The organism is Rhodococcus sp. NPDC127593, from assembly GCF_042671975.1.
In the GTDB taxonomy this organism is placed as follows: Bacteria; Actinomycetota; Actinomycetes; order Mycobacteriales; family Mycobacteriaceae; genus Rhodococcus_F.
Genome location: NZ_JBHXWI010000047.1, coordinates 1 through 57,671 on the forward strand (window position 1 = coordinate 1; position 57,671 = coordinate 57,671).

The window sequence follows — 57,671 nt, forward strand, 5'->3', positions numbered from 1 at the left end:
ACGATCCGCTTGCCGATCTCCTTGTCCCGCAACAACTCCTTCATGATCCGCACCAACGCCATGGTCGTCGCGACCTGCTGCTTGCCCGACCCCTTCCGGACCACGTCGTAGGTGGAGTCCGGCGGCATCGGCAACGGCGCCACCCCGGTGCGCCTTTGCGGCAGGAACCCACCGAGGGCGCGGCGGCGGTCGAGCATGTACTGGATTTCCGGGGCGTCGTTGCCGGGGTGGTAGTACGGCGGCATCTTCGGGTCCTTCTCCAACTCCTCGTCGGAGATCGGGATGCGCTGCAGGTCCCGGAAATTCTTCAGATCGTCGAGGGTCAGCTTCTTCATCTGGTGGGTGGCGTTGCGGCCCTCGAAATGCTTACCCAGGGTGTAGCCCTTGATGGTGTGCGCCAGGATCACCGTCGGCTGCCCCTTGTGCGCCATCGCCGCCGCGTACGCGGCGTAGATCTTGCGGTAGTCGTGGCCGCCGCGCTTGAGGTTCCAGATGTCCTGATCCGACAGGTTCGCGACCAGTTCCTTCGTCCGCGGGTCCCTCCCGAAGAAGTGCTCGCGCACGTAGCCGCCGTCGTTGGCCTTGTAGGTTTGGTAGTCGCCGTCCGGGGTGACGTTCATCAGGTTGACCAGGGCGCCGTCGCGGTCCGCGTGCAGCAGGGCGTCCCACTCGCGGCCCCAGACCACCTTGATCACGTTCCAGCCGGCGCCGCGGAAGAACGACTCCAACTCCTGGATGATCTTGCCGTTGCCGCGGACCGGGCCGTCGAGGCGCTGCAGGTTGCAGTTCACCACGAACGTCAAATTGTCGAGGCCCTCGGTGGCCGCCACATGCGCCAGACCCCGCGATTCGGGTTCGTCCATCTCGCCGTCACCGAGGAACGCCCACACGTGCTGATCGGCGGTGTCCTTGATGCCGCGGTCGTGCAGGTAGTGGTTGAACCTGGCCTGGTAGATCGCGTTCATCGGGCCCAACCCCATCGACACGGTCGGGAACTCCCAGAAGTCGGGGAGCAGCCGCGGGTGCGGGTACGACGGCAACCCGCCACCGGAGTCGGCGTGCGAGTGTTCCTGCCGGAACCCGTCCATCCGCTCCGCCGGGATCCGCCCCTCCAAAAACGCGCGGGCGTAGATGCCCGGCGAGGCGTGGCCCTGGATGAAGATCTGATCCCCACCACCGGGGTGATCCTTGCCGCGGAAGAAGTGGTTGAACCCCACCTCGTACAGGGCGGCCGACGACGCATACGTCGAAATGTGGCCGCCGACCCCGACCCCCGGCCGCTGCGCCCGGGTCACCATCACCGCCGCGTTCCACCGGATGAACGCCCGGTACCGGCGCTCGGTCTCCTCGTCGCCGGGGAACCACGGCTCGTTCTCCGTCGGGATGGTGTTCACATAATCGGTCGACGTCAACGCCGGCAAAGCGACGTGCTTCTCCCCGGCCCGCTCGAGCATCCGCAACATCAGATACCGGGCACGGGTCGGTCCGGACCGGTCCAACAGTCCATCGAACGATTCCAACCACTCCGTGGTCTCGTCCGGGTCGATATCCGGCAGATAAGACGCAACACCCTCACGGATGACGCGAACCGAACCGGCGCGGGCGAGGTCCGCGGAGGTCGTGGTCTGTTCGAGCAAAGGGATACTCCATCGTTGCGGGCGCGGGATAGGGCGCCGTGGTGACTGTCCGGGGTGAGGACGAAGCTGTACAACTCACTGCACAGGTGACTAACGCGGTTTCGCGAGCGGCCATCCCGTGATCTTCTTGGGACGTGGGGGCGCGTACGTGCGCACCTTCGAGGTCGAGAGCCCCAACCCTACAAGAGATCCCGCTAATTTGACAGCCGCACTGACCCCGTCGACCACGGGAACACCGGTGCGCTCACGGATTTTGTCGTCGAGGCCGGCCATTCCACCGCAGCCGAGGCAGATCACCTCGGCCTTGTCTTCGCGCACAGCAGCTTCGGCCTCGTCGACGATCGCCTCGATCGTGCGCTCGGGGTCGGATTCCAGTGCGAGGACGGGCAGACCGCTCGCGCGCACACTCGCGCACTTGGCGTCGAGGCCCGCGAGCCGGAGGCGGTCTTCGATGAGCGGCACGGTGCGGTCAAGGGTGGTGACGACGGAGTACTTGTGCCCCAGCATCATTGCGATGCTGGCGGACGCCTCGGTGATGTCGACGACGGGTACGTCGAGCAGCTCCTGGAGACCTTCCCGGCCGTGTTCGCCGTACCCGGCCTGGATCACCGCGTCGTACGGTTCCGGGTACGAACGCACCCGGTCCATCACCGCGATCGCGGCGAGGTAGCTCTCGAAGTTCCCCTCGACGGATTCCGCACCGATGTCCGGTGTGAGCCCGACGATCTCGGTGCCGGGTGCTGCCGCGGCCTCGGCCTGCTTGGCGATGGCGTCCGTGATGGACGTGGTGGTGTTGACGTTGACGACGAGAATACGCATCGAAAGCTCCTGTCAGTGGTCGCCGTGGCCGCTGTCCACGGCGATCGACTCGCCGGAGACGTCCACGTACTGCCGGGTGCGGTCGCCGACGACCGCGTAGATTGCCGCCGCCAGGCCCGCTCCGATGAACCACGAGAAGGGGGCGACGAGATGGAAGGCCGGGACGATCGCGAACAGGGTGCTGACGAGCGCGGCGGGAACGAGGGCATAGATCGCCCGCAGATTGAATCCCTTGCGGTAGTAGTAGGTTCCGGTCGGGCTGTCCGAGTAGAGGGCGGGCACGTCGACCTTCGTGCGGCGGATGAACCAGTAGTCGACGAAGATGATGCCGAACAGCGGGCCGAGGACGGCGCCGAGGCCACCGAGGAAGTAGTTGATCACCACCGGGCTGTCGTAGAGATTCCAGGGCAGCAGGACCACGCCGATGCAGGCGCTGATGATGCCGGCCTTGCGGAAGCTGATCTTCCCGGGAGCGAGATTCGACAGCACGTACGACGGTGCGACGAAGTTCGCCATGACGTTGACGGCCATCGTCACGATCACGAGGGCGAGGCAGGCCAGCGACAGGAACAGGGTGTTCGGGATCGCCGCGACGATGTCGGTGGGGCTGTCGATGATCGTCCCGTCGATCTGGAACTGGGCGCCGCACAGGATGAACGCGACGACGGCGAACGCGAGGACGTTGACGAACAGTCCCCAGAAGTTGCCGCGCACGACGGCGGTCTTCGACGGGGAGCGCCGCGAGAAGTCGCAGAAGTTGAGGATCAGGGTGCCGTAGATCGACATCCACAGGGCTGCCCCGGCGAAGACCTGCCGCCACATCTCCCCACCCGAAGCGGGCTGATCGGATGTCCAGGCGATGGAGAAGTCGGTGCGGAACAGCATCCACAGGGCGAGCGAGCCGACCGTGACCAGGATCAGCGGGCCGGCCAGACCCTCGAATCGGCGCACGGCCTCCATCCCGTAGACGAGGACGACGATCTGGACCGCCCAGATCCCGATAAAGCAGATCCAGCCGAGGCTGGAGAGTCCGAGGATCGAATTCTGGTCGAAGCGGTCGAGCGACGGCGCCACGGCGACGAGGAAGATCCGGAAAACGATCGAGGCGAGATAGGTCTGGATTCCGAACCAGACGATCGCGATGACCGCACGGACGATGGCGGGAATCTGGGCGCCGCGGATTCCGAAACTGATCCGGCTCATCACGGGGAAGGGCACGCCCGTCTTCTGCCCCATGAACCCTGCGTAGGTCATCGCGACACACACGATGACGGCACCGATCATGAGCGACAGGATCATGTGGCCGCCGCCGAGCCCGAGCGCGAACAGGCCGATGGCGAACGAGTAGTTGGCGATATTATGGACGTCGTTGGTCCACAGCGTGAAGATGCTGTAGCTACCCCAGCGGCGACCCGAGGCCTTCGTGGGTGCCAGGTCCAGGTTGTAGAGTTTGGTACTCGTCTCGGTCGCTGTCGGCGTCGTTTCCTGCGGAGCGCGGCCGTGGACGGCGGCATCGTGGTCGACGGTGGTGGTGTGCCGCGAGACTGTGTCGTCTATGAGCATGTGCCTGTCCTTGCGTGGCGGCGAACGAACTTCCGTATCACGGAAAGCTTGTTCCATTGGTCCCTCCAAGTGTGAGCCAGGCAACAGTGGCCGGTCAATGATTTCCGCAGGATATATCTTGGTGTGGCGCCGCCCGAAACACGACAAACCCGCTGTAACACTGGATCTTTCGGATCCAGCGCGACAGCGGGCAAGGGCGGCAGCGTCAGGCCAGTCCGCGGCTGAGCAGCCGGCCGCGGGGCGCCTCGTCGAGGTCGATCCGCTTGCCGGCCAGCCAGGTACTGCGCACAACGCCGGCGAGGGCACGCCGGTCGTAGGCGGAGACGGGATTCTTGTGCTGCAGGGCGGCCACGTCGACGACGAACGCCTCCTCGGGCGCGAACACGGCGAAATCCGCCGCGTACCCCAGCGCGATGTGCCCTTTCGTGTTCAGCCCGACCTGCTCAGCCGGGTTCTCCGCCATCCACCGGACCACATCGTTCAGACTGTGCCCGCGACGCTTGGCCTCCGACCACACCGCGGACAGCGATACCTGGAGCGACGCGATGCCGCCCCACGCGACACCGAAGTCGCCGATGTCGAATCTCTTGAGGTCGACCGTGCACGGGGAGTGATCGGTGACGACGCAATCGATCACGCCGTCGGCCAGGCCCTGCCACAGCAGTTCACGGTTCCCGGCTTCGCGGATCGGCGGGCAGCACTTGAATTGCGTTGCTCCCGAAGGAATTTCTTCCGAGACGAACGACAGATAGTGCGGGCACGTCTCCACCGTGAGCTTCACGCCGTCCTTGCGTGCCGACGCGATCATCGGCAGCGCGTCGGAGCTCGACAGGTGCAGGATGTGGACCCGGCACCCGGTCCACCGGGCCAGCTCGATGACCTCGGCGATGGCGAGATTCTCGGCGCCCCGGGGCCGCGAGTCGAGGAAGTCCGAATAGTTCTCCCCTCCGGGTGACGTCGCGCGGTCGATCGCGTGCGCGTCTTCCGCGTGGACGATCATCATCGCGCCGAACCCCGCGATCTCCTTGAGCGCCAGTTCGAGCTCGGCCGGATCCAGCGGCGGAAACTCGTCGACGCCGGAGTGCAGCAGGAAGCATTTGAACCCGAACACGCCCGCGTCGTGCAGGGCCCGTAGGTCCGGGACGTTGCCGGGCACGGCGCCGCCCCAGAATCCGACGTCGACGTACGCCTGATCGGATGCGACCCGGCGTTTGACGTCCAGAGCCTCGGCGTCGACGGTCGGCGGAATGCTGTTGAGCGGCATGTCGACGATCGTCGTCACCCCGCCGGCGGCAGCGGCCCGGGTCGCGCTCGCGAACCCCTCCCACTCGGTGCGGCCCGGCTCGTTGACGTGCACGTGGGTGTCGACGAGACCGGGAAGCAGCACCTCGTCGTCACCCAGCTCCACCACGACCTCGGCGTCGAGCTGGGCACCGAACGGTTCGATGACGACGATCCGGCCGTCCCGCACACCCACACAGCGGGCGACCTCGCCCGCCGCGGTGATCACCCGCGGGGCACGGAACAGCAGGTCGAGCCGGTCAGCCATCGTGTTCACCACCTGCGTCGGCGACGCTGCGCACCGCTGCCGCCACGGCCGGGGCGACCGCGGCATCGAACACACTCGGCACGATGTACGTGGGATTGAGTTCCGACGGAGACACCGAATCGGAGATCGCGCGGGCGGCGGCGATGAGCATGTCGTCGGTGATCTCGACGGCGTGCGCGTCGAGCAGGCCCCGGAACACGCCCGGGAACGCGAGCACGTTGTTGATCTGGTTCGGGAAGTCGGACCGACCGGTCGCGACGACGGCAGCGTGCTGTCCGGCGGCGACGGGATCGACCTCGGGGACCGGATTCGCGAGGGCGAACACGATCGAGTCGGGGCCCATCGTCGCGATGTCGTCGCCGGTCAGAATGTCCGGTGCCGAGACACCGATGAACACGTCCGCGCCGGCCAGTGCGTCTCGCAGCGATCCGGACCGCGCTTCCGGGTTGGTGTTGTCCGCGATCCACGAACGGAACGAGTCGGACGTGTCGTCGGGCGAGAGGATTCCGTTCCGCCCGCACGCCACGATGTTCGTCGCCCCCTGCGCCACCAGCAGGCGGATGATGGCATGTCCGGCGGCGCCGACACCCGAGACCACGATCTTCACCGTGTCCAGGCTCTTCGCGACCACCCGCAGGGCGTTGGTCAGTGCGGCGAGAACCACGATGGCTGTGCCGTGCTGATCGTCGTGGAACACCGGGATGTCCAGCATGTCGCGGAGCCGTGCCTCGATCTCGAAGCAGCGCGGGGCGGAGATGTCCTCGAGGTTGATTCCGCCGTACACCGGTGCGAGGGCTCGTACGATCTCGACGATCGCGTCCGTGTCCTGGGTGTCCAGGCAGACCGGCCACGCGTCGACGTCCGCGAACTGCTTGAACAGCGCCGCCTTGCCCTCCATCACGGGAATCGACGCGGCGGCGCCGATGTTGCCCAGCCCCAGCACGGCCGAGCCGTCGGTGACGACCGCGACGGTGTTGCGTTTGATCGTCAGCCGCCGTACGTCCTCGGGATTCTCGGCGATCGCGGTGCACACCCGGGCGACACCGGGCGTGTACGCGCGGGACAGGTCGTCGCGGTGCTTGAGCGGAACCTTCGGCACCACTTCGAGTTTCCCGCCGAGATGGAGCAGGAACGTGCGGTCACTGACCTTGCCCACCACGACGCCGGGCACGTCGGCGATCGCGGACGCGATCTGCTCGGCGTGCTCGACGTCGGACGCGTCGCAGGTCACGTCGATGACCATGTGGTCGGGGTGGCTCTCCACCACGTCCAACGCGGTCATGGCTCCCTTCACGGAGGCCACCGCCCCCGCGAGAGTCGAGGTGGTGCCTGCGCCGACCGGGGCCGTGACGCGAACGGTGATGGAGTAACCGGGACTGGGATTGGGCATGCGTGTTTCCTCGGGTTCGTCAGGTAGGGGTGGAGAGCGCGCCGGGGCTGGACTAGCGCGGTGCCTGGTCGGCGACGAGCGCCTGATGGCTCTGGGGAAGGGCTTCCCACCAGGTGCGCCGCGTCTCCGAGAGCGCTGTCGCGTCGAGATCGCCGAACAGCCGCAGCCGGGACAGGCCGCCGTCGGGATAGACGTCGAGTCGCAGGTGCGTGGCGGCGTCGGTGGCGTCCAGAACGAACCGGTGCCTCGTGTCGGGTTGCACGGCCGTGCGGGGCAGCAGTTCGGTCCACGCTCCGTCGTCCGCGATGTCGGCGGTCCGCGCGTCGGCGGTGCTCAGCCGCACCCAGCCGGGCGCATTCCCCACGTAGTAGCTGGTGTCGATCTCGACGTGCCGGGGCCGGCCGGCCGCGGCCAGCGAGAACACCGCGAAGTCGTTGCCGCCGCCACGACGCCGGGAGTTCTCCCAGCCCTCCCCCATGTTCCGTGCCCGCCCGGGAAGGATGATGTTCGCAGGCGACGCGTAGAACGCGTCGGAGCAGCCGACGAGGCGCCCGCCGTTCTCCGCGGCCAGTAGGTCCACCGTCCCGTCGAGGAACCGCGGGTCGGGCACGACCTCACCGTGCACACGCAACCGCGCAACGCCGCCGTCGGGATAGATCGACAGCCGCACGTGTGTCCACCGGTGCGGGTCGGCGACCGCGTAGGCGTTCGCGGCGTGCCCCTCGGCCGGGGACTTCTCGACGATGGTCTGCCAATCCGCCTTCATGACCTCCTCGATCGACGGGTAGCCCTCGATCGACGCCGCCTCGATGGAGATGAAGGGCGGGTAGTTGCCCTTGAAATGCGCTGTGTCCACGACGATCCCGTGAATGATGCCCGCGGCCCCGAGCCGGACGATCGCGTAGTCGTGGCCGTCGTCGCGGCGGCGGCGGGTCTCCCACCCGTCGTAAACCTTGCCCTTGTGCCCGAAATCGGACGGGTCGAAGAACGGGGCCTCCGCCTTGATGAGGTTCTCCCGCTGGGCGAACAGTTCGTCGTTGGCCGCGGATACGCTTCCGCCGAGGGCGCGTGAGGCGAGGTCGGGTAGTGCGGTGAAGTCGGTGGACGTCATGATTCTCCTCGTGTGCTGAGTGGTGCGAGTTCGGCAGTCGATGCCGCGATCGTGCAGCCGATCCGGCGCAGTAGTTCCGCCGCATCTCTGATCGATCGATGAAGGTCCGGTTCCAGGTCCGCGAGCGCGTATGCCTCGGAAATGCCGGCGCTGTGCAATTGGATGTCGCTGAGCAGGTTTCGTCCGCACACGGCGAGGACGGGGATTCCGGCCCTGCGTGCCTCGGTCGCGACGCCGATCGGTGCCTTGCCGTGCAGGCTCTGCTCGTCGAGTGAGCCCTCGCCGGTGATGACGAGGTCCGCCCCCGCGAGCCTCCCGGGGAAATCGACGAGCCCGAGGACCGTGTCGATGCCGGGCCGGGTGTCGGCCCCCAGCACGGAGATCGCGCCGAACGCCGCCCCTCCCGCAGCGCCCGCTCCCGCGACCCGGCTGTCGTCGCGGCCGGTGGCGGCGCGCACGACCTGCGCCCACCGGGTCATGGCGTCCTCGAGCACGACCAGTTCTTCTGCGGCCGCGCCCTTCTGGCTTGCGTACACGGCGGTGGCCCCGGTCGGGCCGAGGAGCGGATTGTCGACGTCGCAGGCGAGCCGGAAGTGCGCCGCACGCGCCGCCGGGTGGAGGCCGGTCAGGTCGACCCGGGCGGCCCCGCGCAGGGCCGCTCCTCCCTTGGCGACCTCGTTGCCGCCCGAGTCGAGGACACGCACGCCGAGGGCCTGTAACAAGCCGGCACCGCCGTCGGTTGACGCGCTGCCCCCGAGACCGACGATGATCTCGCGGGCTCCCCCCTCCAGCGCGTGCCTGACGACGGTGCCGAGTCCGAATGTACTGGCACCCAGGGGATCTGCCACACCGTCCGGGAGCAGTACCAAACCCACGGCCGATGCCAGTTCGACCACTGCGGTCGAGCCGCGCACCGCGTAGGACGAGGTGACGGGCAGACCCGTCGGCCCCGTGGTGGTCACCGCGACCGGCGACCACCCTGCCGCGATGGCCGCCGCGACGGTGCCGTCGCCGCCGTCCGCGACCGGAACACGATCGATCACCCAGGACCGATCACCGGCCAGGAGTCCGTCGGCCAGGGCGTCCGCGACTTCCGCGGCGGTGAGGGATCCCTTGAACTTGTCGGGTGCGACCAGTACACGTGTCACGGTGTCCCCTAGTCCAGCAGCATGAGGGCTGTGGGAGCGTGCTCCCAGCTCTCCGCCAGATCCTCGAACTCGGCGACGTTGTCGAGTTCGGTTCCCATCGCGATGTTGGTGACCCGCTCGAGGAAGACCTCGACCACCACCGGCACCTTGTGCTCACCGGCGAGCTCACGGGCCTTCTCGAGGGCGCCGGCGATCTCGCCGGGCTCGGTGACCCGCAGCGCCTTGCAGCCCAGACCCTCGGCGACCTTGACGTGATCGACGCCGTACCCCTTCGGGACTGCGGGCAGCACATCGTGTTCGGTGGCTTCCTGGGTGTTGATGTTGTCGAAGCCCAGCTGCACGCAGAAGTCCATGTCGAATGCGCGCTGAGCCTGACGGATCAGCCCCAGGTAGGAGTTGTTCACCACGACGTGGATGTACGGCAGGTTGAACTGGGCGCCCACCGCCAGTTCCTCGATCATGAACTGGAAGTCGTAGTCACCGGACAGCGCCACGACGGGCGTCTCCGGCTCCGCGGCGACCACTCCGAGAGCGGCGGGGATAGTCCAGCCCAGCGGTCCGGCCTGGCCGCAGTTGATCCAGTTGCGGGCCTTGTAGACGTGCAGGAACTGGCCGCCGGCGATCTGCGAGAGCCCGATCGTGCTGACGTACCGGGTGTTGCGCCCGAAGACCTTGTTCATCTCCTCGTACACCCGCTGCGGTTTGACGGGCACGTCGTCGAAGTGGGTCTTGCGCTGCATGGTCCGCTTCCGGGTGGCGCAGTCCTCGACCCAGGTGCTGCGGTCCGCCAGGGTTCCGGCTGCCTTCCGCTCCTTCGCGATGGCGACGAACAGCTCGAGCGCCGCCTTGGCGTCGGAGACGATCCCGTAGTCCGGTGCGAACACGCGACCGATCTGGGTGGGCTCGATGTCGACGTGAACGAACTTGCGCCCCTTCCGGTAAGTGTCGAGGCCACCCGTGTGCCGGTTGGCCCAGCGGTTACCGATGCCCAGGACGAAGTCCGACGCCAGCATGGTCGCGTTGCCGTACCGGTGAGCGGTTTGCAGACCGACCATTCCCGCGGCGAGGCGGTGGTCGTCCGGGATGGTGCCCCAGCCCATCAGCGTCGGCACCACCGGAACGTCCAGCAGTTCGGCCAGTTCCACGAGCAGGTCCGCGGCGTCGGCGTTGATGATGCCGCCGCCTGCGACGATCAGCGGGCGTTCGGCGGCACCCAGCATGTCGAGCGCCTTCTCCGCCTGCGCGCGGGACGCGGCCGGCTTGTACACGGGCAGCGGCTGGTAGGTGTCCGGGTCGAAGTCGATCTCGGCCAGTTGCACGTCGATCGGCAGGTCGAGGAGCACCGGTCCCGGCCGACCGGACCGCATCAGGTGAAATGCCTGCGCGAACGCTCCCGGAACCTGGGCCGGCTCGAGCACCGTCATCGCCATCTTCGTGACCGGACCCGCGATCGCAGCGATGTCGACGGCCTGGAAGTCTTCCTTGTGCAGACGCGCGACGGGGGCCTGCCCGGTGATCGCGAGGATCGGGATCGAGTCCGCCATCGCCGAGTACAGACCGGTGATCATGTCGGTCCCGGCCGGCCCGGACGTCCCGATGCAGACACCGATGTTTCCGGCCTTGGCGCGGGTGAATCCCTCGGCCATGTGGGATGCGCCCTCGACGTGGCGGGCGAGGACGTGCTTGATCCCACCGTGGTCACGCATTGCTGCGTAGAACGGGTTGATCGCCGCACCGGGGAGGCCGAAGGCCTGGGTGGCACCTTCGAGTTCCAGAATCTTGACCGCTGCATCAGCGGCGCGCATACGAGGCATATCAGTTCTCCATCGAGGATTACGAGTTGAAGCGGGTCACTGGGAGGGGCGGCCGGACAGCCGCTCCACTCCACGCAGCAGGCCCGAATGATCCAGGCCACCATCACCGTTCGCACGGGCGGAGGCCATCAGCTGGGCGACGACGGCGCCGAGGGGTGTCACGACGCCTGCCTCACGGGCAGCGCTGGTCACGATGCCGAGGTCCTTGTGGTGCAGGTCGATGCGGAATCCGGGTTCGAACGACCGGTCCAGCATCTTCTGCGCCTTCTGGTTCAGGACGGCCGATCCGGCGAGCCCGCCCCCGAGTACCTCCACCGCGGCCGCGGTGTCGACACCGTAGGCCTCGAGGAAGATGATCGCCTCGGCGAGGAGCTGGATGTTGCCGGCGACGATCAGCTGGTTCGCTGCCTTCACCGTCTGTCCGGAGCCGTTGGGGCCCACGTGGACCACGGTCTTCCCGACGACGTCGAGGATCGGCCTGGCCGACTCGAAGTCTTCCGGGGCGCCGCCGACCATGATCGACAGTGCGGCGTTGACCGCACCGGCCTCGCCACCCGATACCGGTGCGTCGATCAGCCGGTATCCACGCTCGGCGGCCTGCGCAGCGAGTGCGGTGGTGACGTCGGGCCGGATGCTGGAGAAGTCGATGATCAGAGCGCCTGCCGGGGCGTGCTCGAAGACTCCGTCCGCACCGGCGAGTACGGCCTGCACGTCGGGCGAGTCGGGGACCATCACGGCCACGATGTCGGCGCCGGCAACGGCCTTGGCGATGGAGTCCGCAGCGGTGCCGCCGGCTTCCACGAGTGCCGCGGTGCGCTCGGGAGAGCGGTTGTATCCGACCACCTGGTGGCCGGCCTTGGCGAGATGAACGGCCATGGGGCTGCCCATGATTCCGAGTCCGATGAATGCGATAGTGCTCACGAGTCTCCTCGATTCCGTCGAAAGTGGTGGTGTGTCAGTGGGCGGCGCGGGACGCGCGCTGTTCGCGGGGCAACCAGTCGAACGTGTCCGGTCGTGTGGACTTGTACTCGAGCCCGACGTATCCGCGGTAACCGTGTCCGGCGAGCCTCTTCAGGTAGCCGTCGATGTCGAGTGTTCCGGTGCCGGGTTCGCCGCGACCCGGAGCATCCGCGATCTGCACGTGCCCGATCCGGTCTGCGTAGGTGTCGATCGCGGCGCCGATGTCGTCGCCGTTGACCTCGAGGTGGTAGAGGTCCGCGAGGAGCCGGAGCGAGTCGACACCGTGTTCGGCCTTCACCCGGTCGATCACCGCGATCGCCTCGGCCGCGGTCTTCAGCGGGTACGCCGGCGTGCCACTGACCGGTTCGACGAGCACGACCGCACCGATACGATCCGCCGCCTTACCCGCCTGGGCGAGGTTCTCGGTGGCCGTGTCGCCCTGAATCTTCGGATCGGTGCCGTCGATACGATTACCATACAGGGCATTGAAAGCCTTGGTGCCCAGCCGTTCTCCGATTCCGACGGTGATGTCGATGTTGTCGCGGAACGCCGAGACCTGCGCCGGGTCGGACAGCAGTCCGCGATCTCCCGCCGGCATGTTCCCCGCCGCGAAGTTCAACCCGGTGAGCTGCACTCCGGCGTTCTCGATCGCGGCCACGAACGCGTCGACGTCGCTGTCCCGCGGTACGGCGGTGTCGAAGGGCCACCAGAATTCGACGGCGTCGAATCCGGCGTCCCGGGCCGCCTGCGGACGCTGCAGGAGCGGCACGTCGGTGAGCAGGATCGAGCAGTTCAGGGTGTAGGCAAAGGTATCCATCGGCTGTTCTTTCACTTTCGGAATGTTCAGGAGACTGTGGTGTTGTCGGGCTCGGGCAGGCCTCGGTAGCGACGCCAGCCGCCGCGATCGGTGATCTCGGTGAGCTCACCGGCCTTGCTCTCGAGGAGGCCCGGACGCAGGCCTACCGCCAGAACCGAACGGCCGTCCGACAGTTCGATCACGGTGAGCTCCAGTTCCTCGGGCTCCTCGGGGAGGAAGTCGGTGCGAATGTCGCCGATCGGGACGTCGTAGAGTTCGCCCTCGATCGCGGCGCCGCCACTCTCCACCAGGAGAAGGGCCGGGAATTCGTCACGTACGGAGAAGAATCGGTAGTTCGGTGCGGTCCGGACCGTGCCGAGGAACGTGTGCGCGGATACGTTGTGATGGAGGTTTCCGCCTCGCATCGCTCCACCGTTGCAGAATAATTCGGCCATCTTGTCAGCTCCTTCTTCCGTGGGCAGGTGTCGCCACTTCGGGCGTGCCTGCCAGTTCGATCGCTACCTGCAGCAGCGCTTCGCGTAGTCGTTTGGTGTTGGCGTCGAGTCCTTCGCGCACCAGGTCCTGGGTGACGGGCCACGGGGTGTCGCTGATGACGTCGTGATCGGTGACCAGGGCGATGCAGGTGTAGGACATGCCCAGTTCACGGGCCAGCGCAGCTTCGGGGTACGGGGTCATGCTGATCAGGTCCCATCCCTGCGCTGCGTACCAGCGTGATTCGGCGCGGGTCGAGAAGCGGGGACCGCGGATCGCGACCATCACACCGCCGTCGTTGACCACCCAGCCGTTCCTGCGGAGCGTCGACACCACCGCTCGGCGCCCGTGGGCGCAGAAGGGGTCCGCGAAGGAGATGTGGACGTCGTCGTCGTGGAAGGTGTCGTCGGTGCGGCCTGTGCGGTCGACCAGCTGGTCGGGCACGACGATCGAGCCGACGCCGATCGCCGGTCGCAGCGAGCCGGAGGGGGTGGGAGCGAGAATTGTTCGCACGCCCAGGCTGTGCAGGGCCCAGATGTTCGCGCGAGCATTGATGCGGTGGGGCGGGATGTTGCGGTGGCGCCCGGTGCGCGTCAGGTACGCGAGCCGGCGGCCCCCTGACGACCCGAGGACGATGCTGTCCGAGGTCGGCCCGTACGGGGTGTCGATGTCGACCTGTTCGGCGTCGTCGAGGAGTCCGTGGTAACCCCAGGTGCCGAGCAACCCCACGGTGGGCTGGGTGTCAGGCATGGTGGTTCACCGTTCCTTCCGGAGCCTTGTTCGCCGTCAGCAGTTCGGGCCTCTCGATCGCCGGGTGTGCCGGGGTGTTCGGGAGGTGTTCGTGACCCGGGTGCGGGTGGATGGTGACGTCGTCCGGGTCGTCGGGCGTGACCTTTCCGTCGAGAACCGCGCGCATCTTGTCCTTGTCGAGCATGCCCTCCCAGTTCGCGACCACGAACGTGGCGAGACAGTTACCGAGCAGGTTCGTGAACACGCGCATGGAGTCCATGAGCCGGTCGGCGCCGAGTAGCAGCGCGACGGCGGCGACCGGGAATGCACCGATCGCGGCAGCGGTCGCGGACAGGGCGACGAAGGCCGAGCCCGGCACACCCGCCATTCCCTTGGAACTGAGAATCAGGATGCCCATGATGGCGAGCTGCTCGCCGAAGCTGAGATCGACGCCGACGGCCTGCGCGAGGAACATCATCGCCAGCGACAGGTAGATCGCGGCGCCGTCGAGGTTGAACGAGTAGCCGGTAGGGATCACCAGACCGACGACGGCGCGGTCGCATCCCGCGTTGTCCAACTTCTTGATGATGCGGGGCATGACGGCCTCGGACGATCCGGTGCCCAGGGCGAGCATGAACTCCTCACGGCAGTACTTGATGAACTTCCAGGCGTTCACGCCGGTGATCAGCTTGACCACGATCGACAGCACGACGATGAAGACCAGTGCCGCTCCGTAGCACGCCAGGATGAGTATTCCGAAGGATTTGAGGGAGCCGGCACCGTAGTTGCCGACGGTGAAGGCCATCGCGCCGAACGCCCCGAGAGGTGCCAGGTACATGATGTAGCCGACGATGCGGAAGATGACGTGCAGCGTCTGGTCGATGACGTCCATCAGGATCGGCGGAGCCGACTCACTGAAGGACGCCAGCGCGACACCGAACAGGATCGCGAACAGCAGTACCTGCAGCAGGTTGTTCTGCGCGAACGCATCGAACACGCTGGTCGGGATGATGTGCATGACGAACTCGACACCACCCGGCAGGTGCCCGCCCTGGGTCTTCTCGTCCAGTGCGGTGGTGTCCAGCGTCGCCGGGTCGATGTTGAGTCCGCTACCCGGGTGGACGAGATTGCCGACCAGCAGGCCGAGGCCGAGCGCGCAGGTCGTCGCGGCGGTGAACCAGAGGAGCGCCTTGCCGCCGATCTTGCCGAGCGCTTTCATGCTGCCGACCTTGGCGATGCCGGTGACGATCACCAGGAAGATCAGCGGGGACACGACCATCTTGATGAGCTTGATGAAGCCCTCGCCCAGTGGCGCCAGGTGATGGGAAAACTCCGGAAACAGGATTCCGGTGGCAATACCCAGGGCGATGCCGATCAGCACCTGGACGAAAAGCGATCTGTACCAACGCTGCTTTGTGGGTTTCGCAGCGATTTCGGTTTCAGACACGGGGCCCTCCCTTGGGGCTTGGTGTTTTCCATATTATGGAAGTTGTATTTCGTATCTCGATATAGTGAACGCCGTCACACCGGGTTTTGTCAACAGATGTAGCGAAGGAATCGTCCCGATCCACGGCGACCGCGCTATCGTCATACGGAGCACCCTTTCCGCCTGACGGAAAGAACGTGGGGGCTCTCGAGCAGTCAGAGGATGGAGACAGACATGACGAACGGTCAGAGTCCGGCCGGCGGCGTGCAGTCGGTCGAGCGCGCATTCGACATACTCGAGATCATGGCGAGCGCCGGCGGGTCCATCGGGGTCAGCGAACTCGCCGACCTGGCCGGACTCCCCCTCCCGACCATCCACCGGCTCATCCGCACACTGATGAACCGCGGATACGTCCGGCAGCTACCCACCCGGCGGTACGCGCTCGGGCCCAAGCTCATTCGCCTCGGCGAGAGCGCCACCCAGCTGATCGGCGCCTGGTCGCGACCGCACCTGTCCGAACTGGTGCGAGGCACCGGCGAGACCGCGAACATGGCCGTTCTCGACGGCACCATGGCCGTCTACGTCGCGCAGGTGCCGTCCGAGCACGCGATGCGCATGTTCACCGAGGTCGGCCGCCGCGTCTACCCGCACTGCACCGGCGTCGGTAAAGCCATCCTCATGCAACTTTCGAATGACGCCGTGCGCTCGCTGGTCGGCCGGACCGGCATGACGACGTACACCGAGAACTCCCTGACCGACCCCGACATGCTGATCGCCGATCTCGAACTGAGCAGAAACCGTGGGTACGCGATCGACGAGGGTGAGCAGGAGATCGGCGTCCGTTGCTTCTCGGTGCCGGTGCCGAACGCTCCGACACCCACCGCCATCTCCGTCTCCGGGCCTGCCGCCCGCGTCACCCTCGAGTCAGCCGACCACATCGTGCCGCTGCTCAAGCGCGTCGCGAAGGAACTCGGCACCGAGTTCGACAAGAACGCCGCGCTCTGAATCCGGTCGACTCATCAACAAAGGTTGACGGATCACCTTCATCAACTTAAGTTGATGCCGTGAGTGACGATCCGAACCCGGCGACCGCTTTCGCTGCCGTCGTCGCGCTGCGGCGTCAGGCCGATCAGCTCGAGCGTGACGCCGTCGCACACGCACTGTCCGCCGGCTGGACCTGGGCGGACATCGGTCAAGCTCTCGGCGTCTCGGGTCAGGCGGCGCACAAACGCCTCGGCCCGGGACGATCCTCCGACAAGAAGACGAGGGGCGCACGATGAAATTCACCCGGGCATGGCGCCACATGCGCACGATGAAGACGCTGTTCTCCGAAACGGAGGCCGAGGCCGACCGGCTGGGCGACCGGGAACCGGGCCTCGAGCACCTGCTTCTCGCATCGTTCGCGCTGCCGGACGGTACGGCACCCCGAGTGTTCGAGCGTCTCGGATCGAACCGGGACGCACTGCGCGAGGCGGTCATTCGCGTGCACGGAGAAGCCCTCGCGGCGGCAGGCATGACGGACGCGGGCGTCGCCACCAGCGCACTGAGCCGCCCCCGCACCGGCCCGCTGCGGCTGACCGAACCGGCCCAGGCCGCATTCCGTAATGCGGTGGCTCTCGCGAAGTCGGAACGGAGACCGATCGTCGGAGCCGACATCGTCGCAGCCGTCGCCACCATCACGCACGGCACCGCGGCGCGGGCACTGGAATCACTGGGGCTCGTCCGGTCCGACGTCGTCGACGCCGCGCGGGCGGAGCCGGCACCGTGAGCGGACGGCCCAGGACCGGTTGTCACCGCCTGCGCGGATAGGCTCGACACGTGGTTCTTCCCAGCTCGACTTCTGTGTCACCGGCAGATGTTCTCGGTTCCATGCGGGACGTCATCGACGGTCCGCTGCCCGACATCGCCGTCCGCTTCTCCAAGTTCCTCGCCGACATCTGGCCGCACACCGCGCTGGTGATCTTCACCCGGGAATGCACGGGACGTCCCCGCAAGGTCAGCGGCGATCCGTCAGTGGTCGAACGCGTCACCATCGCCGAACTGGACGCGTTGCGCACCCGGATGACGGAAGGCACCCCTTTCGACGACCAGACCGTGCTCGCCGGCTCGAAGCGGAAGGTGTGGGCTCTGCTGGACGCGACGGGCACCCTCCTCCTCGTTCTCCCGAAGCCGCGGCAGCGCATTCGTGAGGTCCCGTTGGTGGCGGGCGCCTTCGGCGTCGTCGCCGTGTCGATCCGGCACCAGGTGGCGCAGGCGAGCCCGGCGTACCTGGCGGAGTCGCGGGCGGCGTCGAGCGAACGGGCCAGGACCATCGTGGAGCTGACGGACCTGCACGCGGCAACGCTCGAATCGATCCTGTCGACGCTCCGGTCCAAGGACCTCGACGACCGTCGGTCGCGGATCACGGCGAGCGAGACGGCGTCCTCGGCGCTGGTGACTCTGCGTTCCGCGGGCGAGTCCGACCGCAACCTCGCGGAGGAAGCGGTCACCACGGCGTTCGCCCGGCTGCAGGGCGAACTGCGGCCGCTGCTCCAGCACCGTCCCGTGCGCGTCGACTACGTCGATCCGCCGGTGGACGGTCGCGCGCTGCCCGGCGAGGTGGCCAGTGCGGCGCGGGCCGTCGTGCGCAGCGCCGTCCTGGCATTCGCGGCGCAGGCCGCCCTCGAGCGAATCCGGATCGCCTGGGACTGCGACGGCGCGAACCTCCTTGTCGAAGTCCGCGACGACGGCGACGGTGGTCTCGACACCGACGCACTGGTGCGGCAACTCTCCGGCCGGGTGCACACGTTCGGTGGCCGGATCGACGTCGAGTCGGTCGACGGGTGGGGGTCCCGGGTGGCCGTCGCGATCCCCCTCGACGTACCGGTGGCGCGGCCGGACGAACAACAACTCGGCGACCTCAACCCCCGCGAACTCGAGGTCCTGGGTCACCTCGCGACGGGCAAGCGGAACAAGGCGATCGCCGACAGCCTCGGCATCAGCGAGAGCACGGTCAAGTTCCACGTCGCGGGTGTGCTGAAGAAACTCGGTGTGGCGTCCCGAGGTGAGGCGGGCGCGATCGCCCTCGAGGCCGGCATCCGCGCCGACTCGACCGCCAGGCACGCATGAGCGTCGCGACGCTGCGTCACCGTGTGACCGAACGGAAGCACGGTCCGCTGCCGGCGGCCAGGGCGTCTGCCCGGCTGTCGGCCTATGTGTACGGAAACATCCTCGTCCTCACCGTGGTCGTCGCCGCAACGCCCCGGACCATCGAGAACGGCGCGGCCGTCGCGTTGGTCCTCGGCACGACGGTCACCACCTTCCTTGCTCACGTATTCGCGGACGCCGTCGCCCACAGCAGTGTCCCGGTGGACGACGATGACGAGGAGCGGACGGAACGGTCGTCGAAGGCTCTCGACGAACTGCGTGACGCGATACCGATCGTCTCGTCCGGCACCGGACCGGCGGCGCTGCTCGCCCTGGGGTGGCTGCACGTTCTGCCCACCGCGTGGGCTCAGCTCCTGGCCGGCGGTGTCATCGTCTTCCGCATCGCGACGATTCAGATCGTGACCGAGCGGATTCGGGGTAACCGCCTGACATTTCGCGTGTTGATCGTCGGCCTGACCACTGCCGCCGTCGCGGCGGCCATCGTCCTCGCGAAAGTACTGATCGGGCACTGACCCCCGCACGTGAGTGGCAAAGTGTGCTGGCGCACGCTTTGCCACTCACGTCAGGTGATGCGGTCGGGGTGGGTGTAGATGTTCATGGTGGTGCCGCGGAGGAATCCGATGAGGGTGAGGCCGGTGTCGTGGGCGAGGTCGATCGCGAGTGAGGACGGGGCGGAGACGGCGGCGAGGACGGGAATGCCGGCCATCACCGCTTTCTGTGCGAGTTCGAACGAGGCCCGGCCGCTGACGAGCAGGACGCTCCCCCGTAGCGGGACGCGGTTCTGTTCGGTGGCCCAGCCGATCAGCTTGTCGACGGCGTTGTGCCGTCCGACGTCCTCCTTGATGGTGAGCAGTTCCCCGGCCGGGGTGAACAACCCGGCCGCGTGCAACCCACCGGTGGTCTCGAACACCCGTTGCGCGGCCCGCAACCGGTCGGGCAGTTCCGCGATCGTCGCGGCCGGCACCCGCACCGCGTCGGTGGCCGGGGAATGCTTCGTCCGTTGCCGGATCGCGTCCAGGGACGCCTTTCCGCACACCCCACACGAGGAGGTGGTGTAGAAGTTGCGTTCGATCCCGGTGTCGGGCAGGAACACCCCCGGCGCGAGGTCGACGTCGAGGACGTTGTAGGTGTTGACACCGTGGTCGTCGACGCTGTTGCAGTAGCGGATCGACGCGATGTCCGCGCGGTCGGCGATGATGCCCTCGGTCAGCAGGAACCCCTGCGCCAGTTCGACATCGGAACCGGGGGTGCGCATGGTGACCGCCAGCGGTGTCCCGTTCACCCGGATCTCGAGCGGCTCCTCCACCACCACCGTGTCCGGGCGGGTGGACTGCCGGGTGTCGGTGATCCGGGTGATCGGGGTCCGGGTGGTCACACGCCCCATCAGCGCCGCCGTTCGAGGCGGATGGTGATCGCCTTCGACACCGGGGTGTTCGACTTGGCCGCCACGTGATCGAGCGGGATCAGCGGATTCGTCTCCGGGTAATAGGCGGCCACGTTCCCGACCGGGGTCGGGTAGGGCACCAGCCGGAAATCGTCGGCGCGACGCTCCTGCACCGTCCCGTCGGGGGTGGTCCACTCGGAGACCAGATCCACCCGATCCCCCGCGGCGTATCCGAACGACTCGAGGTCCTGCGCGCTGATGAACAGCACCCGCCGCCCGCCCTTCACACCGCGGTAGCGGTCGTCGAGACCGTAGATGGTGGTGTTGTACTGATCATGCGACCGCATCGTCTGCAGGATGAGCTTCCCGTCCGGGACGGGCAGCCAGGACAGTGCGTTGACCGTGAAGTTCGCCTTCCCCGTGCCGGTGACGAACCGGCGCTCGTCCCGCGGCGGGTGCGGCAACCCGAACCCGTCCGGCCGGCGGACCTTGGCATTGAAGTCCGCGAACCCCGGAATCACCCGGGCAATACTGTCGCGGATCCGGTCGTAATCGCCGGTGAATTCCGCCCACGGCACCGAATGATCCGGACCGAACATCGCCTGCGCGATCCCGCAGACGATGGCGACCTCACTGCGCAACAGCTCACCGGCCGGCTTCAGACTGCCGCGCGAGAGGTGCACCATCGACATCGAGTCCTCGACCGTGACCTGCTGCTTGCGACCGTTCTGGATGTCCTTGTCGGTGCGGCCGAGCGAGGGCAGGATCAGCGCGGTCTGCCCGGTGACGAGGTGCGAGCGGTTCAGTTTCGTCGACACCTGCACCGTCAACGCACAGCCCCGCAGCGCGGCCTCGGTGGTCTCGGTGTCCGGGGTCGCGGAGACGAAGTTGCCGCCCATCCCGATGAACACCGACGCCTTCCCATCCCGCATCGCCCGGATCGAGTCGACCGCATCCAGGCCGTGCTCCCGCGGTGACCGGATCCCGAATTCGGCGTCCAGGGCGGCCAGGAACGATTCGGGCATCTTCTCCCAGATCCCCATCGTCCGGTCGCCCTGCACGTTCGAGTGCCCGCGCACCGGGCACACCCCGGCCCCGGGTTTGCCGATCATCCCCTGCAACAGCAGCAGGTTCACCGCGTCCTGGATGGTCGCGACGCCGTGCGTCTGCTGGGTCAACCCCATCGCCCAGCAGATGATGGTCTTCTTCGACGAGATCAACGCGTCCGCGGTGGCCTGGATCTGCGCGAGGGTCAGCCCGGTCGCCGCCGCCACCGTGTCCAGATCGACCTTCCGCAGATGCGCCGCGCACTCGTCGAACCCGGCGGTGTGCCGGTCGATGAACTCCTGGTCCAGGACCGTGCCGGGCGCGGCGTCCTCGGCCTCGAGCAGCAACCGGCCCAGGCCTTGGAACAGGGCCTGGTCGCCGCCGATCCGGATCTGCAGGAACTCGTCCGCAATGGCCACACCGTCGCCGACCACCCCGTGCACCTTCTGCGGGTCCTTGAACCGCAGCAGCCCGGCCTCGGGCAGCGGGTTGATCGCGATCACCTTCGCCCCGTTGGCCTTCGCCTTCTCCAGGGTCGAGAGCATCCGCGGGTGGTTGGTGCCCGGGTTCTGCCCGGCGATCAGGATCAGGTCGGCGTTCTCGAGGTCGGGAACCGACACCGACCCCTTCCCGATCCCGATCGTCTCCACCAACGCACTGCCCGACGACTCGTGGCACATGTTCGAGCAGTCCGGCAGGTTGTTCGTCCCGAACGCCCTAATCATCAACTGATACACGAACGCCGCCTCATTGCTGGTGCGCCCGGAGGTGTAGAACACCGCCTCGTGCGGCGATCCCAACGCCCGCAACTCCCCGGCGATCATCGCGAACGCCGCGTCCCACCCGATCGGCTCGTAATGCGACGACCCCGGCAGCAACACCATCGGATGCGTCAACCGGCCCTGCTGCCCCAACCAGAACTCGGTACGACCCAGCAGATCCGACACCGAATGTGCGGCGAAGAACTCCGGCGTCACCGTGCGCGTCGTGGCCTCCTCCGCCACCGCCTTCGCCCCGTTCTCACAGAACTCCGCATGCTTGCGGTGCCCCGGAGTCTCCGGCCACGCACACCCCGGACAGTCGAAACCCTCCCGCTGATTCAACTTCATCAACGTCCGGGCTGTGCGCACCGGACCCATCTGCTCGATCCCACGACGCAACGACACCAACACCGCAGGAACACCTGCCGCATAGGATTTCTCGTGCGTGACGACGACATCGTCCTCGTCGAAGGTGTACCTGTCGGTGGTGTCGGTCATGGAGTCAGTTTCCTCGTGCAATCCATTCGGCGAGGTGCGGGGCCTCGGTGCCGATCGTGGTTCCGTCACCGTGACCGGTGTGGACGAGCGTTTCTTCGGGAAGAGCGAACAGCCGGTCGCGGATCGACCCGATGATGGTCGGGAAGTCCGAGTACGACCGGCCCGTGGCGCCGGGACCGCCGGAGAACAGGGTGTCTCCGGAGAACAGCGCCCCCGCCTCGGGCAGGTACAGGCACACCGATCCGGGCGAGTGGCCCGGTGAGTGGATCACCTGGATCTCGGTGCCCGCGATGGCGATCCGCTGCTCGTCCTCGAGGTGCCAGTACTTGGCGTCGGGGTGGGACATCTTCCACAGCACGTCGTCCCCGGGGTGCAAGAGGATCGGTGCGTGGAGCCGGGCGCCGAGTTCGGGCGCGACCGTGACGTGGTCGTTGTGGCCGTGGGTGCAGATCACGGCGTTCACGTGCCGGTCCCCGACCGCGTCGATGATCGGCTGTGCAGCGTGGGCGGCGTCGACGATGACGACATCTGTGTCGTCACCGATCAGCCAGATGTTGTTGTCGACGTTCCACTCGCCACCGTCGAGGGCGAAAGTGCCTTCGGTGACGACCCGTTCGACCCGGAACTCGCCGCTCACAGGACGACGACCGAACGCAGCACCTCACCGGCGTGCATCTTGTGGAAGGCCTCTTCGACCTCGTCGATCTTGATGCGCTCGGAGACGAACTTCTCCAGCGGCAGCCGGCCCTGCTGGTACAGGTCGACGAGCATCGGGAAGTCGCGCTCGGGCAGGCAGTCGCCGTACCACGACGACTTCAGGGATCCGCCGCGGGAGAAGAAGTCGATCAGCGGCATCTCGAGCTTCATGTCGGGGGTGGGAACACCGACCAGCACGACGGTGCCGGCGAGGTCGCGGGCGTAGAACGCCTGCTTCCACGTCTCCGGCCGTCCGACCGCGTCGATCACGACATCGGCGCCGAATCCGCCGGTGAGTTCCTGCACGGCCTCGACCGCATCGACGTCGGCGCCGTTGATCGTGTGCGTCGCGCCCAGGTCCTTGGCCCATTCGAGCTTCTTGTCGTCCCGGTCGATCGCGATGATCTTCACGGCGCCGGCCAAGCGGGCACCCATGATCGCGGCGTCGCCGACGCCACCGCAGCCGATGACGGCGACGGTGTCGCCGCGCCCCACGTTGCCGGTGTTCACGGCGGCACCGAGGCCGGCCATCACGCCGCAGCCGAGCAGTCCGACGACTGCCGGGTCGGCGGAGGCATCCACCTTGGTGCACTGTCCGGCGTGGACGAGCGTCTTGTCGGCGAACGCGCCGATCCCCAGGGCGGGAGACAGTTCGGTGCCGTCCTCGAGCGTCATCTTCTGTGCAGCGTTGTGCGTATCGAAGCAGTACTGCGGGCGTCCGCGCTTACAGGCGCGGCACTGTCCGCAGACGGCGCGCCAGTTCAGGACGACGAAGTCGCCGACCGCCACGGACGTGACGCCTTCGCCGACACTCTCGACGATTCCGGAAGCCTCGTGGCCCAGCAGGAATGGGAACTCGTCGTTGATCCCGCCGTCGCGGTAGGTGAGGTCCGTGTGGCACACGCCGCATGCCGCGATGTCGACTACCACCTCTCCGGGACCGGGGTCCGGGATGTTGACGGTCGCGATCTCGACGGGGGCACCCTTGGAGCGGGCGATGACGCCTCGTACCTGCTGCGGCATTGGACTCATTCCTTCGGTCGATCAGTCATAGCGGGATCGATGCATGGCCATATATGCACCTCTCCCGAGACCCTACGTTCCGGAAGATCACGGAGGGACTGATCGAAGTGAGAGGTTGACCTAGCCGGAATGCCAGCCGCTCACTGTGGTCTTGCGGCAGAGGTCATGGCAGGAAACTGACGGTTGACACGTCGCGGTATATACAGGACTATACATCTCGAAGAGTGAGGCACACCACATCGATCACGGAGTTCTGATGACCCGGAGAGATTCCAGCTCGACCGAGGAACCGCACCCGCCCCTTCCGGTGGTGCTCGACGGTGCCCAGCTCACCGTCGATCAGCTCACGGCGCTCGCCCGGGAGCCCGTCGTGGTCGAGCCCGACCCCGCAGCGCTCGACCATGCACGTCGTTCGTGGGAGACGGCCGTGCGCATCGCCGAACGGCAGCCGATCTACGGACGCACGACGGGCGTCGGGGGCAACCGGGACACCTCCGTCTCCGACGGCGTCGAGCAGGACCTTCGACTTCTCCGCAGCCACGCCACGGGCTCGGGCCCCTCGCTGCCGGATCACGTCGTCCGAGCCGCCATGATCATTCGCGTCAACCAGATTCTCAACGGCGGATCCGGTCTGCACCCCGACATCGTGACCGCGCTGATCGATGCCATCGCGGCGGACGAACAGCCCACCGTGCACGCTCGCGGGGCGATCGGCACCGGCGACCTCAGCGCGTTCTCCGAGATCGCGCTCGGGTTGATGGGCGAGGCAGCGCTGCGGGACGGTCGGTTCGTCACCCGGTGGACCGCACACCAGGGTGACGCACTCCCCCTGATCTCGACCAACGCGATGACGGTCGCGCTCGCGGCGACGGCCACCGACAGCGTCTCGAACTGGCTGGAGCACTCGCTGATCGTCGGTGTGCTGTCGCTGCTGGCGACGCGCAGTTCCGTCGAACCGTTCGCGGCACGGGTGCAGGCTGCCCGCAGGCACCTCGGTCAGGAAGAGGTAGCCGGCCGGGTCCGGGAGCTCCTCGCGGGCCAGCACGTACAGGCTGCCCGCGTGCAGGATTCCTACGGGTTCCGCGCCCTGCCGCAGATCCTCGGGGCGACCTGGCAGGCGCTACAGCGGTTGCGGGGCACGCTCGCGATCGAGATGAACTCGTCCTCCGAGAACCCCCTCATCTCCGTCGAGGACGACGCCGTGTTCCACAACGGAAACTTCCACGGAATGCCGATCGCCCTCGCCGTGGACGAGGCGAAACTCGCGCTGTCGAGCGCAGCGTTGTTGTCGCAGTGCAGGCTTGCCAATCTCTCGGATCCAGTGGTCACCGGTCTCCGGCCGTTCCTGGCCGACGGTCCGGCGGGCAGCAGCGGCACCATGCTGCTGGAGTACACGACGTCCGCGGCCATCGCCGAGATCCGGATGGCCGCGGCGCCGGGGTCCCTCGGACACACCGTGATCTCACGCGGAACCGAGGACCACGCGAGCTTCGCGTCGCAGGCCGCCACCCAGCTCACCGACATCCTCGCGCAGTCTCGCATCGTTCTCGCGTGCGAACTGATCTCCGCGGTGCGCGCCCTCGGCCAGCAGAACCACGTTCTCGACACGACCACCGAACTCGGCGCATACCTGGACCGGGCGCGCGGGTGCCTGGACCCGCGGACGACCGACCGTCCTCTGAGCGACGACCTGAAAGCAGCGGTGAAGTTTCTCGAACAGATGCCGAATCCGGAGAAAGACGCAAGTCGGTAAAGCAGTCCCACGACACCGAACTTCCGAGTGTGTCTACACCTCGGATTACACGAAAGTAGCACGCGGATGATCACATTCGACAAAGTCACCAAGGCGTACCCGGATGGCACGACAGCAGTGAAGGAACTGGACCTCGAGTGCCCGAGCGGGAAGATCACAGCACTCGTCGGCCCGTCGGGATGCGGCAAGACGACCTCGCTTCGGATGATCAACAGGCTGATCGAACCGACGTCCGGAACCATCTCCCTCGACGGCGAATCCACGGCGGACATGGATCCGGCACTTTTGCGAAGGCGGATCGGGTACGTCATCCAGCACGCCGGACTGTTCCCGCATCGCACCATCGTCGACAACGTCGCGACGATGCCGAGGTTGCTGGGAAAGACGAAGAAGGAGGCACGAACCCGGGCGATGGAGCTGCTCGAGACCGTCGGTCTCGCGGCGAACTTCGCGGACCGGTACCCGTGGCAGCTCTCGGGTGGCCAGCAGCAGCGAGTGGGGGTCGCGCGCGCCCTCGCCGCGGACCCGGCTTTCATGTTGATGGACGAACCGTTCAGCGCTGTCGACCCGGTGGTCCGGAGCCAGCTGCAGGACGAATTCCTGAGACTGCAGAAGGAGATCGGCAAGACGATCATCATCGTCACACATGACATCGACGAGGCCCTCAAGCTCGGCGACCAGGTCGTCGTGTTGCGAACCGGCGGGATCCTGGCGCAGGCCGCGACGCCGCTGGAGTTGCTGACCGAACCCGCCGACGAGTTCGTCGCCGACTTCGTCGGACGCGACCGCGGCTACCGTTCGCTGGGCTTCTCGAACCTCGGCGGCCGCGTGGAGACGGTCGCCGAACCCGTTGCTCGTCTCGGCGATTCGGCGTCCGACGCCCTCACGCGGACCACGGACGACTGGTTGCTCGTCGTCGACCCGGCGAACAAACCGATCGGCTGGGTGCAACCGGCGAAGGTCGTCGACCGCATTCGCCCGGACGACGTGAATCTCAGCGGGACGGTCGCCGATGCGCACGGGACGATGCGGGCACTGCTCGATGCCGCCTTGTCCGCACCCAGCAAACGCGGTGTCGTCGTCGACGGCGACGGTGTGCTCGTGGGAACCGTGACGGCACATGCGGCGGTGGCGGCGATCGAGTCGGCGGATCTGGTGGCGGCGGAGGCGATGGCCCGATGAACGTCGAATGGCTCGTCCGCCAGCCCGATCGCATCGCCGAACTGGTCGGCTGGCACATCCTGCTCTCGCTCGTGCCGCTCGTCGTCGGTGTGATCGTCGCGTTGCCGATCGGCTGGCTGGCGCATCGCAGTCGCCGGATCAACCCCTATGTGGTGGGGACGGCCGGCCTGCTCTACACGATCCCGTCGCTGGCGCTGTTCGTCCTGCTCCCGCCGATCCTCGGAACGAAGATCCTCGATCCGATGAACATCGTCGTCGCGCTGACGATCTACACCGTCGCCCTGCTCGTGCGCGTCATCGCCGACGCCCTGGATTCGGTGCCGAAGGAGACTGTGCTCGCCGCAACGGCGATGGGCTACCGGCCGTACCAGACGCTGCTGAAAGTCCAGCTGCCGGTGGGTGTTCCCGTCATCTGCGCCGGCCTGCGCGTCGCTGTCGTGTCGAACGTCAGCCTCGTTTCTCTCGCCGCGCTGCTCGGGATCCCGCAGATCGGTTCGCTGTTCACCCAGGGCTTCCAGTTGCGTTTCTACACACCGATCATCGCCGGTATCGCGCTCTGCCTGTTGCTGGCTCTGGTTCTCGACCTGCTCATCGTGCTCGCCAATCGGTTACTCACACCGTGGACCCCGAAGGTGGTCTCATCATGATCGACTTTCTGCTCGACGGTGCTCATTGGACCGGGCCCGAAGGCATTCCCGCTCTCCTCCTCCAGCACCTGATGTACACGTTCCTCGCCCTGTTCGCGGCGGCACTGATCGCGGTTCCGCTCGGTCTGTACATCGGGCACACCGGTCGCGGAGCGGTCGTCGTCGCGGGCCTGGCCAACTCGCTGCGCGCCCTTCCCACCATCGGCTTGCTGATTCTGCTGGTGCTGGTCATCGCGCCGTCGTTCTCGACCAAGCTGGCCTATCTGATTCCCAGCCTGATCGTGCTGGTGCTGCTGGCCATCCCACCAATCCTAACCAATACGTACGCGGGTATTCGCTCGGTCGACCAGGCCGCCGTGGACGCTGCGCGAGGCATGGGGTTCCGGTCGATGCGCATCCTCACCGAGGTGGAGATGCCGTGCGCGCTGCCGCTGATGCTGTCGGGTGTGCGCAGCGCGGTGCTGCAGATCGTCTCGACGGCGACCGTCGCCGCGTACATCTCGCTGGGCGGACTGGGACGTCTCCTCATCGACGGCAAGGCGCAGAGCGACTACGCGCAGATGGCCGCCGGAGCGGTCCTCGTGTCCCTCCTCGCGCTCACATTCGACCTGGCGATCGGATTCCTCACGGTTCGGGTCGTCTCACCCGGTCTGACGCGACGCGAAAGGAGCGGCGCGAAGAAGCGATCCGGTTCCGAAGACACCGCCGTCGCGGCCCGGCCCACATCCGCTCCCGAGCCCTCGCTGATCTGAAGGACATCATCATGAAGAAGGCATTGATCGTCGCGCTGACCGGCGCCACCCTGCTGTCGTTGACGGCGTGCGGGATCGGCAAGGACCCGTTGGCGTCCGACGACGGCGGAAGCAGTGACGGTGCCCTCGTCGTCGGCTCCGCGGACTTCCCCGAAAGCCAGCTGATCGCGACGATCTACGCGGAGGCGCTGCGCGCGAACGGCATCGACGTCACCGAGAAGCTCAACATCGGGAGCCGGGAGGTGTACGTCCCGGCCATCCGGGACGGCTCCATCGACCTGCTGCCCGAATACTCGGGTGCGTTGCTCCAGTACCTCGACAGCGCCACCACCGCAACCGCGTCGGACGAGGTGACCGAGGAGATCAAGGCCAAGCTGCCCGCCGGGCTCATCGCACTCGAACCGTCCCCCGCCGAGGACAAGGACGTTCTCGCCGTGCGACAGGAGACGGCGGACGAGTACTCGCTCGAGACGATCGAGGACCTCGTGCCCCACGCCGACGAGCTGACCCTCGGCGGCCCGCCCGAATGGAAGACCCGGGAGAACGGCGTCGCCGGGCTGACGGACAGGTACGGCCTGACGTTCAAGGAGTTCCTGGCACTCGACGCCGGCGGTCCCTTGACGCTCAACGCCCTGCTCAGCGGTCAGATTCAAGTGGCGGACGTGTTCAGCACCGACCCGGCGATGCGTTCGGAGAACCTCGTGGCACTCGAGGACACCAAACACCTGTTCCTCGCGGAGAACATCACACCGATCATCAACGAGAACAAGGCAGGCGACGACGTCCGCGGAGTCCTGGCCGACGTGTCGGCCGCATTGACGACCGAAGATCTCATCGAGATGAACGAGCGAGTTGCCGACCTCGAGGACATGGGCGACATCGCCCGGGAATGGCTGCAGGACAAGGGGCTGGCGTCCTGATCACACCCCGGGCGGGCGCGTCAGCTCAGCGCATCGAACGTCGCCGTCGCGTATTGGGCGGTCCGGTCTGAGCCGAGAAGTCCCGGGCCCATCTTGTTCATCACGTACGTCATGGTCATCCGGCGTTCGGTGTCGACGACGACCTGGGAGCCGCCCCAGCCACCCCAGAAGCAGATGCGCCCCTCGGGGACGAACGGCACGGATACGGGCGTCGGCAGGCCGTAACCGATGCCGAATCGAATCGGTTGTCCCAGGGCCAGATCCACGCCGTTCGACTGCTCCTCGAAGATCAGGGAAATGGTGTCCGGCGACAGTAGGCGGACGCCGTCGAGTTCGCCCCCGCAGGCCACGACGGACTGGATCCGGGCGAGCGACCGGGCGTTGCCCTGACCACCGGCCGCGCCGTTCTCCGCCTTGCGCCACTCGTCGGACCAGGACGCCGAGGCGTCCGGTCCGGGGCCGGTGAACGTCCTGACGATGACGCTGTGGGGGTCGAGGGAGGCCAGGTCGATCGGCAACGGCGGCGGCGGGACCACGTTCGACACGCGGCCGAACTCCGACGGGTCCAGTCCGATGTGGAAGTCGGCCCCCAGCGGCCCGGCGATCTCCTCCGCAACGAAACGTCCGAGCGTGCGTCCGTCGACCCGACGCACGACCTCGCCGATCAGGTGACCGTAGTTCAAGGCGTGATATCCGGACGCCGTTCCCGGCTCCCACCACGGCGCCTGTGCGGCCAGCCGCTTCGTCGACTCGACGAGGTCGAAGGTGTCCTCGACCGTGATCGGCTGATCCCATCCCGAGACACCCGACGTATGCGAGAGGAGATGGCGGACCTCGACGCGTTCCTTGCCGGCCGCGGCGAATTCCGGCCAGTACTTCGCGACGGGCGCGTACACGTCCAGCAGTCCGCGATCGACGAGCATCAGTGCGGCGAGCGCAGTGACCGTCTTGGTGCACGACCACACGTTGGTGATGGTGTCGCGCTCCCATTCGGTGGTGTGATCGGTGTCGGACCATCCGCCCCACATGTCGACCACCGGCTTTCCGTCGAGAGCAACGACGATCGACGCGCCGAGTTCCTCACCGGAGTCGAGATTGTCCTTCAGCGCCTCCTGCAACGCCGTGAAGCGCTTGTCGCACACCCCTCCGAGCTTGGTCACCTGCGGTTCCTCTCCACCAGCCGACGCAATATTGATCTTGACATCGGGTTCAAATGAGGGCTCCAGTGTGATCCCACCCCTCGTGTGATGTCAATCACTTCGCTCTCCGTTCTCGGAGGGCCCCGCCACGGTCCGGCGCTCACCGGGTTCACCCGTGTCGGGTGAGGTTCCCGACGGCGCGGCGGTCGACGCTGAAACCCAGGACTACAGGTGAGGAGACGTGCCATGGGCAAGCCATTTCGGGGTGTCGTCAACGTCGACATTCGCGACTCGGTTCCGGACTGGTCCCCCTTCGAGCCACCCAAGGCTGCCGACGATGCGCCCAACGTCGTCTATGTCGTCCTCGATGACGTCGGCTTCTCGGCGATGCGCTGTTATGGCGGGCCGATCGAAACGCCGAACATCGACCGGATCGCCGCCACGGGTGTTCGGTACACCCAATGGCACACCACCGCGCTGTGCTCACCCACGCGCTCCTGTCTGCTGACGGGACGCAACCACACGCGCAACAGCATGGCCTGCATCACCGAGGCTGCGATCGGATTCCCCAACGCGAGTGGCACCATCCCGCCGGAGAACGGCATGCTCTCGGAGATGCTCGCCGAGCGCGGCTGGAACACCTACATGGTGGGCAAATGGCACCTGTGCCCGACCGATGAGATGAACCTGGCAGCCACCCGCCGGAACTGGCCGAGCGGGCGCGGCTTCGAGCGCTGGTACGGCTTCCTCGGCGCGGAGACCAACCAGTGGTATCCGGATCTGGTCTACGACAATCACCCGGTCGATCAGCCACGTTCACCGGAGGAGGGCTACCACCTCACCGAGGACGTCACCGACAAGGCATTGGAGTTCATCAAGGACGCCAAGGCGATCGCGCCGGATAAGCCGTTCTTCCTCTACTACGCGCCCGGCGCGTGCCATGCGCCGCACCACGCCCCGAAGGAATGGATCGAGAAGTTCGCGGGCAAGTTCGACATGGGCTACGACGCGATCCGCGAACAGACCCTCGCCCGTCAGAAGGAACTGGGCATCGTCGCGGCAGACACCGAACTTCCGCCGATCAACCCTATCGGCACTCCCGAGACCCGGTCGGGACCCGCGGGCGAACCGTTTCCGGAACTCGACTACACCCGCCCGTGGAGCACGCTGAACGACGACGAGAAGCGCCTCTTTGCGCGGATGGCCGAGGTCTACGCCGGCTTCCTGGCCCACGCCGACCATCACATCGGTCGCCTGCTCGACTATCTGGAGTACACCGAGCAATTGGAAAACACCGTGATCGTGGTGGTCTCCGACAACGGCGCGAGCGGCGAAGGTGGCCCGAACGGCTCCGTCAACGAGATGAAGTTCGCCAATGGCATCCCGGACGATCTCGCGGAGAACCTCGCGAAACTCGAGGATCTCGGCGGACCCAAAACCTACAACCACTATCCCAACGGCTGGGCGATGGCGTTCAACACCCCGTTCAAGATGTGGAAGCGCTACGAGTTCAACGGCGGAACTGCCGACCCCTGCATCATCTCGTGGCCGGCGGGAACCAAGGCTCGGAACGAGATCCGGGACCAGTACCATCACGCGATCGACCTCGTGCCGACGATCCTGGACATGGTCGGGGTCGACGCCCCGGAGACCATCAAGGGCCATGTCCAGAGCCCATTCGACGGCGTCAGTATGCGGAGCAGCATCGACGACAAGTCCTCGCCGTCGGAGCGGAAGTCGCAGTTCTACTCGATGCTCGGCTCGCGGTCGATTTGGCACGAAGGCTGGAAGGCCGTCACGACACATCCGACCATTGCAGGCTGGGGCCACTTCAACGAGGACGAATGGGAGCTGTACCACACCGACGTCGACCGCGCCGAAGTGAACAACCTGGCAGCGGAGCATCCCGACAAGCTGCGGGAGATGGTGAACATCTGGTTCGCCGAAGCCGGTGCGAACGGAGCGTTTCCACTGGACGATCGATCAGCCGTCGAGATCATGGGCACGCCCCGACCCCAACTGACAGCGGCCCGAGGCCGATACGTGTACTACCCGGACACCGCCGCCGTGTCCGAGTGGCAAGCGGTCAACACACGCGGCCGGTCGTTCGTGATCGGTGCGCTCGTCGACATCCCCGCGCCGGGAGCTGAGGGCGTGCTCTTCGCGATCGGATCCCGTTTCGGGGGCCACGCACTGTATGTGAAGAACAACCGGCTGCACTACGTCAACAACTTCGTGGGCAGCGAGGAACAGATGATCGTCGGCTCCGAGGACATCCCCACCGGAACGGACCTGATCCTGTCCGCCTCGTTCGACAAGGACGGGCAGGAGCCCACTTCTACCGAGGGAATCCTGTCCCTCTTCCACGCGGATCGAAAGGTCGGAGAAGGCCGGATCAAGACCCAGATGGGGGCGTTCGCGATCGCAGGTGCGGGGCTGTACGTCGGTCGGCACCCGGGCGAGCCGATCACCGAGGACTACCCCGGCGAATCACCTCACCGCTTCACCGGTGGCACGATCAATCGGGTCGCGGTCGACGTCAGCGGCGAACCGTATCTCGATCTCGAGCGGGAGGCCGCCCTGATGCTCATGCGCGAGTGACCTGGACGGCCCGGGTGAGCCCGGGCCTCAGCTGCCGGTCACCGGCAGCACCAGTGCCTGAGCAGGGTCGCCCGTCGCGATGGTGACCTGGTGCGGCACCAGACTTCCGCGGAAGCTCGGGTCTCCCCCGGACACCACGAGGCGGACGCGGTGTCCCTCACCGAAGCGGTGGACGATGGCCGGCATCGTGACCTGCACGGGCTCACCCGGCGCCACGATGCGTACCGGAGCGACCTGTCCGTTGATCAGCGTTTCCGTGCCGTCGGGAGCCACGTCGTACAGCTTCGCGAAGACCACGACCGAGTCCTCGACACCGGCGACCGCGGGGGCGGCCGTGACGCGGACGTCGAGCGTCGGGGCTCCCACCACGTCCAGCGGGGCGTCGAGGATGCCGGACGACCACTCGGCCTGGGTGCCGGAGATCACGCCCTGCGGGACCTGGTTCTCCGGCCGGGTGTCCGGCGCCTCCCGGTCGGTGGGGAGACCGCCCGGCAGCGTGTTCAGCGTCTGCGCGCCGGGAACGATGTCGTCGAGGCGGTCGGTCAGCGTGCCGTTACCGGAGAGGTGGAGCAAATAGTCCTGGCCCACCGCGATATCCGACGATTCGGCGTACGCGGGCGCGGCGTTGCCGGTGTAGTCGACCCAGTTGCGGAAGTAGCTGAACACCGGTCCGGTGTCGACCCCGCTGTCCTTCAGGTAGTGGTCGAACCAGTCGATCATCCGGCCCGTCTCGTACTGGGTGTCGGGGTTCGGGTCCTTCATGCTGATCTCGCCCTCGGCGGGAGTGAGATCGGAATGCCCCCAGCTGTGCCAGATCATCTTCACGTCGTTGCCCTGCGCCTGCAGCGCCTCGAACGTGGCTTTCGCTTCGTTGAGGTCGAACAGGGTGTCCTGCTGGCCCTGCATGATCAACGCCGGAATCTTCACGCGGTCCGCGTACGACACCACGGAGGATCGGCGCAGGAAGTCGACGGACCCCGGATCCGGGTAGCCCTGCACCGCGGACTGCGCCAACGCGGGACATGCGGGGTCGGCGAAATTGGGGCAACCCAAGGCCCGCGCGGGGTCCTGCGCGTAGCCCTCGGCCCGGGGGTTGGTCACGCCGACGGCCCCGAACATGAGCGACCACACCACCTTCGACGCACCGGGAACCGACGTACTGACCCCGGTTGTCTGGTCGGTGCCGTTGGGTGCGAGCGAGTAACTGAGGTCGTTCCACGTGATCATCGGGATGATCGTGTCGATCCGGGGGTCCACCGAGGCCGCGGCGAACTGCACGGCCCCGCCGTAGGAGCCGCCGACCATACCGACCCGCGGGTCGTGCGCCTCGGCGGCGCCGTGGTGAGCGGTCGCGTCCTGCACCACGTAGTCGAGTCCGGGGACGGGAACGGTGTGCGCGGGATCGACGAACGCCATCCCGTCGCGTCCACCGAGGAAGCTCACCAGTTCGCTCGCCGCACGCCCGTCGTAATCGGGGTTGTCCATGTGGATCTTGCAGCCGGAACCGCCGAAGCCCAGCCCGGAATACGCCAGCACCGCGTAGCCGCGGGACGCGAGGAACGAGGCGATACCGGCCTGATCGTTCTTGGAACCGCCGAAGCCGTTGGTGGTGAGGACGGCGGGCACGCGATTGGACGGAGACGCCGAATCGGGCTTGTACACGTCACCGATGACGTCGCACGGTTCGTCGCGGTTCGGTCCGACGAGCGTCTGGAAGTGGAGCGTGGTCTTCGAGAAGCCGGCCGGGTCGGCTGTCGCCGGAGCCGACGCCGCGATCGGTGTCAGTACCGCGGCCACCGCCGTCACCACCGCCAGAGTTGATCTACGCGCCCTGTGTTTCACAGCCCACCCGCCGTCCGTCACTCCGCCCCGAGCACCTCCGACGAGCGTAAACGCTCTGGACGCACGACCAACTCAGGCTGCCGGTGTGTCGCGGCACCGGTGTGGGGCGCGGCTCGCAGACTCGCGCATTTCGTCGGGCACACGGGTGTGCCCCTCGTGCGGTTTATATTTGAGCTGTGGTCATGACGAAGCGCGCCGAAACGTCCCTGTTGACCGACCAGGTCTACGAGACGATCCACGAGGCGATCATGAACGGTGATCTGCCTGCCGGCGCCCGCCTGCGCATTCGCGACATTGCCGCGCAGGTCGGGACCAGCGTGATGCCGGTGCGCGAGGCGATCCGGCGGCTCGAGGAAGCCGGTCTGGCCGAGCGGGTCCCCCACAAGGGCGCGGTCGTGAAAGGCCTGACCCTGGCCGAACTGGTCCACGTCTACGACGTACGACGGTTGCTCGAGGTGGAGGCCGCACGATTGGGCGCCCAGCAGATCAGCCCCGCGGACGTCGACCGAATGCAAACCGAGTACGAGCTCATGCAGACCGCCATCGCCGAACGGCGGGTGGTCGCGCTTCTCGATCACGACGAGGCGCTGTTGACCATTCTCTACGAAGCAGCAGCGAACCCTGTGCTGGTCGATTCCATCCGTAACCTGTGGCAGCACTGCCGTGCCTACAAGATCGTCGGCGCGCAGGGCACCCTGGACACGCCGGGAGACGACTCGTTGTGGAGATACCAGGAACGTCTCGTCGAGGCCGCCCGCAAGGGTGACGCCGACGATGCGGCCGCCGTCAACAATGAGTCGTTGATCAACGCGACGTCGCGGATCAGGGTGCAACTCGCCGCTCAACAGGATGCCGGTTAACGGCAGCGACAACGGATTTCACGGATGCGCCGACGAGGAACCACTTCGCGATCGGTGGCGAAAGTGGAGGATGTTCCGGGCATCGGCGGTCGAGGGACACCGGACACACCCGCCGGGCGCCGCCAGGATCTTCAAAGGACAGCGCCTGCCCTAGCCTCGACCTATGGGCCGTGTCGTCTACTCAGTCGCGTCATCTCTCGACGGTTTCAACACCGATGCCCAGGGCGACGTCTCGTGGGCGGTACCCGACGAGGAAGTCATTGCCGCGCTCACCGCCGACGTGAGCACGGCGGCGGGCGAGTGCGGGCCGGACCGTGGTCATGGTGCGAGTGTAGGGCCGGTGTCGTCGATGTGGTTCGAGCTGTTGATGTGCCCGATCATCGTCGGAGCGGGAACGAGAGTGCTGCCCGACAAGGTGCGAGCGTCTCTGTCGCTCACGCGGGAACGCCGGTTCGGCAACGGCATGGTGCAGCTCACCTACGACGTCCGATAGCACGTCCCAACCCGGAGAGGTCGAGATCGGTCCCACCATGATCAAGAGCGCAGGAGGCCCACCGAGTGAATCAGCTGCTGAGAGTCCAGAACTTCACCGTCTCGCGCGACGGATTCGGCGCCGGCGAACATCAGAGTCTCGAGAGGCCGTTCGGCCATGCCGACCCTGGGAAAATGTTCGCCTGGGCCGGAGCCACGGCGAGCTGGCCCATGCGAACCGACCCTGGCGGTAGCCGCGGCCTCGACGACTACTTCACGCGAGACTTCGCCTGCAACATCGGCGCCGAGATCGTGGGCCGCAACAAATTCGGCCCGCAGCGCGGTCCCTGGCATGACCACGACTGGCTTGGCTGGTGGGGCGACGAGCCCCCGTTCCACACCCCGGTGTTCGTGCTGACCCACCACACGCGTCCGTCGTTCACCCTCGGCGACACCACATTCCACTTCGTCGACGCCGACCTCGTCGACACCATGCACGTGGCGGTCTCGCAGGCCGAACTCGGATCCGGGGCGCGTCTGTGGGAATCACCTGATGAGCTGCGTGACCGGTTCCACCTCGAGGTGGTTCCAAGCCCCAGTGGCGTGACCCACCATCTGTTCTGGCGAAGGCCGTAGTGGACCACCTCGTTGTCGGTGTGGCGAGATTGCTCGTGTGGACGGCCGACCAAGTAGGTGCCGGTTCGGTCAGGGCACCTTCGGCGGGTTGTCGGGGAGGAGGAGGGCACCGATATCCTTGCCGATCGGCACAGCGTTATTGGCGTTTGCGTTGGCCGTCGGTCCGAGCGTGACGTAAGCGATGATGGTGGTCTTGGACTCCGTTTCGTAGAGAGCGATGCCGTTGTAGCCCCCGAATGCCGGGTTCATGAGCAGCCAGCTGCCCAAGTGAACGGTTCCGAATGCGAAGTACTTGTCCGCCGTCAGCGGGCCCAGCCCGGCGGTCTTGTCCGCCATCATCTCCGTGAACGCCGTGTCGGACAGGAGTTCGCCGGTGGCGAGCGCACGAACCCACCGAGCGACATCGGCCACCGTGGAGTTCATGTTGCCGCTGTTGAGGAACGCCGTGGGATTCCAGAACGTGGAGTCCTCGAAGACGCCACGTTCGTTGGTATAGCCGTGCAGGATCGGTTCACTCATCTGGGGTGTCAGCACCACGCTGCTCGCGTCCATCCCGAGCGGCGTGAAGATCCGCTCCTTCAGCAGGTCGCCCAAGGGCTTTCCCGCCGCCTTCTCGAGCACCACACCGAGCAGACACAGATCGCTGTGCGCGTAGGCAAAGCTGGTCCCCGGTTCGAACAGCGGCGGGCGGGCGTTGGCCAAGTCGAAGATCTCCTGAGACGTAAAGCCTTTGATCGGATTGGCGTAGAAGATCTTCAGGAAATCGGGGTTGGTCACGTAGTCCGAAATGCCGGTGGTGCTGTTGGCGAGCATCCGCGGGGTGATCTTGTCGGCCCGCGGAAAGTCGGGCACCCACTTGGCGATCGGCTCGTCCAGGCTCAGCGTTCCGGCCTCGCCCAGCTGCAACAGAACTGTCGACAACATCGGTTCCATCGGTTGGCCGACTCGCAATTGCATGTCACGCGTCGCGGGAACGCCGAGCGGGGACTCCCCCACTGCTCCGGCGACGATCTCCTCGTCGCCGCGCCATACGCCGAATACGGCGCCGCTGAGATCGAGCTCCGTCAGCTTGTCGCGAACGATATCGACGACCTTGTCGACCTCGGGATCGTCGGTGTGCACGACGTCAGGACCGTGCTCCGCTGCTTGCTGTTCGCCGCTGCGATCGTCCGATCCGCAAGAAACGGTGGCAAGGGCGAGAACGATGCTGAGCGCGGCGGCCGTTCGACGCAGCCGGCTTCGAGTCGACAAGCTCATGGGGTCGATCCCTTCGTACGCAGAGGTCGAGTGGGAGTCGCTGCTCACTGGGATTCTAGGCGCAGACTGTCGCCGCCCAGGGAGGTTCCGGCCGTTATTCGCAGGCCACTGTTCAGCGCGGGTGCCGGCGACGAGGGCGTGGATCTGGTCGCCCACCCACCCCGGAAGCGACCGTTGACACACGCCACCCGGTCCACGACATTCGTACTCATGGACGATCACCTGGTCGACGGCAAGGTCGCGCTCGTGACCGGCGGCAGCCGCGGAGTGGGTCGAGGCATAGCGGAACATCTGGCGTCGGCCGGAGCGACGGTGTACGTCACCGGACGCACGGTGCACGCCGCGCACTTGCCTGCCGGCTGCATCCCGGCCACCTGCGATCACACCGATGACGAACAGGTCTCCGCTGTCTTTCGCCGCGTGACCGCGGAGGCGGGGCGGCTCGATCTTCTCGTGAACAACGTGTGGGGTGGCTACGAGCGCATGGTCGACAACGGCCGGTTCACGTGGGGCCTACCCTTCTGGGAGCAACCGACCTGGCGATGGGATGCAATGTTCGCCGCCGGGGTCCGAGCGCACTACGTCGCCGGCACATTCGCGGCCCGCGTGATGGTCCCCCAGCGATCCGGGCTCATCGTGAACATCTCGTTCTGGGCCGCGCAGAAGCACATCGCGAATGTGCCGTACGGCGTCTCGAAAGCCGCGACCGACAAGCTGTCCGCTGACATGGCGCACGAGCTCCGGCCACACGACATCGCCGTGGTCTCGCTCTATCCGGGTCTCGTTCGGACGGAGAAGGTGATGGAGGCCGCGGCGTACCTCGACCTGTCGAACTCCGAGTCACCACAGTTCATCGGCCGTGTCGTCGCCGCGCTGGCCGCCGATCCCCAGATAATGACGAAGTCCGGACAGGTTCTGGTCGCGGCCGCCATGGCCGAACGCTATGACATCACGGACGTGGACGGCGCTCGACCGTCACCGTTGACCTTGGGGCAAGTCTGATCGGAGGTCCTGACGGTCCCGGTCCGTGCGACGTTGCGTTCCACCGCACCCGCTTCTGACCAGCACTTTCCCTCCGAGAGTCACTACTCGGTGCCACATGGCACCACAATTGAGCCATCAAACCCTTGCGCTGGTGCCACATTGGTGCCATTCTTGGCACCATGGATTTGACACCGTATGTGAGCAACCTCGGACGTGAATTCGCCACCCTCGCCGAAGCCGGCGGTGAAGAATCCCGTGCGTTGGTCGAGCGCCTGACCGGGTCGCTCGAGTCGGCGATCCGGATGACGCTGCTGGACGCGCTGTCCGCTGCGACGGACGAGATCACCCAGGATCTGGCCCCGGGATCGGTGGAGCTGCGCCTGCGTGGACGCGATCCGAACTTCGTCGTGAACGCACGGCCCGCCGAGCCGATCGAGGACGCGGCCGAGGGCGATTCGGCACCGGCGGACGGCGGCACACCGATCGCCGAAGACGGCCCGACCTCGCGAATCAATGTGCGCCTCCCCGAACAGCTCAAGGCGGCGGTCGAGGAGGCCGCAGCCAAGGAGGGGCGCTCGGTCAACGCCTGGCTGGTCCGGGCAGCTTCGTCCGCGCTGCAGCAACCGGACCGCGTCCAGCACGCCCAGCAGCGCGGCAAACAGACCAAGCAGAGCCTCACCGGCTGGGTGCGCTAGCCGCACCGCCTTCCACCACACCACACCCACACCACGTCCCCGACCTGCGGGGATGTGTCACCCACCCATCATGAGGGGACAGCCATGCCCAATTTCGATACACCCGAACCGATTTCCGTCACGCTCGAGCTCGGCGTCGGCAATGTGCGGATCACCGCGAGCGACCGCACCGACACCACCGTCGACGTGCGCCCGAGCGACGAATCCGATGAGTCGGATGTGCAAGCCGCCCAACGGGTCCGCGTCGAGTACGCGAATGGCGTGCTCCAGGTGACGGGGCCGAAAGCGCGCGTTCTCGACTTCTCCCGCAAGAGCAGGTCGGTGGAGGTGTCCATCGACCTGCCCAGCGGCTCGCAGGTGTCCGGCGAGGTGCAGGTGGGAGACCTCAGCGGCACGGGCCGGCTCGGGCAGTGCAGGTTCAAGACCTCTACCGGGAACGTCCGGCTCGAGCAGACCGGTCCGTTGCGTGTGGACACCGCGGCCGGTCACGTCACCGCGGACGGCGTCGCAGGCAACGCCGAGATCCGCACCGGCTCCGGGAAGGTCCGCATCGGCGAGATCGAGGGCTCCGCAATCGTCAAGAACTCCAACGGCGACACCACGATCACCACGGTGACCGGCGACGTGCAAGTGCGCTCGGCGAACGGCGACATCTCCGTCGACCGGGCCGGGGCGAGTGTCGAGTCGAAGACGTCGAACGGCAGCATTCGACTCGGCGAGGTGGCCCGTGGCTCGGTCGAGCTCGGGACCGCGATGGGCGACCTGGAGATCGGCATCGCCGAGGGTACCGCCGCCTGGCTGGAGGTGAACACCAAGTTCGGGCAGGTACGCAACCTGCTGGACAACACCACCCGGCCCGAGGCGTCCGACGAGATCGTCGAGGTCCGTGCGCACACCTCGTTCGGCGGCATCACGATCCGCCGCTCCTGATCCACTTCTGCCCTCGAGAAAGGAAAACCATGACCCCCAGGCAATCTCAGCCGGCCATCGCGGTGACCGGGTTGCGCAAGTCGTTCGGCGACCACGTCGTGCTCGACGGCATCGACCTGACCGTCCCGCAGGGAACGGTCTTCTCACTGCTCGGCGCGAACGGCGCCGGGAAGACCACCACGGTCAACATTCTGTCTACCTTGATCAGCGCCGACACAGGTGACGCCCGAGTCGCCGGCCACGACCTCACCCGCGAATCCGACGCGGTGCGCGCCGCGATCGGTGTCACCGGCCAGTTCTCGGCGGTGGACAACCTGCTCACCGGCAAGGAGAACCTGCTGCTGATGGCGGATCTGCACCACCTCACCCGCAGCGACGGCCGGCGGCGCGCCGCCCAGCTGCTCGAACAGTTCGACCTCGTCGACGCGGCCTCGAAGCCCGTCTCGACGTACTCCGGAGGCATGCGACGGCGGCTCGACCTCGCGATGACCCTGGTCGGTAGCCCGCGAGTGATCTTCCTCGACGAGCCGACCACTGGCCTGGACCCGCGCAGCCGCCGGGGCATGTGGCAGATCGTCCGGGACCTGGTGGCCACCGGCGTCACCATCTTCCTGACCACCCAGTACCTGGAGGAAGCCGACGAGCTGGCCGACCGGATCGCGGTCCTCGACCACGGCCGACTGGTCGCCGAGGGAACCGCGGACGAGCTCAAGCGCCGCATCCCCGGTAGCCACGTCCGCCTGCGGTTCGCCGACCCGCACGGCCTCGAAGAAGCCGAGCGCGTCCTCGGTCAGGTCTCGCGCGACACCGACACGCTCGCCCTGCGTGTGCCCAGCGACGGCAGCCTCCGCTCGCTGAAGGCCCTGATCGACCGGCTCGACGACCAGGCGATCGAGGTCGACGAGTTGTCCGTGCACACCCCCGATCTCGACGACGTCTTCCTCGCTCTCACCGGCAACCCCCACAACGAGAAGGTGACCTCATGATCAGCACCCCTGCCCACACCCTCGCCGGGCCGGCCCCGGCGGACCTCCGGTTCCACCCGCTGCGTGACTCGGCAACGATGCTGCGCCGCAACCTCAATCACATGCTGCGGTACCCGTCGATGACCGTGACGCTCGTGGGAATGCCGGTCGTCTTCCTGCTGCTGTTCGTCTACGTGTTCGGCGGCACGTTGGGCGCGGGGCTCGGCGGGGTGTCCGGCGGGCGCGCCGAGTACGTCAACTACGTTGTGCCCGCGATCATCCTGATGACCGTGACGGCCGCGGTCCAAGGGACAGCGATCTCGGTCGCGATGGACATGACCGAGGGCATCATCGCCCGGTTCCGCACCATGCACATCGCCCGCGTCTCGGTGCTGACCGGACACGTGCTGGGCAGCGTGATCCAGGCGATGCTCAGCGTCGCGATCGTGATCGGCGTGGCGTTGCTGGTCGGCTTCCGGCCCACCGCAGGGGTGGGCGCGTGGCTGGCCACGGCTGGTTTCCTGGTGGTGGTGACGTTCGCGCTCGTCTGGCTCTCCGTCGCGCTCGGCCAGGTCAGCAAGACCGTCGAGGCCGCGAGCAATGTGGGTATGCCGCTGATTCTGCTGCCCTTCCTAGGCAGCGGGTTCGTCCCCACCGACTCCATGCCTGCCGGGCTGCGCTGGTTCGCCGAGTACCAGCCGTTCACCCCGATCATCGAAACCCTGCGAGGCCTGCTCATGGGTACCCCGATCGGGAACAACGTATGGATCGCGCTCGGCTGGTGCGTCGTCATCACCCTCGGCGGATACCTTTGGTCGACAAGGCTTTTCAACCGCGAGTACTCGCGGTAGCGGCACCCGCAACTAACACTGCCACGAGAGGAAATCCGATGACTGAAACAGTCGCCATCCCGTACGGCCTCCCCATGGAACGCGATGCGGGCCCCTTCGACCCGCCCCGGCAGATCACCCGGCTGCGCGAGGCCCGCCCCGTCAGTCCGATGGTCTTCCCCGACGGTCACGAGGGCTGGCTCGTCACCGGCTACGACGCGGTCCGCCAGCTCATGGCCGACACCCGGTTCAGCTCCCGCCAGGACATCGGCGTTCTCCACCTGCCGTACGAGACCCCCGGCATGCCCGCCGCCACCGAGCCGTCCCCGCAGATGCCGGGCGTGTTCATCGCGATGGACCCGCCGGACCACACCCGGATGCGGCGCAAACTCACCGGCGCCTTCACCGTCAAACGCATGAAGCAGCTCGAAGACCACATCATCGACGTCGCCGAGCGGCAACTGGACGAGATGGCGCGCCTGACCCCGCCGGTCGACCTGGTCAGGGAGTTCGCGCTGCCGGTGCCCTCACTGGTGATCTGCGAACTGCTCGGTGTCCCCTACGCGGACCGGGAGAACTTCCAGGTCAACTCCGCCAAGTTCCTGGTCAAGGACCAGCCGCTCGACGAGAAGATGGCCGCGTACAGCGCACTGACCACGTACCTGGCCGAACTGGTCACGCGCAAGCGCGCCGCCCCCGGCGAAGACATACTGTCCGATCTGGCCCGCGACGACGATCTCACCATCGAGGAGCTGACCGGCGCCGCCTTCCTGTTGCTGCTCGCCGGCCATGAGACGACCGCCAACATGCTGGCGCTGGGCGCCTTCGCGCTGCTGGAGAACCCCGAGCAGCTGGCGGAACTGCGCGCAGACCCGGACCTGCTCCCCGATGCCGTCGAGGAACTTCTGCGCTACCTATCCGTTGCCGACATCTTCTATCGCTACGCCACCGAGGACATCGAACTCGGCGGCGAAACAATCCCGAAGGGATCGACGGTCGTTGTCTCGTTGCTGGCCGCGAACCGCGACCCGCAGCGCTTCGACAACCCCGACACCCTGGACATCCGGCGCAAGGCGCGCGGTCACCTGTCCTTGGGCCACGGTGTCCATCTGTGCCTGGGCCAGCAGCTGGCCCGCATCGAGATGCGGGCCGGTTTCGAGGGGCTGCTGCGCCGCTTCCCGACCCTGGGGCTCGCCATCCCCGCCGGCGAGGTGAGACTCAGGACCGACATGAACATCTACGGCGTGCACGAACTTCCGGTCACCTGGACGAAGAGTGATCGAGCCGATCCAACCAGTCACCGAGCAATGCGGTGAGTAGTTCGGGCCGCTCGTGCATGAGCGCGTGGCCGACGTCCTCGACGACCGCCAGGGTGGCGTGCGGGTAGCGCTCGACCAATTCGGCTGCATCGGCGTACCCGACGACCGAATCGCGGCGGCCGGCCACGATCAACGTCGGCCCCGAGAACACGCTCGACCCGACGTCGACCGTCCACCCGGCGAAGATGGGCCCGAGGGCATCCTCGTCGACGAGCGTCGTACCTGGCACCACATGGTCGCGGTAGCGGCGAGCGGTGGCCGGTGTGCGCACGACGAAGTACTCGTCGAACCCCGCCCACTGCGCACGTTCGAGTTCGTCGTAGGCATCGGCGTCCCGGCGAACCACGGCGTGGTCGGGCACGTTTCGTGACCGCTCGGTGACCGGACACAACAACGCCAGAGCGAGCACCGTGTCCGGTCGCTGGGCGGCCACGCCACGAGCCAGGTAGGCGCCGTAGGAATGTCCAACCAGGATTACCGGGCCCGCGCCCAGGCCGTCGATGAAGTCACCGAGCAGCGTGACCACATCGTCGTTGCAGGTCAGGCCGCCGGTTGTCGAGAGGCCCATTCCCGGCAGGTCCGGGTAGATCCGTCGGTATCCCGTACCGGGAACGATGGCCTCGATCGCCGCCTCGATCTCACGATGATCCACGCCGGCGCCGTGCAGCGCCACGAGCGGCACGCCGGCGCCGTGCTCGACGTAATGGACCAGGGCTTCGTTGATCCGGCGCTCCATGTCAACACCTTAACGATCCACACCGACCACGGGTCGCGCTCGACCAATTGCCGGTCCCCCGTCCACAACTGAAATATGCTGCGTGAGGTGGACATTGTCGATGCTCATCATCATTTCATCAACCTGCCCGACCTCGTGTACCCGTGGATTGACAGTCGCCCACCCGCGCTGACCGCCTTGCTGCCGAACTACTACGACGCCGCGCACCGGTACCTGCCGCACGACTATCGGGCACAGGTCGAGGGGATGCCCGTCACGGCCTCGGTCGCGTGCGAGTTCGGTGCAGCAGACGGTGTCGCGGAGGCCATCTGGGTTCAGCACTGCGCCGACCGCGTCGGTGTTCCGAACGCCTTCATCGCGGCCGTGCAGCTCGATTCAGTCGATCTCGCAGGCGTTCTCGCGCGATATCGGGATCTCCCGGTGGTCCGGGCCGTGCGTCAGCCGCTGTACTGGGCGGCCGACCCCGTCAAGCGCCTGGGTGCGCGCGGCGACTACCTGTCGGACCCGGCCTGGCTGCGCGGATTCGAGCAGGTCGCCGACGCCGGGCTGGTGTGGGATCTACTCGTATACGACGAGCAGCTACCCGCCACGCACGAACTCATCGCTGCGTTTCCCGACACCACCTTCGTGTTGGAAGCGGTCGGGTGGCCAATCGACCGCACTGCGGAGGGCTTCTCCCGTTGGGAAGAACGCCTCACGGCAGTAAGTCAGTTTCCGAACGTCGTTCTCAAGTTCCAGGGAATCGCACTCATCTTCGGAACATCCCTGGAAGCGATCGGGAGGTGGATACGGACGGCGCTCAGAATCTTCGGCGCTGAGCGATGCATGTTCGCCTCTCATTATCCGATCGACCGTCTGCTGTGGGATACCGAAACCATGGTGTCCACCGTCCAGGCAGCACTCGGCGACTTGTCGTCGGCAGAACAGGCACTCTTCTTCGGCGAAACCGCACGACGGGTGTACCGCCTGCCTCCCGGCGAAGCCTAATATGAGGGAGATCGAGTACCTGCAGTTTCGACGCCGCCAATCCAGTTTCGGCGTCCGGCCAACACTGTGAGGAGCCCACGTGACACGAGAGGGAAGTATCCGGGTCGGCGACCGGACCATCACGTATCTCGAAGCCGGTGACCCGGGCGGACCACTCGTACTGCACAACCACGGCGGACCCGAGCCGACTGGAGGCCGAGCTGTTCGATCCGTACGCGAAGGCCAATGGACTGAGATTCGTGTGCGCGGACAGGCCGGGCATCGGCGGGTCCGATCCTCCGCCGGGCCGCACCTTCGAAGGCTGGACCGATGACCTCCTGCTGCTGGCCGACTCCTTCGGCGCACATCGATTCGCGGTAACCGGCTGGTCCGAGGGTGGACCCTGGGCCCTGGCGGCCGCCGCGTATCTGGACCCCGCGCGCCTCGTCGATGTCGTGTGCATCGCCGGTGGCAACTACGGAACGTTCGGATCGAACTGGGCCGCGCAGTATCTCAGCAGCGTGGACGCGCTGGGCGGCCGCCTGGCGCTTCACTTCCACCCCGGCTTCACACTCATGTACGACGTGCTCGGTATGAGTGCCACACACTTCGCGGATCGCTACGCGAAGGCGATCATGCAGTCGGCGTGCACCGCGGATCGGGAGGTGCTGGCTGACGAGGAGGTCCTCGACGCGTTTCTGAGGGCAGGGCGCGAATGCTTTCGACACGGCGCGGACGGACTCGTCGTCGACGCCACGATGCTCTACAAGGCCTGGCCGTTCGACATGACGAAAGTGACGCGCCCCGTCCATTTCTGGCAGGGCAGCGCCGACACCCTGGTGCCTGAAATCATCAACAAGACCGTAGCGGACAAGACCCCGGGAGCTGTCTGGCACCCGATCAGCGGTGGTGGTCATTTCATTGCCGTCAGTCACGCGAACGACATTCTCGCACTGGTGGCGAACAACCTTGCACCGGTTCAGAACTGACGCTCTTCGTCAGTGGGGGACGCCTCGGCCGTCGAGCCGAGTCTGGTAGAACAGCACCGTCACGGCGACCACCGCTTCGAGTGCGGCGGTCGCGAGTGCCGCCGCCATCGGAGTCGACATCGAATGACCCATCGAAGCCGACGCTGCCGCATGCATCGCGTGCCCGTGATGGCCGCCGCCACCGGCACCGGGACTCATCACGGTGAGGTGCAGCGCGATCATGCCGACGTTCATCAGCGCGACGAGCCCCCAATCCCGTTGCGAACCGCGCACCCACAGGTGCCGCGCGCAGTACAGGCATCCGAAGATCATCGCGACGGTCACCAGGCCGATCAACGGCGAGGACGTCGCATGCTCACCGAGCGACGCGGCGTGGAGCCCTGCCGCGGCGACCGCAAGGGCCGCGGCCGCCCGCCGCAACCAATGGCTGGTGCGGCGGACGGTCGGAGCGTAGACGGCGGACACGACTTCTAACCTTCGCAGCAGTGCTTCGCGGTGCTCGCCGGCACGTCGAGCGCGGGGTTGCGGTCGAAGAATCCGACCGGCTTGAGCTTGAACCCGGCATAGTCGACCGGCATGACCGGCCAGTCCTCGGGCCGGGGGAAGTGCGTCAGCCCGAACGTGTGCCACAGCACCAGGTCTTCGCCCTCGATGTCGCGGTTGCCCGCCACGAACGAGGGCAGACCGGCCTGGCCCGGGTGCTGGTTGACGAAGTCGCCTGCGGGATAGCGCTCGGACTCGTCGTATTGCGTGACCCACAGGTGCTTGGTCGCGAACGCGGCGCGAGAGGCGATCGAACTCGACGGGTCTGCCAGGAGCACCGGCTGCCCCTCCGGGTGCAGCGCATACCCGACGTCCTGACCCAGGCGGTTCCGCTTGGTGGGATTGGTGATGTGCCAGACCCTGGCCTTGAGGTTGTCGGCGGTGCGCTGCCCCTCGGATTCGGTGGTCAGCTTCGTCTTCTGGCAGCGGAAGGCATTGCCCCACGGGTTCTCCGGTCCCATCGGGACGGGCACGGCATCCACCTCCTCGACCGTGTTCACGTTACCGTCGACGGCCATGTCGAGTCGAGCGGAGAAGAGGTGCTGGTGGAACGGGGCGCCGAGCCCGGGTGCCATCTGGGTGGAGAATCCCTCCGCGCCGCGGTACGCGGACGTGAAGACGATTCCGGTGGCCTTCGCCTCGAGTTCGATGGTGCCGTCGAGGTAGAGGTACCAGTAGAAGCCGTAGTCGTAGTTGCCGATGGTGAGGAAGAACGAGATGACCAGGCGACGCGAGCGGCGGGTCTCGGTCATGCCGTTGAACATGTCCGTGTGCTTCCACAGGACGCCGTAATCCTCCTCGTGGAGGCAGATCGCGTTCTTCATGACGCGCGGGTCACCGGACTCGTCGGCGATCGTGACGTCGAAGTACTGGATCTCGCCGAGGCAGTCGCAGCCGAGTTCGAGCGAGTTGGTGTACCGGCCGAACAGGTACTCACCCTGGTCGAAGTAGTTCTGCCAATAGCGGACCGGGGACGGATCGGCGTAGGGAACCACCATCTCGGCGATCGAGGCACGGTAGATCACGGGTCGCTCGACTCCGCCGTCGTCGAACGAAAGCTGGTGCAGTGTCAGGCCCTCGCGCACATCGAAACCGAAGCGGAACTTCCAGTCGGCCCACGTGATCTCGTTGCCGTCGACGGAGAAGCTGGCGCCCTCGGGCTGAGTGATCTCGATCGGCTTGAGGTCGGTGCGGGTGGGTGTGGCGTGCGGTTCGGCGTTCCATTCCCCACGCTCGGCGGGGACGGGAAGCTCGATCTCGTCGACCACCTTCACGACGCGACGCTCGGTGAGGTCGACGTAGGCCACGACCCCGTCGATGGGGTGCGCCCACGGCAGATCCGCCTTGTCATCCTGATGGAAGGCGAGGACACGGACGATGCGGTGCCCGACCTCGTCCTCGTGACCGAACACGCCGGCCGACAGGGGAACCGCCCGGACCTTCGACGGTTCGATGCCGCGCTTCGCCATCGCCGCGAGCCAGTCGGAGCTGCCGAGCAGGAACGCCTCGATGTCCTCGAATTCCTCGTCGAGGATCGGGACGTGGCCGTCGGTGGCGGCATCGACAGTGGTCGAGCTGATCACACGGTTCTCCGTCACCGACACGACGAGATCGGTGCCGATGCCGGTGGATCGATCGAGCAGCAGGATCCGGGCGCGTCGCTCGATCAGGTCGCCCGGCGTGAATGCGAGGACAGTGGACTTGTGCGGCTCGGCGAGTGCGACGAAGACGAAGCGCACGTTCTCGCCGATCAGTCCCTCGTCGGTGAGGAGCGCCTTCGCCGAACGGATCTCGTCCGCGGACAACGGAGTGAGCGGATGATCCGGGGCGGCGGAACCGACGGTGGCCGGGGTCTCGGTGGTGGCGGTACTCATCGTGCGATCTCCTTGTCGATGATGGTGTCGTTCGTGTCGTGCTGCGGTAGAGCGGTGTCGTGGCGTGCGGCGTGGGGTCGGAGCACGGCGACGGCTGCTCCGCCGGCGAAGGTCCCGACGAGCAGGACCCCGATGACGGCGGCGAGAGTGCTCGACCCGCCGACGAGAAGGGGAAGGTTGGCGACCGTCATGATCAGGAGCCCGGCCAGGCCGACGAGTCCGAGCAGTGGTGCGATCACCGTGTTCCACAGCCGCCGGTCCACCCGGGTCCGGCCGAAGTAGACGAGGACGGCCACGGAGGTCAGGGTCATCAGTGCGACGATCCCGACCGAGGACACACCGGCGAACCAGGCGAACACCTCGGTCACCGGGTCGAGTCCGGCAACGGCGGACGCGACGATCAGGACGAGAGCGGACACCGTCTGCACGACCGACGCGACGTACGGCGACGCGTGCTTGACGTGCGAGCGGCCGCATCCTGCGGGCAGGGCCGCGCTGTTCCCGAGGGAGAAGATGTACCGGGAGAGCACGTTGTGGAAGGACAGCAGTGCGGCGAACAGGCTCGTGATCAGGAAAATCTGGACGAGGTCGCCGGCGATCGCGCCGACGTAGCGGGTGGCGGTCTCGGTGATCATCCCTTCCGGGTTCTCGGTCGCGATGGCCACGGCGCCCTCGTCTCCCCACGCACTGACCATCGCCCAGCTCGACAGCGCGTAGAAACCGCCGATGACCAGTAACGCCAGGTAGGTGGCCCGGGGGATGGTGCGGCCCGGGTCGCGGGCCTCGTCCCGGAAGACGGCGGTGGCCTCGAATCCGATGTACCCGGCGATGGCGAAGATCAATGCGATGCCGGGTGCTCCGGAGAAGAACTCGGCGGGGTGGAACGCCGCCGTCGAGAATCCCTCGTCGCCGCCGCCCCGGACGATGACGGCGGCGTCGATGACGAGGACGATCCCGACCTCGCAGACGAGGAGTACGCCGAGCACCTTGCCGGACAGATCGATGTGCCGGTAGCCGAGGATCGCGACCACGGCCGTCACGGCCAGGGCCCACACGTACCAGGGAAGCTCGGGGCCGCCGTGAGCGGTGATGAAATCGTTGACGGCGGCTCCGATGTATCCGTACACCGCGCCCTGGACTGCGGTGTAGGACAGTAGCGCGAGGAACGCGGAGCCGAGACCGGCGTGCCGGCCCAGGCCCTGCGTGATGTAGGTGTAGAACGCGCCGGCGCCGGGGAGGTGCTTGGCCATCGCTGTGAATCCGACGGCGAAGAACAGCAACACCACCGTGCAGACGATGTACGACGCGGGATAGGCGGCGCCGTTGCCCGCTGCGATACCCAGAGGGACGGTTCCGGCGATCACGGTCAACGGGGCCGCCGCTGCGACGACCATGAACACGATGGCACCCGGACCGAGGGTGCCTGCCAGCCTGCGAGGGGTGCCGTCGCTGACCGCACTCGAGTGCGTGGGGGCGTTGGTTGTCATGGCTTCCTTCGACTTTCACGAGGAGAGGGTCTGCGTGGATGCTCCGCGGTGAGCTCTGGGACGAGCATGCGACTGCGGGTTGTCGGCGCAGTTGCCGAAGCGTCACAGTTCGTCGACAGCAAATGAGAACGCACGCAGGACGATTCTCATTCGGGTCCGAGAATCTAGAGTGCGATGTTGACGGACTTGCTCTGGGTGTATTCGGCGATGGCGCCTTCACCGAGTTCGCGTCCCCACCCGGACTGCTTGTAGCCGCCGAACGGAAGCGCCGTGTCGAAGGCATTGTGGCAGTTCACCCACACCGTGCCCGCCTTGATCTCGGCGGCCACCTGGTGGGCGCGGGACACGTCTCGGGTCCATACGCTGGCGGCGAGGCCGTAGGGGGTGTCGTTGGCGGCGGCGCGGACGCCTTCCTCACGGTTGAACGGCACCGCGACCGCGACCGGGCCGAAGATCTCCTCCTGGTACACGCTGAAGTCACGGTTCACGTCGACCAGCAGGGTGGGCTCGACGTAGAAGCCGGTGTCGCCGTGCCGCTGGCCACCGGAGAGGGCGCGGGCACCGTCGGCGAGCCCGGCGTCGATGTATCCGGTGACCTTGCCCAACTGCTCCTGGGAGATCAGCGGGCCGATGTCGTTGGTGGGGTCGAGTCCCGGTCCGATCTTCTGGGACTTCGCGAAATCGGCTACCCCGGACGTGAATTCGTCGAAGATTCGATCCTCGACGAGCAGACGCGTTCCGGCCGTGCAGGCCTGGCCGTGATTGAACAGGAACCCGCTGGCCACGCCCGGGATCGCAGCCTCGAGGTCGGCGTCGGAGAAGACTACCTGCGGGCTCTTGCCACCGAGCTCGAGGGACACCTTCTTCAGGTTCCCCGACGCGGCATTGACGATCTTCTTTCCGACCTCGGTCGAACCGGTGAACGCGACCTTGTCGACGTCGTCGTGGCTCGACAGCGCCGCGCCGATGTCGCCGAAACCGGTGAGCACGTTGAACACGCCGTCGGGGACGCCGGCCTCGGCGATCACCTCGGCAAGGAGCAGCGCGGTGAGCGGGGTCTGCTCCGCAGGCTTGAGGATCATCGTGTTCGAGCAGGTCAGCGCGGGTGCCACCTTGAACGCGGCCATCACCAGCGGGAAGTTCCACGGGATGATCTGTGCGCACACACCGACCGGCTCACGGGTGGTGAAGGCATGGAAGCGGGCTCCGGGCGCCCACGGCACCGACACGGGGATGGTGCGGCCTTCGATCTTGGTGGCCCAGCCGGCGTAGTAGAAGAAGATCTCCGCCGCCCACGTCACGTCGACGGCCTTCGCCACCGCCACGGACTTGCCGTTGTCGATCGACTCGAGCTGCGCGAACTGATCCGCCCGGGCCAGAATGCCCTCGCCGATCTTCCACAGGATCCGCTGACGTTCCGCGGGGGTGAGGGAGCGCCACGGCCCGGACTCGAAGGCCCGCCGGGCCGCCGCTACCGCCCGGTCCACGTCTTCGATGCCCGCGTGCGGCACTGTCGTGATCACCTGTCCGGTGGCGGGATCGACCGTCTCGAACGTCCTGCCCGACGCCGAGTCCACCCATCGGCCGTCGACGAACATGCGCTTCGGCGACGAAACGAAGTCGACGACCCGGGGGTCGAGTCCGGCTGGGGTGTGAACGACTGCAGTCATCATGTCCTCTTCGATGGAGTGAATGAATCTGTGAATGAATCCGGCTTCTGCAGAACACTTTTGGCGGACAATTTCGCCTCGTCGTGCTGCGGCCTGAACCCACGATAAACCCCGAATGTGTCGCCGGTCACTACTAAATCCGGATGGGAATCGGCGACTGCGGCATTCTCATTCGACTTCTCCGACCACGGCGGCGCCGATTCTCATTCCGGCTTTTCGGGTCTGCGCAGCTGATCCGCCGTGTGAGCCGGCGCAGGCTGCGAAATCGGGAACGAATTCGCCGGCCATTCTCATTCGAGGTGATCGAAAATTAATTCCGATCGGCGCATTGCGCTCGTCTCCTGCGCTAGCGTGCAACTCATGCAGCCCCGGGTTGATCACTCGCGCGGGGCCGGCCGGAAAGTGTGGAGAGCAGGTGGGTGGTGTCCGGTACACCGAGAATCAGAAGTAGATCACCGGTCGCCGGTCTCGAGCGGGCGCGTCTGAGTTTCGTCCAGGTGCTCGGGCAGTCCGTTTCCGCGGTCGCACCGTCGGCCGTGATGGTCACGCTGCCTGCTCTCGTCATACCCGACGCGGGCCGGGCGACCATCGCGGTGTTCGTCGCGGCGGCGATTCTGATGACGGCGGTCGGCTACTGCATCGGACAGTTCGCCACCCGGATGGTGGCCGTCAGCGGTCTCTACAGCTACATCGTGAAGGGACTCGGGGCGGTGCCCGGTTTCGGCGGGGGCTGGTCGCTGCTCATCGGCTACGCCGCCGCGGCCATGGCGAGCACGCTCGGAGCCGCGAGTTACCTCGCCGCGCTGCTCGGTCGAGTCGGGCTTCCGGCGGGGTCGCCCCTCATCGCAGTCCTCGCGGCGATCGTCGGACTGCTCGCCCTTCTCCTGATGGTCCGGGGCGTGACGCTGTCGGCGCGGATCATGCTCGCCATCGAGGTCTTCGCGATCGTGGCCGCCTCCGCCGCGCTGGTGGTCGCGTTCGTGCAATCGGTCCGCGAGGGCGCGACCCCGTCCGCGGGCGGCGCGAAATCGGGATCCGCCGTCGGGTTTGCCGTACTGCTCGCGATCACGTCGTTCGTCGGATTCGAGAGCGCGGGCACGGTGGCGCGGGAAGCCCGCAACCCGTTCGTCGCCGTCCCGCGCGCCATCCGGTGGACCCCCATCGCACTGGGCGTTCTGTATGTGTTCGCGGCCGCCCTGCAGTTGCCCGAGCCGGTGCGGCAGGGAGTCGACTCGCTACCGATCGTCCTCACGTTGCCCGACACGTCGGGCGCCGGTTCGTCGGCGCTGTCGATCGTCATGGAACTCGGCATCACCGCCTCCTGGTTCGCGTGTGTCCTCGGTTCGACGACGGCGCTGTCGCGCACCCTGTTCGCGATGGGCCGCGAAGGGGTGGTTCCGAGCGTGTTCGGCCGGACGCACCGCAGGTTCCACACCCCGCACGTGGCGTTGACGGTCGCGATGCCGGTCGTCGTCGCGGTGCCCGTCCTCTATTTGTTCGTCAGCGGTTCGAGCCGGGACGTCCTGATCGGACTTCTCGCCGTGTCCGCGCACGGCTACGTCCTCGCGTATGTCCTGCTGTGCGTCGCGACGCCGGCGTTCCTCCGGCGGATCGGCGAACTGACTCGGCTTCCCCTGATCATCGGCGTGCTGGCGGCGACGGCGATGGTCGCGCTGGTCGGGTGGGCGGCGTTCTCGCGAACGTATGTCGCGGGCGCAGCGACCGCCGTCTACGTACTCCTGATGCTTCTGGGCGCCGCGGTCTTCGCCATCCGCGCCAGGAGATCCCCCGGAATCGGCGAACGGATGGGTGTGTACGACGAGGCCGTGGCCGAAGACCTGCTGGGCCGGTACCGACCGTGGGAGGTTCGCCGGTGAACGCCGACGACAGAGCCCTGTCGGGGCGGCAGCCGAAGGCCGTCACCAGCGCGCTGCGGGTGCTCGAGGAGGTGGCCCGGGCGGGCTCGGGTGTCACCGCGAAGGACATCGCGGCCCGCCTGTCGATGCCGTCGGCGACCACGTACCGTCTGCTCAACATTCTCGTGGGCGAAGGCTATGTGGTGCGGCTCCCCGACCTGTCCGGGTTCGCGCTGGGCCAGAAGATCGGGATCCTCGTCGACGCCGCCGTCGTGCCCACGGTGTGTGCGGCGGCGCGTGACGTTCTCGCCGAACTGCGACTGTCGGTGCGCTTCGGGGTCCACCTGTTCTACTACACCAACGTCGCCGTCCGCACTGCCGACGCCGACCCCGAATATCCGCCGCCGGAGGACGAGTCGTTCCTCAACCAGCACCTCTACGCGTGCGCGGTCGGCAAGCTCCTTCTCGCCGAGAAGTCGGAACTCGAATCCGTGATTCCCCGTTGGGAGCCACGGGCGCTGACGGCCCGCACGATCGTCGCGAGGAGCGAGCTGCTCGCGCATCTGGACCTGATCCGAAGCCAAGGCTTCGCCACGCAACTCGGGGAGCTCCGGGACGCGTCGGCCTGCGTCGCCGTCCCCGTCCGGTCCGGAACGGGCGCGCTCGTCGGCAGCCTGGCCCTGTCGGGGCATGTCGATCACGAACACCTCATGCTGCGCCACGTCCCCTCACTGCGCGAGCACGCAGCGCGGCTGGCCCCGCTGATGGCGTAGCGCTACGGCGTCCGAGACTGACGGGCGAGCCGGCGGTCGTAGTCGGCCCGCCCGACGGGGTCGACGGCAGTGAGCGCCCGCCGGTCGTCGATCAGACGGCGGCCGAAGTCGAGGAGACGCTCCGGGACCACGGCGTCGATCAGATCCCACCCGGCGAGGTAGCGGGGCACAGCGGTTTCGGCGCGACGATGGTCGAGCGTCCGGACGATGGCGTCCGCGACGTCCTCGGGGTCGACGGTCGGCATCCCGCCGCCCAGCGGCACACCCGCCGACAGTCCGGTGCGCACCGCGCTGGGAAGAATGGTGCTCACACTGACTCCGGCGGGAGCGAACTCCGCCCGGACGGCGGCCGAGAGCCCCACCGCCCCGAACTTGCTGGCGTTGTAGACGGCCATCCCGGGCACCGGCAGCTTGCCTGCCATGGATGCGACGTTGACGATGTGGCCACGCCCGCGCTCGACCATGCCGGGCAACACCATTCGCATCCCGTGCAGCGGACCCCACACGTTGACGTTCATGGTAATCCGGCTGGTCGCGTCGGATTCCTCGAGGAAGCCGCCGAGCGGCATGACGCCGGCGTTGTTGACCAGCACGTCGATGCGGTCGCAGTCCGCCAGCACCGCATCGACGAACCGCCGCCACGACTCCGCGGAGGCGACATCCACGGTGTACGCGCGGGCGCCGATCTCGGCCGCGGCCTCGTCGGCGACCACGCGATCGAGGTCACCGATGCAGACGGTCGCACCTCTGGCCGCGAACAGTTCGGCAGTGGCGCGACCGATACCCCGGCCTCCCCCTGTCACGACGACGACAGCGCCGTCCAGGTCGATCACGGGATAGTTCCGGCCGCTGAAGATGCTCATACTTCGGAGACTAGCAGTATCTGAATTACGTCGGTAGCCCGAATTCCCTCCTGGAGGTATCGCTCGAACTGCCGACGTCAGGCGCCGACGGCCACTCCGCGCGGTGAGGGAGTGAGACTGGCGCCGCCCAGACCGAGGTGGTCGCGCAGGGTGCTACCGGTGTAGTCGGTGCGGAAGAGTCCACGCCGCTGCAGCTCGGGGACGACGAGGTCGACGAAGTCGTCGAACGTTCCCGGCGCCTGTGCCGCGGACAGGATGTACCCGTCCGCCTCCCCGCCGAGGAATCCTTCCTCGATCTGATCGGCGATCTGCGACGCCGTCCCGACGAACTGCGGCAGCAGCACACCCTGGGCGTAGAGCTTGCCGATGTCGCGCAACGTGAGGTTGTCCTTGACGCTGAGCCGGCGCGCGACGTCGAACAGCCCCTGCGTGCCCGGCACGACGACATCCTCGATCGGGGCGTCGAGGTCGTACCGCGAGAAGTCGTGATCGGTGTGCACCGACAGCGTGATCAGGCCGGAGATGGGGTCGGCGAGTTCGTTGTGGAACGCCTGCTTCTCCCGCGCGATCGACTCGGTCTCCCCGACGAACGGCACGAAGGACGGGAAGATCTTGATGTCGTCCGGGTTGCGCCCGAAGTTTGATGCACGCGACTTCACGTCCTCGTAGTAGGCCTTGCGGCCCTCACTCGTCGGGTCGATCTCGAAGATCGCCTCAGCCCAGCGGGCGGCGAAGTCCTTACCGACCGAGGAGGACCCGGCCTGGATGATCACGGGACGGCTCTGCGGTGAGTGCGGCACCGTCAACGGTCCGCGCGTCTTGAACCACTCGCCCTCGTGGTCGACGGTGCGCACCTTGTCGGGATCCGCGAACACGCCAGACGCCTTGTCCTGCACCAGGGCGTCGCGGTCCCAGCTCCCCCAGAGCTTGAACGCGACCTCGAGGAATTCCTGGGCGCGGTCGTACCGCTCGTCGTGACCGAGGTGATTCTCGATGCCGAAGTTCTGGGCCTCGGCCTGATTGAGCGAGGTGACGACGTTCCAGCCCGCCCGGCCCCGCGACAGGTGGTCGAGGGTGGCGAAGATCCGCGCCACCTCGTACGGGTGGAAGTAGGTGGTGGACTTGGTGATCGCCAGACCGATCTTCTCGGTCACGTTGGCCAGGCCCGCCGCCACCAGCGAGGGGTCGATGGTCGCCGACGCCTGCGTTCCGCTGCTCAGCGGGACCCGGATGTCGTTGCCGTACCGAACAGGTGTGGCCAGGAGATCGGCGAAGAACAGGAAGTCGAACTTTCCGCGTTCGAGTGTCTGCGCCACGCGCCGGTAATAGTCCGGTCCGAGGTAGTCGGTCTCCGACGCCGGGTGCCGCCACGCGGCGTGGGAATGGGTGACGTGCGAGGCGATGAGAAAGCCGGCGAGGTGAAGTTCACGAGACATGGTGTGCGTCCTTGATCGGTCAGAAGTCCTTGGTTCAGCCTTCGACAACACGGCGGTGGATGTCACCAATTGGACTCAGCGTGACGCGAAGTCCACGACGTCCGCGGACGCGTAGAAGCCGGAGTCCGTGGAAGTCAGGGCGATATCCGGTGCAGGGAAATATGATGAGTGATGACGAAAAACACGTCGGCCCCCCACCACCCGGTCGTCCTCGAAGCCCTCCCATGAAGTCGACTCTGTCGTCGATCCTCGCCGGGTGCGTGGTGGCGCTCGCGCTCCCGTGGGCGCATCTCCCCGTGGCCGACGCCGCGCCGGACTCCGCCATCCGGTACGTCGCATTGGGTGATTCGCGGGCCACCGGATCGCTTCACGATCCGCTGTCGATTCGAGACGGGTGTTTCCGCACATCCGACGCGTACCCGCAGATCGTCGCCGACACCCTGCGCGCGGCGTCCTACGTCAGCCGGGCGTGCGCGGGGGCGAAGACCGAAAACATCACGGAAAAACCACAATTCACCGTCACCGGGCCACAGCAACCGCAGATCGGCGCACTCCGGCCGGACACGACGCTCGTCACCGTCAGCATCGGAGGAAACGACATCGCGTGGTCGTCATTGGTGGAGCCCTGCTACACACTCGCCCCGGGGCTCGACGCGAACTGTCGCTCCGACGCCACCACGGCCCGGCGCATGAAAGACGCTCTCA

51 protein-coding genes and 1 pseudogene (1 of these 52 running past the window's edge) are annotated in these 57,671 nt (G+C 66.8%); 25 read left to right on the forward strand and 27 right to left on the reverse strand.

The annotated features are described in order from the left end of the window. The 13 genes from aceE to dctA form a co-directional block, all read right to left on the reverse strand. Positions 1–1,643, reverse strand: a 1,643-nt coding sequence (aceE, locus tag ACFVJ3_RS34755; protein ID WP_378456440.1) for a pyruvate dehydrogenase (acetyl-transferring), homodimeric type, incomplete at its 3' end; no start/stop codon positions are given. A gap of 84 nt (positions 1,644–1,727) precedes the next feature. Continuing rightward, positions 1,728–2,456: an aspartate/glutamate racemase family protein gene (locus ACFVJ3_RS34760; RefSeq protein ID WP_378456375.1), complete on the reverse strand. Its 729-nt coding sequence runs from the start codon at positions 2,454–2,456 to the stop codon at positions 1,728–1,730. A gap of 12 nt (positions 2,457–2,468) precedes the next feature. Continuing rightward, positions 2,469–4,019 carry an NCS1 family nucleobase:cation symporter-1 gene (locus ACFVJ3_RS34765; RefSeq protein WP_378456376.1) on the reverse strand — a complete coding sequence of 517 codons (1,551 nt, stop codon included), beginning with the start codon at positions 4,017–4,019 and terminating at the stop codon, positions 2,469–2,471. A 205-nt stretch (positions 4,020–4,224) separates the two neighbouring features. Further along, the gene (allB, locus tag ACFVJ3_RS34770) at positions 4,225–5,568 is read right to left on the reverse strand and encodes an allantoinase AllB (protein ID WP_378456377.1); all 1,344 of its coding nucleotides are present in this window, start codon (positions 5,566–5,568) and stop codon (positions 4,225–4,227) included. After that, a complete protein-coding gene (locus ACFVJ3_RS34775) occupies positions 5,561–6,958 on the reverse strand; it encodes an NAD-dependent malic enzyme (protein WP_378456378.1) in 1,398 nt (465 codons plus the stop codon). Before ACFVJ3_RS34775 ends, allB begins: the two co-directional genes overlap by 8 nt. A gap of 52 nt (positions 6,959–7,010) precedes the next feature. Continuing rightward, a complete protein-coding gene (gene alc, locus ACFVJ3_RS34780) occupies positions 7,011–8,069 on the reverse strand; it encodes an allantoicase (protein ID WP_378456379.1) in 1,059 nt (352 codons plus the stop codon). Then, the gene (locus ACFVJ3_RS34785; protein ID WP_378456380.1) at positions 8,066–9,217 is read right to left on the reverse strand and encodes a glycerate kinase; all 1,152 of its coding nucleotides are present in this window, start codon (positions 9,215–9,217) and stop codon (positions 8,066–8,068) included. Before ACFVJ3_RS34785 ends, alc begins: the two co-directional genes overlap by 4 nt. Positions 9,218–9,225: 8 nt before the next feature. Next, positions 9,226–11,031, reverse strand: a complete 1,806-nt coding sequence (gene gcl / locus ACFVJ3_RS34790; protein ID WP_378456381.1) for a glyoxylate carboligase — start codon at positions 11,029–11,031, stop codon at positions 9,226–9,228. 36 nt (positions 11,032–11,067) lie between these two features. After that, positions 11,068–11,952: a 2-hydroxy-3-oxopropionate reductase gene (locus tag ACFVJ3_RS34795; RefSeq protein ID WP_378456382.1), complete on the reverse strand. Its 885-nt coding sequence runs from the start codon at positions 11,950–11,952 to the stop codon at positions 11,068–11,070. Between the two features lie 34 nt (positions 11,953–11,986). After that, a complete protein-coding gene (locus tag ACFVJ3_RS34800) occupies positions 11,987–12,808 on the reverse strand; it encodes a hydroxypyruvate isomerase family protein (protein WP_378456383.1) in 822 nt (273 codons plus the stop codon). Positions 12,809–12,834: 26 nt separating this feature from the next. Then, positions 12,835–13,242, reverse strand: a complete 408-nt coding sequence (locus ACFVJ3_RS34805) for a gamma-glutamylcyclotransferase (RefSeq protein WP_378456384.1) — start codon at positions 13,240–13,242, stop codon at positions 12,835–12,837. 4 nt (positions 13,243–13,246) lie between these two features. Further along, positions 13,247–14,029: an MTAP family purine nucleoside phosphorylase gene (locus ACFVJ3_RS34810; protein WP_378456385.1), complete on the reverse strand. Its 783-nt coding sequence runs from the start codon at positions 14,027–14,029 to the stop codon at positions 13,247–13,249. Next, the gene (gene dctA, locus ACFVJ3_RS34815; RefSeq protein ID WP_378456386.1) at positions 14,022–15,455 is read right to left on the reverse strand and encodes a C4-dicarboxylate transporter DctA; all 1,434 of its coding nucleotides are present in this window, start codon (positions 15,453–15,455) and stop codon (positions 14,022–14,024) included. The genes ACFVJ3_RS34810 and dctA overlap by 8 nt, the downstream gene beginning before the upstream one ends. A 213-nt stretch (positions 15,456–15,668) precedes the next feature. On the opposite strand from dctA, the gene ACFVJ3_RS34820 reads away from it, so the two are divergent. The 5 genes from ACFVJ3_RS34820 (at position 15,669) to ACFVJ3_RS34840 (ending at position 19,093) form a co-directional block, all read left to right on the forward strand. Further along, positions 15,669–16,439: an IclR family transcriptional regulator gene (locus ACFVJ3_RS34820; RefSeq protein WP_378456387.1), complete on the forward strand. Its 771-nt coding sequence runs from the start codon at positions 15,669–15,671 to the stop codon at positions 16,437–16,439. A 59-nt stretch (positions 16,440–16,498) separates the two neighbouring features. Then, a complete protein-coding gene (locus ACFVJ3_RS34825; RefSeq protein WP_378456388.1) occupies positions 16,499–16,714 on the forward strand; it encodes a hypothetical protein in 216 nt (71 codons plus the stop codon). Continuing rightward, on the forward strand, positions 16,711–17,202 hold the full coding sequence (locus ACFVJ3_RS34830; RefSeq protein WP_378456389.1) for a Clp protease N-terminal domain-containing protein: 492 nt from the start codon (positions 16,711–16,713) through the stop codon (positions 17,200–17,202). The genes ACFVJ3_RS34825 and ACFVJ3_RS34830 overlap by 4 nt, the downstream gene beginning before the upstream one ends. 101 nt (positions 17,203–17,303) lie before the next feature. Then, positions 17,304–18,542, forward strand: coding sequence for a response regulator transcription factor (locus ACFVJ3_RS34835; protein ID WP_378456441.1), 1,239 nt, complete (start codon positions 17,304–17,306; stop codon positions 18,540–18,542). Then, entirely contained in the window at positions 18,539–19,093 is a 555-nt protein-coding gene (locus ACFVJ3_RS34840) for a hypothetical protein (protein WP_378456390.1), read from the forward strand. The genes ACFVJ3_RS34835 and ACFVJ3_RS34840 overlap by 4 nt, the downstream gene beginning before the upstream one ends. A 50-nt stretch (positions 19,094–19,143) precedes the next feature. On the opposite strand, the gene fdhD is transcribed toward ACFVJ3_RS34840, so the two are convergent. Genes fdhD through ACFVJ3_RS34860 form a run of 4 tightly spaced genes read right to left on the reverse strand, consistent with a single transcriptional unit; the run spans position 19,144 to position 23,990 of the window. Then, on the reverse strand, positions 19,144–19,965 hold the full coding sequence (gene fdhD, locus ACFVJ3_RS34845; protein WP_378456391.1) for a formate dehydrogenase accessory sulfurtransferase FdhD: 822 nt from the start codon (positions 19,963–19,965) through the stop codon (positions 19,144–19,146). Continuing rightward, positions 19,965–22,271, reverse strand: a complete 2,307-nt coding sequence (locus ACFVJ3_RS34850; RefSeq protein WP_378456392.1) for an FdhF/YdeP family oxidoreductase — start codon at positions 22,269–22,271, stop codon at positions 19,965–19,967. Before ACFVJ3_RS34850 ends, fdhD begins: the two co-directional genes overlap by 1 nt. A 4-nt stretch (positions 22,272–22,275) precedes the next feature. Further along, a complete protein-coding gene (locus tag ACFVJ3_RS34855; RefSeq protein ID WP_378456393.1) occupies positions 22,276–22,908 on the reverse strand; it encodes an MBL fold metallo-hydrolase in 633 nt (210 codons plus the stop codon). Next, positions 22,905–23,990 (reverse strand): S-(hydroxymethyl)mycothiol dehydrogenase, encoded by a 1,086-nt coding sequence (locus ACFVJ3_RS34860; protein ID WP_378456394.1) that lies wholly within the window; start codon positions 23,988–23,990, stop codon positions 22,905–22,907. The genes ACFVJ3_RS34855 and ACFVJ3_RS34860 overlap by 4 nt, the downstream gene beginning before the upstream one ends. Before the next feature lie 256 nt (positions 23,991–24,246). On the opposite strand from ACFVJ3_RS34860, the gene ACFVJ3_RS34865 reads away from it, so the two are divergent. The 5 genes from ACFVJ3_RS34865 to ACFVJ3_RS34885 all read left to right on the forward strand — a co-directional run bounded on the left by ACFVJ3_RS34865 (position 24,247) and on the right by ACFVJ3_RS34885 (position 29,244). Further along, positions 24,247–25,743, forward strand: coding sequence for an aromatic amino acid ammonia-lyase (locus tag ACFVJ3_RS34865; protein ID WP_378456395.1), 1,497 nt, complete (start codon positions 24,247–24,249; stop codon positions 25,741–25,743). Positions 25,744–25,809: 66 nt separating this feature from the next. After that, entirely contained in the window at positions 25,810–26,925 is a 1,116-nt protein-coding gene (locus ACFVJ3_RS34870) for an ABC transporter ATP-binding protein (RefSeq protein WP_378456396.1), read from the forward strand. Then, positions 26,922–27,572 (forward strand): ABC transporter permease, encoded by a 651-nt coding sequence (locus tag ACFVJ3_RS34875; protein WP_378456397.1) that lies wholly within the window; start codon positions 26,922–26,924, stop codon positions 27,570–27,572. Before ACFVJ3_RS34870 ends, ACFVJ3_RS34875 begins: the two co-directional genes overlap by 4 nt. Next, entirely contained in the window at positions 27,569–28,324 is a 756-nt protein-coding gene (locus ACFVJ3_RS34880; RefSeq protein ID WP_378456398.1) for an ABC transporter permease, read from the forward strand. Before ACFVJ3_RS34875 ends, ACFVJ3_RS34880 begins: the two co-directional genes overlap by 4 nt. An 11-nt stretch (positions 28,325–28,335) precedes the next feature. Next, a complete protein-coding gene (locus ACFVJ3_RS34885; RefSeq protein WP_378456399.1) occupies positions 28,336–29,244 on the forward strand; it encodes an ABC transporter substrate-binding protein in 909 nt (302 codons plus the stop codon). Between the two features lie 20 nt (positions 29,245–29,264). Here ACFVJ3_RS34885 and ACFVJ3_RS34890 read toward each other — a convergent pair whose 3' ends face one another. Beyond that, positions 29,265–30,404: a serine hydrolase domain-containing protein gene (locus ACFVJ3_RS34890; protein ID WP_378456400.1), complete on the reverse strand. Its 1,140-nt coding sequence runs from the start codon at positions 30,402–30,404 to the stop codon at positions 29,265–29,267. 225 nt (positions 30,405–30,629) lie between these two features. Here ACFVJ3_RS34890 and ACFVJ3_RS34895 point away from each other — a divergent pair, with 225 nt between their 5' ends. Beyond that, positions 30,630–32,984 (forward strand): arylsulfatase, encoded by a 2,355-nt coding sequence (locus tag ACFVJ3_RS34895; protein ID WP_378456401.1) that lies wholly within the window; start codon positions 30,630–30,632, stop codon positions 32,982–32,984. A gap of 27 nt (positions 32,985–33,011) precedes the next feature. Here ACFVJ3_RS34895 and ACFVJ3_RS34900 read toward each other — a convergent pair whose 3' ends face one another. Further along, the gene (locus tag ACFVJ3_RS34900; protein WP_378456402.1) at positions 33,012–34,793 is read right to left on the reverse strand and encodes a CocE/NonD family hydrolase; all 1,782 of its coding nucleotides are present in this window, start codon (positions 34,791–34,793) and stop codon (positions 33,012–33,014) included. A gap of 215 nt (positions 34,794–35,008) precedes the next feature. Here ACFVJ3_RS34900 and ACFVJ3_RS34905 point away from each other — a divergent pair, with 215 nt between their 5' ends. From ACFVJ3_RS34905 to ACFVJ3_RS34915, 3 genes are all read left to right on the forward strand, one after another. After that, entirely contained in the window at positions 35,009–35,686 is a 678-nt protein-coding gene (locus ACFVJ3_RS34905; protein WP_378456403.1) for a GntR family transcriptional regulator, read from the forward strand. A gap of 163 nt (positions 35,687–35,849) precedes the next feature. Beyond that, positions 35,850–36,179, forward strand: coding sequence for a hypothetical protein (locus ACFVJ3_RS34910; protein WP_378456404.1), 330 nt, complete (start codon positions 35,850–35,852; stop codon positions 36,177–36,179). Between the two features lie 65 nt (positions 36,180–36,244). After that, positions 36,245–36,793 (forward strand): deaminase, encoded by a 549-nt coding sequence (locus ACFVJ3_RS34915; RefSeq protein WP_378456405.1) that lies wholly within the window; start codon positions 36,245–36,247, stop codon positions 36,791–36,793. Positions 36,794–36,862: 69 nt separating this feature from the next. On the opposite strand, the gene ACFVJ3_RS34920 is transcribed toward ACFVJ3_RS34915, so the two are convergent. Further along, positions 36,863–38,050 (reverse strand): serine hydrolase domain-containing protein, encoded by a 1,188-nt coding sequence (locus ACFVJ3_RS34920; protein ID WP_378456406.1) that lies wholly within the window; start codon positions 38,048–38,050, stop codon positions 36,863–36,865. 210 nt (positions 38,051–38,260) lie between these two features. On the opposite strand from ACFVJ3_RS34920, the gene ACFVJ3_RS34925 reads away from it, so the two are divergent. The 6 genes from ACFVJ3_RS34925 (at position 38,261) to ACFVJ3_RS34950 (ending at position 43,770) form a co-directional block, all read left to right on the forward strand. After that, the gene (locus tag ACFVJ3_RS34925; RefSeq protein ID WP_378456407.1) at positions 38,261–39,052 is read left to right on the forward strand and encodes an SDR family NAD(P)-dependent oxidoreductase; all 792 of its coding nucleotides are present in this window, start codon (positions 38,261–38,263) and stop codon (positions 39,050–39,052) included. Between the two features lie 161 nt (positions 39,053–39,213). Next, on the forward strand, positions 39,214–39,729 hold the full coding sequence (locus ACFVJ3_RS34930; RefSeq protein ID WP_378456408.1) for a YlcI/YnfO family protein: 516 nt from the start codon (positions 39,214–39,216) through the stop codon (positions 39,727–39,729). A gap of 84 nt (positions 39,730–39,813) precedes the next feature. Then, positions 39,814–40,659 carry a DUF4097 domain-containing protein gene (locus ACFVJ3_RS34935; RefSeq protein WP_378456409.1) on the forward strand — a complete coding sequence of 282 codons (846 nt, stop codon included), beginning with the start codon at positions 39,814–39,816 and terminating at the stop codon, positions 40,657–40,659. Between the two features lie 29 nt (positions 40,660–40,688). Beyond that, positions 40,689–41,645: an ATP-binding cassette domain-containing protein gene (locus ACFVJ3_RS34940; RefSeq protein ID WP_378456410.1), complete on the forward strand. Its 957-nt coding sequence runs from the start codon at positions 40,689–40,691 to the stop codon at positions 41,643–41,645. Further along, positions 41,642–42,475, forward strand: coding sequence for an ABC transporter permease (locus ACFVJ3_RS34945; RefSeq protein ID WP_378456411.1), 834 nt, complete (start codon positions 41,642–41,644; stop codon positions 42,473–42,475). The genes ACFVJ3_RS34940 and ACFVJ3_RS34945 overlap by 4 nt, the downstream gene beginning before the upstream one ends. A gap of 38 nt (positions 42,476–42,513) precedes the next feature. After that, positions 42,514–43,770, forward strand: a complete 1,257-nt coding sequence (locus ACFVJ3_RS34950) for a cytochrome P450 (RefSeq protein ID WP_378456412.1) — start codon at positions 42,514–42,516, stop codon at positions 43,768–43,770. On the opposite strand, the gene ACFVJ3_RS34955 is transcribed toward ACFVJ3_RS34950, so the two are convergent. Then, on the reverse strand, positions 43,715–44,509 hold the full coding sequence (locus ACFVJ3_RS34955) for an alpha/beta fold hydrolase (RefSeq protein WP_378456413.1): 795 nt from the start codon (positions 44,507–44,509) through the stop codon (positions 43,715–43,717). The two genes, ACFVJ3_RS34950 and ACFVJ3_RS34955, sit on opposite strands and share 56 nt — an antisense overlap. A 75-nt stretch (positions 44,510–44,584) precedes the next feature. Between ACFVJ3_RS34955 and ACFVJ3_RS34960 the strand changes: the two genes are divergently transcribed. Together ACFVJ3_RS34960 and ACFVJ3_RS34965 are read left to right on the forward strand one after the other, a co-directional pair. Further along, complete coding sequence (locus tag ACFVJ3_RS34960; protein WP_378456414.1) at positions 44,585–45,496, forward strand: amidohydrolase family protein; 912 nt, start codon at positions 44,585–44,587, stop codon at positions 45,494–45,496. A gap of 79 nt (positions 45,497–45,575) precedes the next feature. Then, positions 45,576–46,464: pseudogene (locus ACFVJ3_RS34965) on the forward strand (alpha/beta fold hydrolase). A gap of 9 nt (positions 46,465–46,473) precedes the next feature. On the opposite strand, the gene ACFVJ3_RS34970 reads toward ACFVJ3_RS34965, so the two are convergent. The 4 genes from ACFVJ3_RS34970 to ACFVJ3_RS34985 form a co-directional block, all read right to left on the reverse strand. Beyond that, complete coding sequence (locus ACFVJ3_RS34970; protein WP_378456415.1) at positions 46,474–46,929, reverse strand: hypothetical protein; 456 nt, start codon at positions 46,927–46,929, stop codon at positions 46,474–46,476. A 5-nt stretch (positions 46,930–46,934) separates the two neighbouring features. Next, positions 46,935–48,881, reverse strand: a complete 1,947-nt coding sequence (locus ACFVJ3_RS34975; RefSeq protein WP_378456416.1) for a primary-amine oxidase — start codon at positions 48,879–48,881, stop codon at positions 46,935–46,937. Then, on the reverse strand, positions 48,878–50,368 hold the full coding sequence (locus ACFVJ3_RS34980; protein WP_378456417.1) for an APC family permease: 1,491 nt from the start codon (positions 50,366–50,368) through the stop codon (positions 48,878–48,880). The genes ACFVJ3_RS34975 and ACFVJ3_RS34980 overlap by 4 nt, the downstream gene beginning before the upstream one ends. Before the next feature lie 164 nt (positions 50,369–50,532). After that, on the reverse strand, positions 50,533–52,038 hold the full coding sequence (locus tag ACFVJ3_RS34985; protein WP_378456418.1) for an aldehyde dehydrogenase family protein: 1,506 nt from the start codon (positions 52,036–52,038) through the stop codon (positions 50,533–50,535). Positions 52,039–52,460: 422 nt separating this feature from the next. Here ACFVJ3_RS34985 and ACFVJ3_RS34990 point away from each other — a divergent pair, with 422 nt between their 5' ends. Then, positions 52,461–53,915, forward strand: a complete 1,455-nt coding sequence (locus ACFVJ3_RS34990) for an APC family permease (RefSeq protein WP_378456419.1) — start codon at positions 52,461–52,463, stop codon at positions 53,913–53,915. After that, a complete protein-coding gene (locus ACFVJ3_RS34995) occupies positions 53,912–54,667 on the forward strand; it encodes an IclR family transcriptional regulator (protein WP_378456420.1) in 756 nt (251 codons plus the stop codon). The genes ACFVJ3_RS34990 and ACFVJ3_RS34995 overlap by 4 nt, the downstream gene beginning before the upstream one ends. Before the next feature lie 2 nt (positions 54,668–54,669). Here ACFVJ3_RS34995 and ACFVJ3_RS35000 read toward each other — a convergent pair whose 3' ends face one another. Continuing rightward, entirely contained in the window at positions 54,670–55,530 is an 861-nt protein-coding gene (locus tag ACFVJ3_RS35000; RefSeq protein WP_378456421.1) for an SDR family oxidoreductase, read from the reverse strand. A 77-nt stretch (positions 55,531–55,607) separates the two neighbouring features. Next, positions 55,608–56,966: an LLM class flavin-dependent oxidoreductase gene (locus ACFVJ3_RS35005; protein ID WP_378456422.1), complete on the reverse strand. Its 1,359-nt coding sequence runs from the start codon at positions 56,964–56,966 to the stop codon at positions 55,608–55,610. Between the two features lie 224 nt (positions 56,967–57,190). On the opposite strand from ACFVJ3_RS35005, the gene ACFVJ3_RS35010 reads away from it, so the two are divergent. Then, positions 57,191–57,671, forward strand: the 5' portion of a protein-coding gene (locus ACFVJ3_RS35010; protein WP_378456423.1) for an SGNH/GDSL hydrolase family protein. Its footprint extends 377 nt past the window's final position; only the first 481 of its 858 coding nucleotides appear in the window; it begins with the start codon at positions 57,191–57,193; its stop codon lies beyond the right edge, outside the window.

Excerpts from the sequence above, each read along its gene's own strand:
- ACFVJ3_RS34760 (WP_378456375.1), bottom strand. The coding sequence starts at position 2,456 with ATGCGTATTCTCGTCGTCAACGTCAACACCACCACGTCCATCACGGAC.
- ACFVJ3_RS34765 (WP_378456376.1), bottom strand. The coding sequence starts at position 4,019 with ATGCTCATAGACGACACAGTCTCGCGGCACACCACCACCGTCGACCAC.
- allB (WP_378456377.1), bottom strand. The coding sequence starts at position 5,568 with ATGGCTGACCGGCTCGACCTGCTGTTCCGTGCCCCGCGGGTGATCACC.
- ACFVJ3_RS34775 (WP_378456378.1), bottom strand. The coding sequence starts at position 6,958 with ATGCCCAATCCCAGTCCCGGTTACTCCATCACCGTTCGCGTCACGGCC.
- alc (WP_378456379.1), bottom strand. The coding sequence starts at position 8,069 with ATGACGTCCACCGACTTCACCGCACTACCCGACCTCGCCTCACGCGCC.
- gcl (WP_378456381.1), bottom strand. The coding sequence starts at position 11,031 with ATGCCTCGTATGCGCGCCGCTGATGCAGCGGTCAAGATTCTGGAACTC.
- ACFVJ3_RS34800 (WP_378456383.1), bottom strand. The coding sequence starts at position 12,808 with ATGGATACCTTTGCCTACACCCTGAACTGCTCGATCCTGCTCACCGAC.
- ACFVJ3_RS34805 (WP_378456384.1), bottom strand. The coding sequence starts at position 13,242 with ATGGCCGAATTATTCTGCAACGGTGGAGCGATGCGAGGCGGAAACCTC.
- ACFVJ3_RS34810 (WP_378456385.1), bottom strand. The coding sequence starts at position 14,029 with ATGCCTGACACCCAGCCCACCGTGGGGTTGCTCGGCACCTGGGGTTAC.
- ACFVJ3_RS34820 (WP_378456387.1), top strand. The coding sequence starts at position 15,669 with ATGACGAACGGTCAGAGTCCGGCCGGCGGCGTGCAGTCGGTCGAGCGC.
- ACFVJ3_RS34830 (WP_378456389.1), top strand. The coding sequence starts at position 16,711 with ATGAAATTCACCCGGGCATGGCGCCACATGCGCACGATGAAGACGCTG.
- ACFVJ3_RS34835 (WP_378456441.1), top strand. The coding sequence starts at position 17,304 with ATGCGGGACGTCATCGACGGTCCGCTGCCCGACATCGCCGTCCGCTTC.
- ACFVJ3_RS34840 (WP_378456390.1), top strand. The coding sequence starts at position 18,539 with ATGAGCGTCGCGACGCTGCGTCACCGTGTGACCGAACGGAAGCACGGT.
- fdhD (WP_378456391.1), bottom strand. The coding sequence starts at position 19,965 with ATGGGGCGTGTGACCACCCGGACCCCGATCACCCGGATCACCGACACC.
- ACFVJ3_RS34850 (WP_378456392.1), bottom strand. The coding sequence starts at position 22,271 with ATGACCGACACCACCGACAGGTACACCTTCGACGAGGACGATGTCGTC.
- ACFVJ3_RS34860 (WP_378456394.1), bottom strand. The coding sequence starts at position 23,990 with ATGCCGCAGCAGGTACGAGGCGTCATCGCCCGCTCCAAGGGTGCCCCC.
- ACFVJ3_RS34865 (WP_378456395.1), top strand. The coding sequence starts at position 24,247 with ATGACCCGGAGAGATTCCAGCTCGACCGAGGAACCGCACCCGCCCCTT.
- ACFVJ3_RS34870 (WP_378456396.1), top strand. The coding sequence starts at position 25,810 with ATGATCACATTCGACAAAGTCACCAAGGCGTACCCGGATGGCACGACA.
- ACFVJ3_RS34875 (WP_378456397.1), top strand. The coding sequence starts at position 26,922 with ATGAACGTCGAATGGCTCGTCCGCCAGCCCGATCGCATCGCCGAACTG.
- ACFVJ3_RS34880 (WP_378456398.1), top strand. The coding sequence starts at position 27,569 with ATGATCGACTTTCTGCTCGACGGTGCTCATTGGACCGGGCCCGAAGGC.
- ACFVJ3_RS34885 (WP_378456399.1), top strand. The coding sequence starts at position 28,336 with ATGAAGAAGGCATTGATCGTCGCGCTGACCGGCGCCACCCTGCTGTCG.
- ACFVJ3_RS34895 (WP_378456401.1), top strand. The coding sequence starts at position 30,630 with ATGGGCAAGCCATTTCGGGGTGTCGTCAACGTCGACATTCGCGACTCG.
- ACFVJ3_RS34905 (WP_378456403.1), top strand. The coding sequence starts at position 35,009 with ATGACGAAGCGCGCCGAAACGTCCCTGTTGACCGACCAGGTCTACGAG.
- ACFVJ3_RS34910 (WP_378456404.1), top strand. The coding sequence starts at position 35,850 with ATGGGCCGTGTCGTCTACTCAGTCGCGTCATCTCTCGACGGTTTCAAC.
- ACFVJ3_RS34920 (WP_378456406.1), bottom strand. The coding sequence starts at position 38,050 with ATGAGCTTGTCGACTCGAAGCCGGCTGCGTCGAACGGCCGCCGCGCTC.
- ACFVJ3_RS34925 (WP_378456407.1), top strand. The coding sequence starts at position 38,261 with ATGGACGATCACCTGGTCGACGGCAAGGTCGCGCTCGTGACCGGCGGC.
- ACFVJ3_RS34930 (WP_378456408.1), top strand. The coding sequence starts at position 39,214 with ATGGATTTGACACCGTATGTGAGCAACCTCGGACGTGAATTCGCCACC.
- ACFVJ3_RS34935 (WP_378456409.1), top strand. The coding sequence starts at position 39,814 with ATGCCCAATTTCGATACACCCGAACCGATTTCCGTCACGCTCGAGCTC.
- ACFVJ3_RS34940 (WP_378456410.1), top strand. The coding sequence starts at position 40,689 with ATGACCCCCAGGCAATCTCAGCCGGCCATCGCGGTGACCGGGTTGCGC.
- ACFVJ3_RS34945 (WP_378456411.1), top strand. The coding sequence starts at position 41,642 with ATGATCAGCACCCCTGCCCACACCCTCGCCGGGCCGGCCCCGGCGGAC.
- ACFVJ3_RS34950 (WP_378456412.1), top strand. The coding sequence starts at position 42,514 with ATGACTGAAACAGTCGCCATCCCGTACGGCCTCCCCATGGAACGCGAT.
- ACFVJ3_RS34955 (WP_378456413.1), bottom strand. The coding sequence starts at position 44,509 with ATGGAGCGCCGGATCAACGAAGCCCTGGTCCATTACGTCGAGCACGGC.
- ACFVJ3_RS34960 (WP_378456414.1), top strand. The coding sequence starts at position 44,585 with ATGCTGCGTGAGGTGGACATTGTCGATGCTCATCATCATTTCATCAAC.
- ACFVJ3_RS34975 (WP_378456416.1), bottom strand. The coding sequence starts at position 48,881 with ATGAGTACCGCCACCACCGAGACCCCGGCCACCGTCGGTTCCGCCGCC.
- ACFVJ3_RS34980 (WP_378456417.1), bottom strand. The coding sequence starts at position 50,368 with ATGACAACCAACGCCCCCACGCACTCGAGTGCGGTCAGCGACGGCACC.
- ACFVJ3_RS34985 (WP_378456418.1), bottom strand. The coding sequence starts at position 52,038 with ATGACTGCAGTCGTTCACACCCCAGCCGGACTCGACCCCCGGGTCGTC.
- ACFVJ3_RS35000 (WP_378456421.1), bottom strand. The coding sequence starts at position 55,530 with ATGAGCATCTTCAGCGGCCGGAACTATCCCGTGATCGACCTGGACGGC.
- ACFVJ3_RS35005 (WP_378456422.1), bottom strand. The coding sequence starts at position 56,966 with ATGTCTCGTGAACTTCACCTCGCCGGCTTTCTCATCGCCTCGCACGTC.